56 protein-coding genes (2 of these 56 only partly in view) are annotated in these 56,890 nt (G+C 69.0%); 20 read left to right on the top strand and 36 right to left on the bottom strand.

The genetic code is table 11. The annotated features are described in order from the left end of the window. The 4 genes in view from ACBJ59_RS38510 to ACBJ59_RS38495 are tightly spaced (each overlapping or abutting the next) and all read right to left on the bottom strand, a layout consistent with a single transcriptional unit that may run on beyond the window. Positions 1-745 carry the 5' portion of an ABC transporter ATP-binding protein gene (locus ACBJ59_RS38510; protein WP_375115077.1) on the bottom strand. It extends 320 nt beyond the left edge of the window, so the window shows 745 of its 1,065 coding nt (coding positions 1-745); it begins with the start codon at positions 743-745; the stop codon falls past the left edge of the window. After that, entirely contained in the window at positions 745-1,563 is an 819-nt protein-coding gene (locus ACBJ59_RS38505) for a carbohydrate ABC transporter permease (RefSeq protein WP_364127003.1), read from the bottom strand. The genes ACBJ59_RS38510 and ACBJ59_RS38505 overlap by 1 nt, the downstream gene beginning before the upstream one ends. Next, positions 1,560-2,492 carry a carbohydrate ABC transporter permease gene (locus ACBJ59_RS38500; protein ID WP_375115076.1) on the bottom strand — a complete coding sequence of 311 codons (933 nt, stop codon included), beginning with the start codon at positions 2,490-2,492 and terminating at the stop codon, positions 1,560-1,562. Before ACBJ59_RS38500 ends, ACBJ59_RS38505 begins: the two co-directional genes overlap by 4 nt. Next, a complete protein-coding gene (locus tag ACBJ59_RS38495) occupies positions 2,467-3,855 on the bottom strand; it encodes an extracellular solute-binding protein (protein WP_375115075.1) in 1,389 nt (462 codons plus the stop codon). Before ACBJ59_RS38495 ends, ACBJ59_RS38500 begins: the two co-directional genes overlap by 26 nt. Before the next feature lie 257 nt (positions 3,856-4,112). On the opposite strand from ACBJ59_RS38495, the gene iolC reads away from it, so the two are divergent. The 5 genes from iolC (at position 4,113) to ACBJ59_RS38470 (ending at position 9,687) form a co-directional block, all read left to right on the top strand. Next, on the top strand, positions 4,113-5,057 hold the full coding sequence (iolC, locus tag ACBJ59_RS38490; protein ID WP_375115074.1) for a 5-dehydro-2-deoxygluconokinase: 945 nt from the start codon (positions 4,113-4,115) through the stop codon (positions 5,055-5,057). Beyond that, on the top strand, positions 5,054-5,959 hold the full coding sequence (locus tag ACBJ59_RS38485; protein WP_375115073.1) for a deoxyribose-phosphate aldolase: 906 nt from the start codon (positions 5,054-5,056) through the stop codon (positions 5,957-5,959). Before iolC ends, ACBJ59_RS38485 begins: the two co-directional genes overlap by 4 nt. Beyond that, a complete protein-coding gene (iolB, locus tag ACBJ59_RS38480) occupies positions 5,956-6,798 on the top strand; it encodes a 5-deoxy-glucuronate isomerase (RefSeq protein ID WP_375115072.1) in 843 nt (280 codons plus the stop codon). Before ACBJ59_RS38485 ends, iolB begins: the two co-directional genes overlap by 4 nt. After that, entirely contained in the window at positions 6,795-8,642 is a 1,848-nt protein-coding gene (gene iolD, locus ACBJ59_RS38475) for a 3D-(3,5/4)-trihydroxycyclohexane-1,2-dione acylhydrolase (decyclizing) (protein ID WP_375115071.1), read from the top strand. The genes iolB and iolD overlap by 4 nt, the downstream gene beginning before the upstream one ends. A 61-nt stretch (positions 8,643-8,703) precedes the next feature. Beyond that, positions 8,704-9,687 (top strand): AI-2E family transporter, encoded by a 984-nt coding sequence (locus ACBJ59_RS38470; RefSeq protein WP_375115070.1) that lies wholly within the window; start codon positions 8,704-8,706, stop codon positions 9,685-9,687. 27 nt (positions 9,688-9,714) lie between these two features. Here ACBJ59_RS38470 and ACBJ59_RS38465 read toward each other — a convergent pair whose 3' ends face one another. Continuing rightward, positions 9,715-10,203 (bottom strand): GNAT family N-acetyltransferase, encoded by a 489-nt coding sequence (locus ACBJ59_RS38465; RefSeq protein WP_375115069.1) that lies wholly within the window; start codon positions 10,201-10,203, stop codon positions 9,715-9,717. Positions 10,204-10,222: 19 nt separating this feature from the next. On the opposite strand from ACBJ59_RS38465, the gene ACBJ59_RS38460 reads away from it, so the two are divergent. Next, positions 10,223-10,870 (top strand): HAD-IA family hydrolase, encoded by a 648-nt coding sequence (locus ACBJ59_RS38460; protein ID WP_375115068.1) that lies wholly within the window; start codon positions 10,223-10,225, stop codon positions 10,868-10,870. On the opposite strand, the gene ACBJ59_RS38455 is transcribed toward ACBJ59_RS38460, so the two are convergent. Next, positions 10,867-11,388 carry a DivIVA domain-containing protein gene (locus tag ACBJ59_RS38455; RefSeq protein WP_375115067.1) on the bottom strand — a complete coding sequence of 174 codons (522 nt, stop codon included), beginning with the start codon at positions 11,386-11,388 and terminating at the stop codon, positions 10,867-10,869. The genes ACBJ59_RS38460 and ACBJ59_RS38455 overlap by 4 nt on opposite strands. A gap of 115 nt (positions 11,389-11,503) precedes the next feature. On the opposite strand from ACBJ59_RS38455, the gene ACBJ59_RS38450 reads away from it, so the two are divergent. The 3 genes from ACBJ59_RS38450 to ACBJ59_RS38440 are packed head-to-tail and all read left to right on the top strand — an operon-like array spanning position 11,504 to position 13,654. Continuing rightward, a complete protein-coding gene (locus ACBJ59_RS38450; RefSeq protein ID WP_375115066.1) occupies positions 11,504-12,238 on the top strand; it encodes an ATP-binding cassette domain-containing protein in 735 nt (244 codons plus the stop codon). Next, positions 12,235-12,903: a hypothetical protein gene (locus ACBJ59_RS38445; RefSeq protein WP_375115065.1), complete on the top strand. Its 669-nt coding sequence runs from the start codon at positions 12,235-12,237 to the stop codon at positions 12,901-12,903. The genes ACBJ59_RS38450 and ACBJ59_RS38445 overlap by 4 nt, the downstream gene beginning before the upstream one ends. A 37-nt stretch (positions 12,904-12,940) precedes the next feature. Continuing rightward, positions 12,941-13,654: an SGNH/GDSL hydrolase family protein gene (locus ACBJ59_RS38440; protein ID WP_375115064.1), complete on the top strand. Its 714-nt coding sequence runs from the start codon at positions 12,941-12,943 to the stop codon at positions 13,652-13,654. Between the two features lie 114 nt (positions 13,655-13,768). On the opposite strand, the gene rlmN is transcribed toward ACBJ59_RS38440, so the two are convergent. Then, positions 13,769-14,869, bottom strand: coding sequence for a 23S rRNA (adenine(2503)-C(2))-methyltransferase RlmN (gene rlmN / locus ACBJ59_RS38435; RefSeq protein ID WP_375115063.1), 1,101 nt, complete (start codon positions 14,867-14,869; stop codon positions 13,769-13,771). A gap of 119 nt (positions 14,870-14,988) precedes the next feature. Here rlmN and ACBJ59_RS38430 point away from each other — a divergent pair, with 119 nt between their 5' ends. Then, positions 14,989-16,011, top strand: a complete 1,023-nt coding sequence (locus ACBJ59_RS38430) for a suppressor of fused domain protein (protein WP_375115062.1) — start codon at positions 14,989-14,991, stop codon at positions 16,009-16,011. Positions 16,012-16,060: 49 nt separating this feature from the next. On the opposite strand, the gene ACBJ59_RS38425 is transcribed toward ACBJ59_RS38430, so the two are convergent. The 7 genes from ACBJ59_RS38425 to ACBJ59_RS38395 form a co-directional block, all read right to left on the bottom strand. Next, complete coding sequence (locus ACBJ59_RS38425) at positions 16,061-16,900, bottom strand: phosphatidate cytidylyltransferase (protein WP_375115061.1); 840 nt, start codon at positions 16,898-16,900, stop codon at positions 16,061-16,063. Positions 16,901-16,998: 98 nt separating this feature from the next. Then, positions 16,999-17,556: a ribosome recycling factor gene (frr, locus tag ACBJ59_RS38420; RefSeq protein WP_364126957.1), complete on the bottom strand. Its 558-nt coding sequence runs from the start codon at positions 17,554-17,556 to the stop codon at positions 16,999-17,001. A 43-nt stretch (positions 17,557-17,599) separates the two neighbouring features. Beyond that, the gene (pyrH, locus tag ACBJ59_RS38415; protein WP_043634871.1) at positions 17,600-18,298 is read right to left on the bottom strand and encodes a UMP kinase; all 699 of its coding nucleotides are present in this window, start codon (positions 18,296-18,298) and stop codon (positions 17,600-17,602) included. A gap of 145 nt (positions 18,299-18,443) precedes the next feature. Then, a complete protein-coding gene (tsf, locus tag ACBJ59_RS38410) occupies positions 18,444-19,277 on the bottom strand; it encodes a translation elongation factor Ts (protein ID WP_364126954.1) in 834 nt (277 codons plus the stop codon). Positions 19,278-20,656: 1,379 nt separating this feature from the next. Next, positions 20,657-21,619, bottom strand: coding sequence for a 30S ribosomal protein S2 (rpsB, locus tag ACBJ59_RS38405; protein WP_375115060.1), 963 nt, complete (start codon positions 21,617-21,619; stop codon positions 20,657-20,659). 691 nt (positions 21,620-22,310) lie between these two features. Further along, complete coding sequence (locus ACBJ59_RS38400; protein ID WP_375115059.1) at positions 22,311-22,934, bottom strand: ArsR/SmtB family transcription factor; 624 nt, start codon at positions 22,932-22,934, stop codon at positions 22,311-22,313. Positions 22,935-23,020: 86 nt separating this feature from the next. After that, positions 23,021-23,194 (bottom strand): hypothetical protein, encoded by a 174-nt coding sequence (locus ACBJ59_RS38395; RefSeq protein WP_375115058.1) that lies wholly within the window; start codon positions 23,192-23,194, stop codon positions 23,021-23,023. A 193-nt stretch (positions 23,195-23,387) separates the two neighbouring features. Here ACBJ59_RS38395 and ACBJ59_RS38390 point away from each other — a divergent pair, with 193 nt between their 5' ends. Both ACBJ59_RS38390 and ACBJ59_RS38385 read left to right on the top strand, forming a co-directional pair. Continuing rightward, on the top strand, positions 23,388-24,731 hold the full coding sequence (locus ACBJ59_RS38390; RefSeq protein ID WP_375115057.1) for an MFS transporter: 1,344 nt from the start codon (positions 23,388-23,390) through the stop codon (positions 24,729-24,731). Positions 24,732-25,052: 321 nt separating this feature from the next. Then, positions 25,053-26,459 carry a peptidoglycan DD-metalloendopeptidase family protein gene (locus tag ACBJ59_RS38385; protein ID WP_375115056.1) on the top strand — a complete coding sequence of 469 codons (1,407 nt, stop codon included), beginning with the start codon at positions 25,053-25,055 and terminating at the stop codon, positions 26,457-26,459. 155 nt (positions 26,460-26,614) lie between these two features. On the opposite strand, the gene ACBJ59_RS38380 is transcribed toward ACBJ59_RS38385, so the two are convergent. Together ACBJ59_RS38380 and ACBJ59_RS38375 are read right to left on the bottom strand one after the other, a co-directional pair. After that, a complete protein-coding gene (locus tag ACBJ59_RS38380) occupies positions 26,615-27,496 on the bottom strand; it encodes a tyrosine recombinase XerC (RefSeq protein ID WP_375115055.1) in 882 nt (293 codons plus the stop codon). Positions 27,497-28,173: 677 nt separating this feature from the next. Then, positions 28,174-29,409, bottom strand: a complete 1,236-nt coding sequence (locus ACBJ59_RS38375) for an alpha/beta hydrolase family protein (RefSeq protein WP_375115054.1) — start codon at positions 29,407-29,409, stop codon at positions 28,174-28,176. Between the two features lie 103 nt (positions 29,410-29,512). Here ACBJ59_RS38375 and ACBJ59_RS38370 point away from each other — a divergent pair, with 103 nt between their 5' ends. Beyond that, positions 29,513-30,103, top strand: coding sequence for a helix-turn-helix domain-containing protein (locus ACBJ59_RS38370; RefSeq protein ID WP_375115053.1), 591 nt, complete (start codon positions 29,513-29,515; stop codon positions 30,101-30,103). Between the two features lie 1,047 nt (positions 30,104-31,150). On the opposite strand, the gene dprA is transcribed toward ACBJ59_RS38370, so the two are convergent. The 17 genes from dprA to ACBJ59_RS38285 form a co-directional block, all read right to left on the bottom strand. Then, positions 31,151-32,365 (bottom strand): DNA-processing protein DprA, encoded by a 1,215-nt coding sequence (gene dprA, locus ACBJ59_RS38365; RefSeq protein ID WP_375115052.1) that lies wholly within the window; start codon positions 32,363-32,365, stop codon positions 31,151-31,153. A gap of 583 nt (positions 32,366-32,948) precedes the next feature. Beyond that, a complete protein-coding gene (locus tag ACBJ59_RS38360) occupies positions 32,949-34,484 on the bottom strand; it encodes a YifB family Mg chelatase-like AAA ATPase (RefSeq protein ID WP_375115051.1) in 1,536 nt (511 codons plus the stop codon). Then, positions 34,485-34,847, bottom strand: a complete 363-nt coding sequence (locus ACBJ59_RS38355) for a YraN family protein (protein WP_375115050.1) — start codon at positions 34,845-34,847, stop codon at positions 34,485-34,487. Positions 34,848-35,937: 1,090 nt separating this feature from the next. Further along, positions 35,938-36,261, bottom strand: coding sequence for a DUF2469 domain-containing protein (locus tag ACBJ59_RS38350; RefSeq protein ID WP_026215037.1), 324 nt, complete (start codon positions 36,259-36,261; stop codon positions 35,938-35,940). 39 nt (positions 36,262-36,300) lie between these two features. Then, the gene (locus ACBJ59_RS38345) at positions 36,301-36,969 is read right to left on the bottom strand and encodes a ribonuclease HII (protein ID WP_375115049.1); all 669 of its coding nucleotides are present in this window, start codon (positions 36,967-36,969) and stop codon (positions 36,301-36,303) included. A gap of 52 nt (positions 36,970-37,021) precedes the next feature. Beyond that, positions 37,022-37,615, bottom strand: a complete 594-nt coding sequence (gene lepB, locus ACBJ59_RS38340; protein WP_375115048.1) for a signal peptidase I — start codon at positions 37,613-37,615, stop codon at positions 37,022-37,024. Then, the gene (gene lepB, locus ACBJ59_RS38335; protein ID WP_375115047.1) at positions 37,615-38,472 is read right to left on the bottom strand and encodes a signal peptidase I; all 858 of its coding nucleotides are present in this window, start codon (positions 38,470-38,472) and stop codon (positions 37,615-37,617) included. Before lepB (ACBJ59_RS38335) ends, lepB (ACBJ59_RS38340) begins: the two co-directional genes overlap by 1 nt. A 145-nt stretch (positions 38,473-38,617) precedes the next feature. Beyond that, positions 38,618-38,980, bottom strand: coding sequence for a 50S ribosomal protein L19 (rplS, locus tag ACBJ59_RS38330; protein WP_080042338.1), 363 nt, complete (start codon positions 38,978-38,980; stop codon positions 38,618-38,620). Between the two features lie 137 nt (positions 38,981-39,117). Beyond that, on the bottom strand, positions 39,118-39,918 hold the full coding sequence (trmD, locus tag ACBJ59_RS38325; protein ID WP_375115046.1) for a tRNA (guanosine(37)-N1)-methyltransferase TrmD: 801 nt from the start codon (positions 39,916-39,918) through the stop codon (positions 39,118-39,120). After that, positions 39,918-40,418, bottom strand: coding sequence for a ribosome maturation factor RimM (gene rimM / locus ACBJ59_RS38320; RefSeq protein WP_375115045.1), 501 nt, complete (start codon positions 40,416-40,418; stop codon positions 39,918-39,920). Before rimM ends, trmD begins: the two co-directional genes overlap by 1 nt. 73 nt (positions 40,419-40,491) lie before the next feature. Next, complete coding sequence (locus tag ACBJ59_RS38315; RefSeq protein ID WP_043634919.1) at positions 40,492-40,737, bottom strand: RNA-binding protein; 246 nt, start codon at positions 40,735-40,737, stop codon at positions 40,492-40,494. 1 nt (position 40,738) lies between these two features. Next, positions 40,739-41,182 (bottom strand): 30S ribosomal protein S16, encoded by a 444-nt coding sequence (rpsP, locus tag ACBJ59_RS38310; RefSeq protein WP_364126915.1) that lies wholly within the window; start codon positions 41,180-41,182, stop codon positions 40,739-40,741. A gap of 252 nt (positions 41,183-41,434) precedes the next feature. Then, positions 41,435-42,985 (bottom strand): signal recognition particle protein, encoded by a 1,551-nt coding sequence (gene ffh / locus ACBJ59_RS38305; protein ID WP_375115044.1) that lies wholly within the window; start codon positions 42,983-42,985, stop codon positions 41,435-41,437. Positions 42,986-43,042: 57 nt separating this feature from the next. Then, complete coding sequence (locus ACBJ59_RS38300) at positions 43,043-43,603, bottom strand: ATP/GTP-binding protein (RefSeq protein ID WP_195899383.1); 561 nt, start codon at positions 43,601-43,603, stop codon at positions 43,043-43,045. Between the two features lie 7 nt (positions 43,604-43,610). Continuing rightward, entirely contained in the window at positions 43,611-44,042 is a 432-nt protein-coding gene (locus tag ACBJ59_RS38295; protein ID WP_375115043.1) for a DUF742 domain-containing protein, read from the bottom strand. 5 nt (positions 44,043-44,047) lie between these two features. Continuing rightward, positions 44,048-44,470 carry a roadblock/LC7 domain-containing protein gene (locus ACBJ59_RS38290; RefSeq protein WP_346104683.1) on the bottom strand — a complete coding sequence of 141 codons (423 nt, stop codon included), beginning with the start codon at positions 44,468-44,470 and terminating at the stop codon, positions 44,048-44,050. Beyond that, entirely contained in the window at positions 44,467-47,199 is a 2,733-nt protein-coding gene (locus tag ACBJ59_RS38285) for a nitrate- and nitrite sensing domain-containing protein (protein ID WP_375115042.1), read from the bottom strand. The genes ACBJ59_RS38290 and ACBJ59_RS38285 overlap by 4 nt, the downstream gene beginning before the upstream one ends. Before the next feature lie 594 nt (positions 47,200-47,793). Between ACBJ59_RS38285 and ACBJ59_RS38280 the strand changes: the two genes are divergently transcribed. The 7 genes from ACBJ59_RS38280 to ACBJ59_RS38250 all read left to right on the top strand — a co-directional run bounded on the left by ACBJ59_RS38280 (position 47,794) and on the right by ACBJ59_RS38250 (position 54,420). After that, entirely contained in the window at positions 47,794-48,741 is a 948-nt protein-coding gene (locus ACBJ59_RS38280) for an ABC transporter substrate-binding protein (protein ID WP_375115041.1), read from the top strand. Continuing rightward, positions 48,738-49,547: an ABC transporter permease gene (locus ACBJ59_RS38275; protein ID WP_375115040.1), complete on the top strand. Its 810-nt coding sequence runs from the start codon at positions 48,738-48,740 to the stop codon at positions 49,545-49,547. The genes ACBJ59_RS38280 and ACBJ59_RS38275 overlap by 4 nt, the downstream gene beginning before the upstream one ends. Continuing rightward, a complete protein-coding gene (locus tag ACBJ59_RS38270; RefSeq protein ID WP_375115039.1) occupies positions 49,532-50,320 on the top strand; it encodes an ABC transporter permease in 789 nt (262 codons plus the stop codon). Before ACBJ59_RS38275 ends, ACBJ59_RS38270 begins: the two co-directional genes overlap by 16 nt. A 12-nt stretch (positions 50,321-50,332) precedes the next feature. Continuing rightward, positions 50,333-51,781 carry a dihydroorotase family protein gene (locus ACBJ59_RS38265; protein ID WP_364114720.1) on the top strand — a complete coding sequence of 483 codons (1,449 nt, stop codon included), beginning with the start codon at positions 50,333-50,335 and terminating at the stop codon, positions 51,779-51,781. 109 nt (positions 51,782-51,890) lie between these two features. Then, on the top strand, positions 51,891-52,877 hold the full coding sequence (locus ACBJ59_RS38260) for an ABC transporter substrate-binding protein (protein ID WP_375115038.1): 987 nt from the start codon (positions 51,891-51,893) through the stop codon (positions 52,875-52,877). Beyond that, positions 52,877-53,647 (top strand): ABC transporter permease, encoded by a 771-nt coding sequence (locus tag ACBJ59_RS38255; protein ID WP_375115037.1) that lies wholly within the window; start codon positions 52,877-52,879, stop codon positions 53,645-53,647. The genes ACBJ59_RS38260 and ACBJ59_RS38255 overlap by 1 nt, the downstream gene beginning before the upstream one ends. Continuing rightward, positions 53,644-54,420: an ABC transporter permease gene (locus tag ACBJ59_RS38250; RefSeq protein WP_375115036.1), complete on the top strand. Its 777-nt coding sequence runs from the start codon at positions 53,644-53,646 to the stop codon at positions 54,418-54,420. Before ACBJ59_RS38255 ends, ACBJ59_RS38250 begins: the two co-directional genes overlap by 4 nt. A 4-nt stretch (positions 54,421-54,424) precedes the next feature. On the opposite strand, the gene ACBJ59_RS38245 is transcribed toward ACBJ59_RS38250, so the two are convergent. The 3 genes in view from ACBJ59_RS38245 to ACBJ59_RS38235 are tightly spaced (at most 14 nt apart) and all read right to left on the bottom strand, a layout consistent with a single transcriptional unit that may run on beyond the window. Then, positions 54,425-55,846 carry an MmgE/PrpD family protein gene (locus ACBJ59_RS38245; RefSeq protein ID WP_375115035.1) on the bottom strand — a complete coding sequence of 474 codons (1,422 nt, stop codon included), beginning with the start codon at positions 55,844-55,846 and terminating at the stop codon, positions 54,425-54,427. Continuing rightward, the gene (locus ACBJ59_RS38240; protein ID WP_375115034.1) at positions 55,839-56,699 is read right to left on the bottom strand and encodes a cyclase family protein; all 861 of its coding nucleotides are present in this window, start codon (positions 56,697-56,699) and stop codon (positions 55,839-55,841) included. The genes ACBJ59_RS38245 and ACBJ59_RS38240 overlap by 8 nt, the downstream gene beginning before the upstream one ends. A 14-nt stretch (positions 56,700-56,713) precedes the next feature. After that, positions 56,714-56,890, bottom strand: the end of a protein-coding gene (locus tag ACBJ59_RS38235; protein ID WP_375115033.1) for a class I SAM-dependent methyltransferase. Its footprint extends 630 nt past the window's final position; the window shows 177 of its 807 coding nt (coding positions 631-807); its start codon lies off the right edge, out of view; the stop codon is at positions 56,714-56,716.

Raw genomic sequence — 56,890 nt, 5'->3', positions numbered from 1 at the left:
CTCGTACGGTGCCGTCCAGCAGGTTCATGGGTGTCGAGCCGATGAAGCCGGCGACGAACGTGTTGGCCGGCCGCTGGAACACCTCGGCCGGCGTGCCGATCTGCCGGATGTGGCCCGCCTCCATGACCGCCATCCGGTCGGCCATGGCCAGCGCCTCGGCCTGGTCGTGGGTGACGAAGACGGTGGTGACGCCCAGCTCGCGCTGGAGCTTCTTGAGGAACGTGCGCGCCTCCAGCCGCAGCCGGGCGTCCAGGTTGGACAGCGGCTCGTCGAACAGGTACGCCTGCGCCTGCGTGGCCATCACCCTGGCCAGCGCCACCCGCTGCTGCTGCCCGCCGGACAGCTGGCCGGGCCGCCGGTCCATGAGGTGTTCGAGCCCGAGCCGCGCCCCCACCTCGACGGCCTTGTCGCGGCGCGCGCCCTTGGGGACCTTCTTGATCCGCAGCGGGTAGGCGATGTTCTCTGTGACGTCCATGTGCGGGAACAGCGCGTAGTCCTGGAACACCATCGCCACGTCCCGGCCGCCCGGCTGCACGCCCGTGACGTCCCGCCCGCCGATCACCACGGCGCCGCCGGTGGCGGTCTCCAGCCCGGCGATCGTGCGCAGCAGCGTGGTCTTGCCGCAGCCGGAGGGCCCGAGCAGGGCGAAGAACTCGCCGTCGGGGACGGCCAGGTCGAGCGCGTCGAGCGCTTTCACCCCGCCGGGGTAGACCTTGGTCAGCCCGCGTAGTTCGATGGCGGCCATTAACGCTTGATCCCTCCGTGGAAGCGGAAGCCGTACTTCTTGCTGACGAACAGGTACATGAGCACCACCGGGATCGAGTACAGCAGCCCGAACGTGGACAACATGCTCAGGTTGGCCTGACCGCCCTCGGTGTACAGCGTGTACGTGATCACGGCCGCCGGCTGCTTCTCGACGTCGCTCAGCAGCAGGTACGGCATCAGGAAGTTCCCCCACACGTTGGCCACGGCCCAGACGGCGATGGTCGCCAGACCGGGGCGTACCAGGGGGACGACCACGTGCCGGACGATCTGCAGCGGCGTGGCCCCGAAGACCCGCGCCGACTCCTCGTACGACTTCGGGGTGGAGTCCATGAAGTCCTTGAGCATGAAGATCGCCGCGGGCAGCAGGCCGCCGGTCAGGATGAGGATCAGCCCGAACTGGGAGTCGATGAGGTTCAGCTCGACCGCGAGCTGGAACAGCGGCACCATCGCCGCCGTCCCCGTGATGATCGACGACAGCAGCAGCAACGCGTACAGCAGCGCGTCCCGCCCGGGCAGCCGCACCCGGCTCAGGGCGTAGGCGGCCAGCGCCGCCAGGACGACCACCAGCACGGCGGTGCCGGCCGACAGGACGACCGAGTTCCACAACGACGGCAGCGCGTACGGGTGCTCCAGCACCGCCCGGAAGTTGTCCAGGGTGAAGTCGGGCACGTTCACCTCGTACGTGGGGTCCGAGGTGAACGGCGCGGTCACCAGCCACAGCAGCGGGATCGTGAAGAACGCCAGCAGCACCGCGATCAGCGTGCAGAACCCGATCCGGCCCAGGACGAAACGCGTCATTTCTTGCTCCGCAGCAGCCGCAGGTAGAACACCGCCACGACCAGGTTGATCAGCAGGATGATCGTGGAGACGGCGGCGCCGTAGCCCAGCTCGCCGCCCTGCAGCGCGACCTTGTACACGTGCACGGCCAGCACCTCGGACTTGCCGTCGGGGCCGCCCGCGGTGAGCAGGAAGGGGGTGAAGTCGTTGAACGTCCACAGGCTGATGAGCAGCAGGTTCGTCAGGATGTGGCCCCTGATGTGCGGGAACACCACGTCCCTGAGCTGCTGCCAGCCGGAGGCCCCGGCCAGGCGGGCGCTCTCCAGGTGCGACGGGGGCACGTTCCCGAGCGCGGCGCCGTACAACATCATCGAGAACGCCGTGCCGCGCCAGGTGTTGAACACGATGATCGACAACATCGGGTGGTCGAGCAGCCAGGCGAACCCGGGGATGCCCAGCAGCGCGTTCAGCGTGCCGCCGTCGCGGTCGAGCAGCGCCACCCACAGGAACGACACGATGGCGCTGGGCAGGATCCAGGCCAGGATGACCAGGCCCTCGACCAGCCGCTTCAGCGGGCCGCGCCGGTCGCGCAGCAGCCACGCGATGGTGAAGCCGAGCCCGACCTGTCCGATGACGGCCGAGCCCAGCACGAACTGCGTGGTCAGCCACGTCGAGTCCCAGAACGCGGGGTTGGAGACCGCGTCGAGGAGGTTGTCGAGCCCCACGAACTGCGGCTCCGCGGCCGCGATGCCGGTCAGGCGGTAGTTCGTGAGCCCGAGGTAGAGCACCCAGAGCGCGGGGAAGACGAGGAAGACGGCGATGAGGAGCAGGGCGGGGGCCACGAAGACCCCGGCCCGCCACCTCCCCAGGCCCGCCGCGTCCGAGCTGTAGCGAACGGGCTCCTGCTCTACCGGGAGCTCGACCTCAGGAGGCGATATTGCCTGCGCCACCGACGATTCCCTCAAGCTTCTTCTGGTAGTCGGCCGCCGCCTGGTCGGGCGCGGTCCCGCCCACGACCGCGGCGGTGGCCTCCTGCAGCGCCACCGACACCTGCGGGTAGACCGCGACCGGCGGCCGGTAGGCCGTCAGCGGCAGCACCTTCTCCGAGATGTACGTCAGCAGCGGCTCTCCGGCCAGGATCTCCTTGTTGACGTCGGTGCGCGGCGTGACGCGGACGTTGCCGTTCGCGGTCTCCGCCTTCAGCGCCTCCGGCGAGAGCGTGAAGGCCAGCAGTTCGAAGGCCTCCTTCGGGTGCTTGCTGTTGGGGTTGACCGTACGCAGCGCGCCGCCCGACATGCTGACGAAGTCCTGGCCCCTGAGGCCCTTGCCGGGCTCCATGGCCGGGATCATGGCGTATCCCACGGTCTGGTCGCGGTCGGCCATCTTGGCCACGCCGTCCTTGGGGTTGACCACGCCGCGCCAGAAGTAGTCTCCCTCCATCAGGATGCCGATCTTGCCCTCGGCGAACTGCTGGAACGACTTGTCGCGGCCCTTGGCCTCCTGCTGGAGCTTGGGGTCGCCGAGGCCGCCGCCGTAGATCTTCTGGTAGAGGCCGAGCGCGTCCTTCAGCGGCTGGGAGGCGCCGCTCCACTTGCCGTCCTTGAGCACCTCGCCGCCCGCGCCCGCGAGCAGCGGCAGCACGCCCTGCATCGAGGTGGCCTCGCCCATGGCGGTGCCGGCGTTGATCTGGATCGGCACGGGCACGCCGGAGGACTTGAGCTTGGTCCCGGCGTCGAGGACCTCCTGCCAGCTCTTCGGCTGCCAGTCGGCCGGCAGCCCGGCCTTGGCGAAGAGGGTCTTGTTGAAGTAGAGCACCCGGCCGTCGGTGCCGATCGGCAGGGCGTACTTCTTGCCGTTGAACTCGGCCATCCCCTGCACCGCCTCGGGGATCTGCGCCCAGCCGTCCCAGCTGTCCGCCTCCGCCCCGACCAGCTCCGACAGCGGCTTGATGTAGCCCGCCTCGGCGAACTCACCGGCCCAGATGCTGTCGATGTCGATCACGTCCGCGCCCTTGCCTGACTTGAGGTCGAGGGAGAGCTTGGTCTTGTACTGCTCGTCGTCCACTCCGCTGGGAACGAACTTGACCGTGACGTCCTTGCCCTTCGCCTTCTGGGCCGCCTCGAACTTGGGGATCACCCAGTCGGCGATGTATTTCGCGGCCGCCGCGTTCTTCCCGCCCGCGATGGCGTTCTGGGCGATCGTCAGCTCGATCGCGTCACCGTCCCCGCCGGACGACTGGCCGCAGGCGGCGAGCCCCAGACCGGCCGCGGTGATGACCGCGACCACACCCATCGACCGTTTCCGCAATGCCATGCAAACCCTCCGACGTGTCCTAAAAGGGAGGAGCCATGGGCCAATATGTCATGACATCCATATGACGTAAAGACCTGGCCATAATTCGAGGATGTGCCCGCATGCTGCGTCTTTGCTCGACCGGGAGCGATCTAACCGTCCGACACTATGCGATGTGCGGCGCCGGGGTTTCGGCCGGGGCACATTGCGCAACATAGCGGACATCCAGATGTCATGACAATATGCCATAGTGTCGCGGGTAAGCTCCGTCCCTGGAGGTGCTGTTGTACGACTTGATCACGATCGGCCGCTGCGGCGTCGACGTCTATCCGTTGCAGACCGGTGTCGGGCTGGCCGACGTCGAGACCTTCGGCAAGTTCCTCGGCGGCAGCCCGACCAACGTGGCCGTCGCCGCGGCGCGCCACGGGCTGCGCCCCGCCGTGATCACCGGCGTGGGGGCGGACCCGTTCGGTGATTACGTGCGCCGGGCGATCCGCGGCTTCGGCGTGGACGACGCCTTCGTGCACACCATCGAGGGCCCGCCGACGCCCGTGACGTTCTGCGAGATCTTCCCTCCCGACCACTTCCCGATCTACTTCTACCGCGGCGAGCACCCGCCCGACCTGCAGCTCTCGCCGTCCATGCTGGACCTGGAGGCGATCGCGGCGACGGGGTTGTTCTGGTTCTCGCTGACGGGGCTGAGCCAGGAGCCGAGCGCCGCCGCCCACGCCGCCGCGCTGGCGGTCCGCTCGTCCGGGTGGACGGTGTTCGACCTCGACTACCGGGCCGCGCTGTGGGAGTCGCCGGAGGCCGCGCACGAGGCGGCGCGGCGGGCCCTGCCGCGGGCGAACGTCGCGGTGGGCAACCTGGAGGAGGTCGAGGTCGCGGTCGGCGTACGCGATCCGGAGGCCGCCGCGCAGGCGCTGCTGGACGCCGGGGTACGCGTCGCGATCGTGAAAATGGGCCCCGAAGGGGTTTTCGCGCGTACCTCCGAGGAGAGCGCATTGGTAGAGCCCATGGAGGTGAAGGTGGTCAACGGGATCGGGGCGGGAGACGCGTTCGGTGGCGCCATCTGCCTCGGGCTGCTGCGCGGCTGGCCGCTGGAGCGCACGCTGCGCTTCGCCAACGCGGCCGGCGCCTTCGTGGCCGCCCGTCTGGCCTGCGCCGACGCCATGCCGACGACCGACGAGGTCGACGATCTGCTGAACGGGGCGCGCTCTTGAGCGACATCACGCTGTCCAGGGCGGCCGACTACGGGCGGCTCACCCACATCCGCGCCACCAGCCCCGAGGAGATCGCCGCGGCCGCGGCCCGCCGGGAGCGGCGCGGCCTGCCCGGCGAGGGTGAGCGGCTGCTGATCATCGCGGCCGACCACCCGGCCCGCGGCGCCCTGGGCGTACGCGACCGGCCGCTGGCCATGGCCAGCCGCACCGACCTGCTCGACCGGCTGCGCCTGGCCCTGTCGAGGCCGGGGGTGGACGGCATCCTGGCCTCCCCCGACGTCCTCGAGGACCTGCTCCTGCTGGGGGCGCTGGAGGGCAAGCTGGCCTTCGGCTCCATGAACCGGGGCGGCCTGCAGGGCTCGGTGTTCGAGCTGGACGACCGCTTCACCGGCTTCGACGCCGCCTCGATCGACACCATGCGGCTCGACGGCGGCAAGATGCTCTGCCGCATCGACCCCTCCGACCACGCGACCGTGGCCACGCTGGAGTCGTGCGCCCGCGCGGTCACCGACCTGGCCCGCAGGCGGCTGGTGGCCATGGTGGAGCCGTTCTGGTCGCTGCGCTCCGAGTCGGGCGTGCTGCGCAACGACCTGTCGCCCGACGCCGTGATCCGCGCCATCAGCGTCGCCCAGGCGCTCGGCGTGACCTCGGCCTACACCTGGCTGAAGATTCCGGCCGTGGCCGAGATGGAGCGGGTGATGGCCGCCACCACGCTGCCCGCCCTGCTGCTCGGCGGCGACCCGCCCGACATCGACGCCGCCTACGCCGACTGGCACCGCGCGCTGAGCCTGCCCGGCGTGCGCGGCCTGGTCGTCGGGCGCGCCCTGCTCTACCCTCCGGACGACGACGTCGCCACGGCCGTGGACGGCGCCGCGGCACTGGTGCGAGAGGCCCGCGCATGACCTACCTTCCGTACGGCAAGACCGCCAGCGGTCCCTGGTCGGTGGAGATCACCCCGTCCCTGGCGGGCTGGACGTACTCGGGCCTGCGCATCGCCGACCTGACCGACGCCCCGATCTCGTTCGACACCGGCGAGGAGGAGCTGCTGGTGCTCCCCCTGGCGGGCTCCTGCACCGTCACGATCCCGGGTGACCTGTTCGTGCTGAACGGCCGGTCGTCGGTCTTCGACGGCCCCTCTGATTTCGCCTATATCCCGATTTCTACGCATGTGACCCTGGAGGGCTCCGGGCGGATCGCGCTCCCCTCGGCCCGCGCCACCCGCGCGCTCGCCCCCCGCTACATCGCCGCCGCCGAGGTCTCCGTCGAGATCAGGGGCGCCGGCCAGGCCACCCGCCAGGTGAACAACTTCTGCTCCCCCGACGCGTTCGACGGCTGCGACAAGCTCATGGCCGTCGAGGTGCTCACCCCCGACGGCAACTGGTCCTCCTACCCGCCGCACAAGCACGACACCCCCAACCCGGGCGAGGCGGTGCTGGAGGAGATCTACTACTTCGAGGTCGCCGACCAGGGCATCGGCTACCAGCGCGTCTACTCCTCGGAGCGCGGCCAGATCGACACCCTGGCCGAGGTCTCCTCGGGCGACGTGGTGCTCGTCCCGTACGGCTACCACGGCCCCTCGATGGCCGCCCCCGGCTACGACCTCTACTACCTGAACGTCCTGGCAGGCCCCGCGGAGCAACGTTCGATGGCGTTCTGCGACGACCCCCGCCACGCCTGGATCCGCGCCTCCTGGGACGGCCGGCCCATCGACCCCAGACTGCCGTTCGGGAGGACCCCATGATCCGGCTGACCGTCGCGCAGGCCGTCGTACGCTTCCTGGCCCACCAGTGGAGCGAGCGCGACGGCGCGGAGCGCCGGTTCTTCGGCGGCTGCACCGGCATCTTCGGCCACGGCAACGTCGCCGGCCTCGGCCAGGCGCTGGCCACCTCCACCGAGGACCTGCCCTACCACCTGAGCCGCAACGAGCAGGCGATGGTCCACACGGCGGCCGCCTACGCCCGCGCGAGCAACCGGCTGGCCACCCTGGCCTGCACCACCTCGATCGGCCCCGGCGCGACCAACATGATCACCGGCGCGGCGGGCGCGACCATCAACCGCCTGCCCGTGCTGCTGCTGCCCGGCGACATCTTCTCCACCCGCGTCGCGAGCCCGGTGCTGCAGGAGCTGGAGGACCAGCGCTCCTACGACATCTCGGTCAACGACTGCTTCAAGCCGGTCTCCCGCTACTGGGACCGGATCAACCGCCCCGAGCAGCTGCCCTCGGCGCTGCTGGCCGCCATGCGGGTGCTCACCGACCCGGCCGAGACCGGCGCGGTGACGCTGGCGCTGCCGCAGGACGTGCAGGCGGAGGCGTTCGACTGGCCGGACGAGCTGTTCGCCCGCCGGGTCTGGCACATCCCCAGGCCGCGCCCCGAGCGCTCGGCCCTCGCGCGGGCCGCCGAGCTGATCAGGGCGGCCGAACGCCCGCTGATCGTGGCCGGCGGCGGGACGATCTACAGCGAGGCGACCGGGCAGCTGCGCGCGTTCGCCGAGGCGCACGGTGTCCCGGTGGCCGAGACGCAGGCGGGCAAGGGCGCGCTGCCCCACGGGCACCCGCTGGCGATGGGCGCCATCGGCGCGACGGGCACCACGGCCGCCAACGCGCTGGCCCGCGACGCCGACCTGATCATCGGCGTCGGCACCCGCTACAGCGACTTCACCACCGCCTCCAGGACGATCTTCGCCCCTGGCGCCCGATTCGTGAACCTCAACATCACCGGCTTCGACGCCGCCAAGCTGTCCGGCCTGCAACTGGTCGCCGACGCCCGCGAGGGGCTGGCCGACCTGACCGAGGCGTGCGCGGGCTGGAGCACTCCCGCCGCCTACCGCGAGCGGGCCGCCGAGCTCACCCGGGTGTGGGACGCGGCCGTGGACGCGGCGTACGCGGCGGAGGGGCCCCTCATCGCGCAGTCCGCGGTGATCGGCGCGGTCAACGCGGCGGCCGGCGACGACGGCGTGGTGGTGTGCGCGGCCGGGTCGATGCCCGGCGACCTGCACAAGCTCTGGCGCCCCAGCGGCCCGGGCAGCTACCACGTCGAGTACGGCTACTCCTGCATGGGCTACGAGATCGCCGGCGGGCTGGGCGTGAAGATGGCGGCCCCGGAGCGCGAGGTGTTCGTGCTGGTGGGCGACGGCTCCTACCTGATGATGGCCCAGGAGCTGGTCACGGCCGTCTCGGAGGGGGTCAAGCTGGTCGTGGTCCTGGTGGACAACTCCGGCTTCGCCTCCATCGGCCGCCTGTCCGAGAGCGTCGGCGCGGAGCGGCTCGGCACCTCCTACCAGCGCCGCGACGGCGGCCCGCTGCCGGTGGACCTGGCGGCCAACGCGGCCAGCCTCGGGGCCACGGTGCTGCGCCCGGAGTCGATCTCCGACCTGCGCAAGGCGCTCGACGCGGCCCGCTCGGCGGCGGAGACCACGGTGATCTACGTCCGCACCGACCCCCTGGCCGACGACGCGCCGTCCTCCGAGGCGTGGTGGGACGTGCCCGTGGCGCAGGTGGCGACGACGAGCGCCACGTACGCGGCGCGGGAGACGTACGAGGCGAACAAGCGCTCCCAGCGCCCGAGCCTGGCACCGCCCGGCTGAGCAGGGTTGCCTCCGATCACCTGGGGGAACTCCTCTGACCAGGCACGATAGGGGGCAGGGGATGGGGCCGTGGCGGCTGCTGGGTTGGTTCGCGGTCATCGCGGTGGCCTTCTTCTGCCTCTACCACGTGCGGACGGTGGCCATCTCGATCATCATCGGCGTCTTCCTCACGGCCCTGCTGCTGCCCCCGGCCAGGTGGCTCAGGTCGCGCGGGCTCGGCCGGGCGCTCGCCACCGCGATCGTCTTCACCGGCGGCCTCCTGCTGGCGGGCGCGCTCTTCGCGCTGCTGGTGCCGCCCACGGTGGACAGCGTGTCGCAGCTGCGTGACAGCGTCGGCAAGGTGCTCGACGACCTGCACGGCCTGACCGCCCGGTTCGGCCTCGACGACCAGCAGCTCATCGACCAGGCCAGGGACTACCTGTCCACCCAGGGCCGGCAGGTCACCAGCGGGGCCCTGGCCGGGGTGCGGACGGTGGGCGAGATCGTCATCGGGGCCGTGCTGGCGGTCATCCTGTCGGTTTACTTCGTGCACGGCGGCGACAGGCTCTTCCGCTGGCTGATCGGCCTGGCGCCGGCCTCGGCCAGAACGCGGCTGGCCGAGACCGGCCACCTGGTCTTCTCGGTGATCGGCCGCTACATCCGCGGCATCGCGATCGTGGGCGCGGTCGACGGGTTCTTCATCGGGATCGCGCTGTGGATCCTCGGGGTGCCGCTCGCGCTGCCGCTGGCGGTGCTGACGTTCGTGGGGGCGTTCCTGCCGGTGGTGGGGGCGTTCATGGCGGGGCTGCTGGCCGCGGTGGTGGCGCTCGTGTCGAAGGGCGTGCTGGTGGCCCTGATCGTGGTGGCCGTGACCGTGGCGGTGCAGCAGATCGAGGGGCACGTGCTGGCGCCGCAGATCTACGGCAAGGCGCTCGACCTGCCCGGCGCGGTCATCCTGGTGGCGATCACGGTGGGCAGCGTGATCGCGGGCATCGCCGGTGCCTTCCTGGCCGCCCCGGTGACCTCGGTCATCGTCGCCCTGCTGCACCGCACGAAGACCGTCTGACCGCTCCGGGCCGCCCCGGCCGTCGCGCTAGGGATCGAGGAGCAGTTCGAGCTCCAGCTCGTGCCTGATCGGGATCCCGTCGGCCTCGGCCGGGATGCCGGGCTTGAGCTCGCGCACGCGGTCCATGGCGTTCCTGCGCAGCGCGACGAGGTCGAACCCGTAACGCTGGTAGAAGCGCAGGGCGTGCGTGTTGTCGTTGGTGGTGACCAGCCAGAGCCGGGCCGCGCCGCGCTCGGCCGCCGCCGCCCGCACGGCGTCGAGCAGGGCCCGCCCGACGCCCCTGCCGGGCAGCACGGCGTCGAGCGAGGCCACCTCCACGGCGTCCCCGTCCTCGATGTACGTGACGACGCCGGCCACGTCACCGGCCACCTCGGCGACGAACCCGGGCAGCTTCGTGGTGTCCACCAGCTCGCCGCGCCCCAGGACCATCAGGGTGGTGCCGCCCCAGCTCCCGCTGATCACCCGCGTGACCACGGGCAGGTCGTCCGGCCGGATGGAACGCACGGAGATTGCCATGACCGTCATTATGAGACCTATGCGATGGGCTACGTTCGACTGTTTCGGAACTCTGATCGACTGGCGGCACGGCATCCACACCAGCGCCGAGCTGATCGCTCCCGGGCAGGGGGCACGGCTGCTGGAGGCGTACAACCGGCACGAGCACGCCGTCCAGACCGAGTCCCCCGGCCTGCGCTACCGCCACGTGCTGGCGGAGGCGCTGCGCAGGGCGTGCGCGGAGGAGAAGGTGGAGCTGGCCGCGGACGACGCCTCGGTGCTGGCCGCGACGCTGCCGTACTGGCCGGTGTTCCCCGAGGTAGGACCCGAGCTGTCGGCGCTGCGCGCGGCCGGGTGGCGCCTGGCGCTGCTGACGAACTGCGACCGCGACCTCATCGCCGAGACCCGGCGGCGGCTGCCCGTGCCGTTCGACGCGGTGGTGACGGCGGAGGACGCGGGGGCGTACAAACCGGCGGAGGCGCACTTCGAGCTGTTCCGGCGCTCGTACGAGCCGGAGGTGTGGGTGCACGTGGCCCAGAGCTACTTCCACGATTTGGTGCCCGCGCACCGGCTGGGCCTGCCGCGCGTGTGGATCAACCGTCACGGCGACCGGCCGTCCGACCCGACGGTCGTCCAGCGGGTCCTGCCCGACCTGCGCGGCCTCCTCACCGCGGTGGAGGCCGCCTAGACCCGCTGCTCCAGTACCTCGGCGATGCCCGTGAGGAAGGAGTCCACGTCCGCGATCAGGTAGCCGGACCTGAACATCACGGTCGAGAACTTCGCCTCCCGCACCTCCTTGGCCGTCAGCGGGTAGTCGGTCGTGCCGCGCAGCGTGGCCACGATCCGGTCGAGGAAGGTGTCGACCTCGTCCTCGTTGTAGCCGGTGCCCATGCGGCCGGGGCGGAAGGCCACGCGCTCCACCCGGGCGGCCTGGGACTCGAACCACTCCTCGCGGAGCAGCTCGCCGGTGGGCTCGGCCATGGCCAGGCGTACGGGGCGCTTGGCCTGGGTCTCCAGTGCCACCACGAAGGCCTCCAGGGCGAAGTCCACCGGGGTCTCCTGGTAGCCGCCGCGCTTGGCGCGGAACGTGGCCGTACGTACCTCGTCGGCGGTGACGGGCTCCAGGGTGTGCGATCCCCGGCCCAGGGTCGCCTCGATCCGTCCGATCAGGGCGTCCACTTCGACGGGGTCATAGCCTGAACGCATACCCATGACGCGCGGAAAGCGGTTCAAGCCTCACTCCTCTTGAGATGTGCTGGGGTCCCTCCATTGTCGGACCTTTATGACGGCCCTGCGACCCGACATATACCGTTACAGGACCATGCGTCTGTCCAGGGTCTCTTTCCGCTACCGAAGGCGTGATTCTTTCGTCATCGAAGACGCCGATGCCCACCTCGCCCCCGGCGACGTGATCGAGCTGACCGGCGTGAACGGAGCCGGCAAGTCGACTCTGCTCCGCCTCCTGGCGGGCCTGGCACGGCCGACGGCGGGCACGATCGCCGACCGCCCGCCGGTCGTCGGCTTCGCCCCTGACCGGTTCCCCACGGGCCAGCCGTTCACGGTCACGGCCTACCTGCGGCACATGTCCCGCGTACGCGGCGGCGCCCGCTGGGAGCCGTGGACCGAGCGCCTGAACATGGGGCACCTCCTCGACACCCCGCTGGGCGACCTGTCGAAGGGCAGCGCGCACAAGGTCGGCCTGGTCCAGGCGCTGATGGCCGAGCCGGGGCTGCTGATCCTGGACGAGCCGTTCGCCGGTCTGGACGTCGACACGCGCGAGACGCTGCCCTCGATCGCGACCGAGGTGGCGGGCCGGGGCGGCATCGTCATCGCCAGCGACCACCAGGGCGGCCTGCGCGGCCTCCCGGGTGTCCGCCAGTGGTCCGTGGTGGACGGCCGGCTCAAGGAGGGCACGGCGGCGACCGCCGCCGAACGCTCCAAGGCCACAGCACCGGTCACCGTGGCCGTCACCCTGCCCGCCGACGAGCTCCCGCGCTTCCTGGCCAGGATGCGCGACGAGGGCTACCGGACGCGCGAGATCGAGGAGACCCGGTGATCGCCCTGGCCGCCTTCCGCCTGGCCGCGTACGTCCGCTCGCACCGCGTCTACCAGGCGCTCCTCCTCATGCTGGCCATGCAGGCGGTCATCCACGGCAACCGGGCGCCGAGGGGTGAGGAGGCCACCGTGCTCACGGACGGCGGCGTCCTGATCATCCCCGTCCTGGCCTGGACGGCCAGGAGCCTGCTCGACACCGAGCCCGACCGGCAGCGCGAGATGTCGGCGGTCCAGGTCGGCGGGCGGGGCAGGGAGGTGGTGGCGGGGCTGCTGGCGGCGTTCGCGGCGTGTGCCGTGCTGGCGGCGCTCGCCCTCGGCTGGGCCATGCTGCTCGGCATCACGGGATCGCCGTCCTCCGGCGTGCTGGGCGCGGCCCTCCTCCTGTACGCCCTGTCCGCGCTGGCCGGAACCGCGCTCGGCGCTCTCACCAGCCGCGCCGTCCTCCCGTCCCCGGCCGTGTCGATCATGACGCTGCTGTTCGGCTTCATCGCGATGCTGCTGGTCAGCGCCACCTCGCTGTACTGGCTCACGGTCCCGCTGCTGCGCTGGATGAAGGCCGCGAACTCCGGCGACCTCGTCGCCCAGTTCCCCCAGCTCGCCTCGATCTCGCTGGCCTGGTGCGTCGTCGGCCTGGGAGCCTACGTGTGGGTCCGGCGGAGGGTGTAGGTTAGTAAGCACTCACCCACCCATGGAGGAGGCGACGGTGAAACTGATCTGCTTGGGCGACAGCATCACGCGCGGCCAGGTGAGCGCCGACTACGTGGCCCTGCTCCGGGCCCGGCTGCCCGATGACACCGTGATCAACGCCGGGGTCAACCACGAGCCGTCATCCGAGCTGGTCAAGCGACTCGACGCCGTCATCGCGCAGGACCCGGACGTGGTGACCGTGCTGATCGGCACCAACGACGCGAACGCCACGCTGAGCGGCAAGCGCGCCCGGGCGCTGCGCAGGCGCTGGAAGCTCGCCGCCGACCCCACCGCCGCGGACTACGCCGCGAACCTCGCCGCCGTCGCCCGGCGACTGCAGGACCAGACGATGGCCCGCGTGGCGCTGATCTCCCTGCCGGTGATCGGCGAGGACCTCGCCTCGGTCCCGGTACGGCGGGCGGCCGAGTACAGCGACATCGTCCGCCGGGTCGCGGCTCGGGAGGGCGTCACGTACCTGCCGCTCAACGAACGGATGACCGCGTACCTGGAGGAGCGGGGCCGGACACCCGGAACGCCCTACCGCGCGGAGGGCCTGCTTGCGCAGACCGCCGCGATGCAGCACTTCCTGCTGGGCCGCAGCCTGGACACGATCTCGAAGCGCCGGGGCCTCCAGCTCACCACCGACACGATCCACCTGAACGGGCGCGGCGCGGCCATGATCGCGGACCTCGTCGAGGGCTTCGTCACCCGCTCCATCGCCCCCCACTGACCCCTGCGCCGGACCTGCCACCGCCGGAAGCCGCCGTACCAGGAGCGGCTATTCGGCGGCGCGCTGTGCCGGGAGTGGCTACTCGACGGTGCGCTGTGCCGGTTGCGGGTGGGGTTACTCGGCGGCGGCGAGTTGCCCGCAGGCGCCGTCGATCTCGCGCCCGCGCGTGTCGCGCACCGTCACCGGAACCCCGTGGAACTGCAGCCGCCGCACGAACGCCCGCTCGTCCTCCGGCCGTGAGGCCGTCCACTTGGAGCCGGGCGTCGGGTTGAGCGGGATCAGGTTGACGTGCACGAGCTTGTTCTTGACCAGCTTGCCGAGCAGGTCGGCCCGCCACTCCTGGTCGTTGATGTCCTTGATCAGGGCGTACTCGATCGAGACCCGCCGCTTCGTCCTGGCCGCGTACGCCCAGGCCGCGTCGAGGACCTCGGCCACCTTCCACCGCGTGTTGATCGGCACCAGCGTGTCGCGCAGCTCGTCGTCCGGCGCGTGCAGCGACAGCGCCAGCGTGACCGGCAGCCCCTCGTCGGCGAGCTTGCCGATGGCCGGCACCAGCCCGACGGTCGAGACCGTGACGCCCCGCGCCGAGATGCCCAGCCCGTGCGGCGCCGGCTCGACCATGCGGCGCACCGCACCGATCACCTGCTTGTAGTTGGCCAGCGGCTCGCCCATGCCCATGAACACGACATTGCTCACCCGCCCGGGCCCACCGGGCACCTCCCCGGCGGCCAGCGCACGGGCCCCGGAGACGACCTGCTCGACGATCTCGGCCGTCGACATGTTGCGGGTCAGCCCCGCCTGGCCCGTGGCACAGAACGGGCAGTTCATGCCACAACCGGCCTGGGACGACACGCACATCGTGGCCCGGTCGGGATAGCGCATGAGCACCGACTCCACCAGGGCGCCGTCGAACAACCGCCACAGCGTCTTACGGGTCGTGCCCCCGTCGGTGGTCAGCTCCTTGACCGGCGTGAGCAGGTCGGGCAGCAGCGCCGACAGCTTCTCCCTGGACGTCGCCGGCAGATCCGTCATGGCGGCCACGTCGGTGGTCAGGCGCTCGAAGTAGTGGCGCGAGAGCTGGTCGGCCCGGAAGGCCTTCTCGCCCAGCTCGGTGACCGCGGCCCGCCGGTCGGCCATCGACAGGTCGGCCAGATGCCGGGCGGGCTTGGCCCGCCGGGGCGCGACGAAGGTGAGCTGACCTGGAGGCTGGGACACGTTACTGCCTTTGCTTGAGGGGTTGTCGACCAGGGTAGTGAACGTTCGGATCGGAGGTGGCATTCCTGGTCACGGTACGGCTCGCGTCTTGGTCGCCGCCCGATCTACAGTCATCTCGTATGGCGATTTTTCGGTCGGCATCTGGCGAGGGTGGCACCGAGGTCGTGCTCGCCGCCGGCAACCCGTACGGGAGCCGGACGCTCGTGGTCGAGCGGGACGAGGACTCCTCGGTAGCTTACCTGTGCTCGCCCGACGGCACGGTCCACGGCGCCGTCTGGCTGGCCAACCATCGCCCCGCCCCGCCCGTGGTCGACCTTCCCCGGATCAACGCCGGCCTGCCGCCGCTGATGCCCAGGCCCAACACGCTGCACCCGGAGGGCCGCCGGCCGCTCGGGCAACTCAGCCCGCTGTGGTTCGAGGAGGGCGACGGCGTGGCCCTCTACGAGGACGACGACCTGCTGGCGGTCATCCCCGGCTGGGCCGACATGAGCCGGGGCATGCCCGGCTACGCGCGCGACGCGGTGGGCGAGTCACCGTTCGCGTGGGCGCTGTCGGAGGCGCTCGAAGGGCTGCAACCCCGTATCTCGAACGCCAGATCCTACTGGCGCTGGCGGCACAGCGAAGGCTCCTGGCCGTCGTTCCAGCAGTTCGTCATGGGCCACCTGGACCGGGCGCTGGGACCGGCGGGCCGATACTGGGACGCCAGCGGCGAGCGGCTGCCGACCGTCGGCATCACCGAACGCCCGCCGCACCACGACCGCGCCTTCACCGTGCTGTCCACGGTCGGGATGAGCTGCCAGCGGATGCCGACGGTGGAGCAGTGGATCGACAAACCCGGCGCGTACGCCCGGATCGAGCTGGCCGTGGCCACCCGCGAGGACCCGCGGGACGCGGCGTTGCTGCTGGTGTGGCTGTCACAGTATCCCTGGCACTCGGTCACGTGGCTGGGCCACGGGCACACGGCGAAGTGGTATCACGATCCGTCGACGTTCCCGCTGGGCGCGCAGTATTCGGGCGTCCTCATGCAGGCCAACCCACCCCACATGCCCGACATGTCAGGATTCGCGTTCGGCGGCGAGGCCGTCCGCTGGCTCTGGCTCTCCCCCGTCACCACACAGGCCCTGGAGGCCCAGCGACATTAGAAGAGCAGCCTCTGGAGGCAGAACAGCAAGCTGTGGAAGCTCAGCGGCACTAGAAGAACAGCGTCATCAGCAGCCAGACCGGCACCAGCGTCGTCACCAGCGAGTCCAGCCGGTCCATCAGCCCGCCGTGTCCCGGCAGGATCGTGCCCATGTCCTTGATGCCGAGATCCCGCTTGATCATCGACTCGATCAGGTCGCCCACGGTGGCCAGCAGCGCCCCCAGCGCCCCGATCAGCGCACCCTGCCAGAGCTCCCCGCCGAGCAGCCACGTCACCAGCCAGGCCCCGACCGCGACGCACGCGACGATCGAGCCGGCCATGCCCTCCCACGTCTTCTTCGGGCTGATCACCGTCATCTGGTGCCGGCCGAACAGCACGCCCGCGATGTATCCGCCGATGTCGCTCGCCACGGTCACCGCGATGAAGATCACCACCCGGTGGCTGCCGTCGTCCTCGCTGAGCAGCAGCGCCACGAACGCGCTCAGCATCGCCGGGTAGAACAGCGTGAACACCGACGCGGACGCGTCGCGTACGTAACCCTCCGTGCCGTCGCTGAACATCCGCCAGATCAGCAGCACGAACGCGAACACCGCGAACGAGGCCAGCAACCAGAGCGGCCCGCCCCAGTACGCCCCCGCCTGCATCGCCACCAGGCCCACCAGCACCGGCACGGCCGGAACCTTGATGTCACGGGTGGCGAAGGCCTTGGTCAGCTCGAGCACACCGACGCCGACGGCCCCGGCGACCACCAGGAGGAACAGCTCCTTGATCGTGTAAACGGTGCCGATGACCAGTGCGCCCAGCACCACGCCCACCGCGATCGCGGCAGGCAGGTTCCTACCGGTACGGCTGCCGCCGCTCGAGCTGGTGCCAGCCGTACGTTCTTCCACAGAGTTCTCCAAGAGCCACGGCCCCCGCCGTCGGGCGAGGGCCGTAGGTGCAGACCTGCGGCGGCCCACTGGACGCGGTCCGCCGTGCGGCGCGCCGCTCAGACCTCGAGCAGCTCGGTTTCCTTGTGCTTGAGCAGCTCATCGATCTTGGCGACGTGCTTCTGGGTGAGGTCGTCGAGCTCCTTCTCGGCCCGCCTGACCTCGTCCTCGCCCGCATCGCCGTCCTTGATCATCTTGTCGAGGACTTCCTTGGCGGAGCGACGGATGTTGCGAATCGACACCTTGGCGTGCTCGCCCTTGTTCCTGGCGACCTTGATGTACTCCCTGCGGCGCTCCTCGGACAGCTCCGGGAACGTCACGCGGATCACGTTACCGTCGTCGGTGGGGTTGACGCCGAGGTCGGAGTCGCGGATAGCCCGCTCGATCGCGGTCATCGAGCTCTTGTCGTAAGGCTGGATCAGCACCATGCGCGCCTCAGGCACGTGGAACGACGCCAACTGCTGGATCGGCGTCGGCGTGCCGTAGTACTCGGCGTTGATCTTGTTGAACATCGAGGGGGTGACGCGGCCCGTACGGATGCTCGCGAAGTCCTCTTTCGCGACCGAAACGGCCTTGTCCATCTTTTCCTCGGCTTCGAGGAGGGTTTCGTCGATCACAGCGGCTCCCTGTCTTCTAGCTGGCGGTGTCGGGCTCGCTCCCTCATTTGCCTGCGGGACTCACCAGCGTGCCGATTTTCTCACCGCGCACCGCTCGCAGGATGTTGCCCTCGCCCATGAGGTCGAAGACCACAATCGGCAGATCGTTGTCCTTGCACAGGCTGATCGCGGTGGCGTCCATGACCGCGAGGTCACGCAGCAGCACCTCGCCGTAGTCAAGATGGTCGAACCTGACCGCGTCCGGGTTCTTGCGTGGATCGGAGTCGTAGATCCCGTCCACCTGCGTGCCCTTGAGCAGCGCCTCGGCGCCGATCTCCAGGGCCCGCTGGGACGCCGCGGTGTCGGTGGAGAAGAACGGCGAGCCGAGCCCCGCGCCGAAGATGACCACGCGCCCCTTCTCGAGGTGCCTGATCGCGCGGCGCGGCAGGAACGGCTCGGCGACCTGCTGCATGGTGATGGCGGTCTGTACGCGGGTCTCCACGCCTCGCCGCTCGAGGAAGTCCTGCAGTGCCAGGCAGTTGATGACCGTGCCGAGCATGCCCATGTAGTCGGCTCTGGCCCGGTCGATGCCGCCCTGCGACAGGGTGGCGCCACGGAACATGTTGCCGCCGCCGACCACGACCGCGACCTGCACGCCCTCCTTGACCGCCTCGGCGATCGAATCGGCCAGGTGATCGACGACCACCGGATCGATGCCCAGCGGCTCGCTGCCGGCGAACGCCTCTCCTGACAGCTTCAGCATCACCCGCTTCCACCTGAGTGGACCTTGCGGGTTTTGAGATGAGGAAGCCGCCGTCCGTGTGGATTCGTGGGCTGACTCCCGGTGGTCCTGCACGGCGGCGGCCTCCTTCATTCGGTGGATCGTTGAGCTGGCAGCTTGCCTAAGCCTAAGCCTGACCGACCTTGAAGCGGACAAAGCCGAGGACCTCGACGCCGTTCTCGTCAGCGTACTTGCCCACGCTCTTCTTGTTGTCCTTGACGAAGGCCTGCTGCACCAGCGTGAAGTCCTTGTACCAGCCGTTCACGCGACCCTCGACGATCTTGCCGATGGCGGCCTCCGGCTTGCCCTCCTCGCGGGTCATCTCCTCGAAGAGCTTGCGCTCCTTGTCGACGACCTCGGCGGGCACGGAGTCCGGCTTGAGGTACTGCGGGGCCATCGCGGCAGCGTGCTGCGCGATGTCCTTGGCGACCTCGGCGTTCGGCTTGTCCAGCTGGACCAGCACGCCGACCGCCGGCGGGAGGGCCGGGTCGGTCTTGTGCATGTAGGCGCCGATGTAGCCGCCCTCCAGCACCGCGAACCGCCGGATCTCGATCTTCTCACCGAGCGCGGCGTTGGCGGTGTCGAGGTGCTCCTTGACGGTCTTGCCGTCGAAGGCGGACTCGAGGAGCGCCGCCACGTCGGCGGGCTTGGTCTCGAGGACGTGCGCGACGACCTGGGAGGCCAGTTCCTGGAAGCGCTCGCCCTTGGCCACGAAGTCGGTCTCGCAGTTGAGCTCGAGCAGCGCGGCAGAGGAGTCGCCGTCCTGCTTGAGCGCGACCAGGCCGTTGGACGCGGTACGGGCCTCACGCTTGCCCACGTCCTTGGCGCCCTTGAGACGCAGCAGCTCGATGGCGCGGTCGAAGTCGCCCTCGGACTCCTCCAGCGCCTTCTTGCAGTCCATCATGCCGGCAGCGGTGATCTCGCGAAGCCGCTTGACGTCGGCCATGTTCACGGAAGCCATTGCTCTTTTTCCTTGTGGGATTTCGTCGTCGTCATCGTGGATCGGGCGGGCACCGGGATCCGGTCACCCACCCTGGGTTCGTACGGCAGGCGTGTGCCGTACAGGAGCGTTGTCTTGCGCGGGGCTCGGCTCAGCCCGGCTCTGCTGCTGCTTCGCCCGGCATACTGCCCAGCCTTGCCTCGGCTTACCACCTCAGCTCAGCACCGCCTCACATAAGCTCACGGCCCCGCTCCAGCCACCTGACCCCGGCACTCGCACCAAAGCTCGGCAACCACCTCACAGGCCCACCTGGACCAAGCTCAGCGATCACCTCACCCCAGCCCTCGCGCCGCAGTTCGGCAATCACCTCACCCCGGCCACCCGGACCGAAGGACGGCGATCACCTCACCCCGGCGCCGTGCCGAAGATCAGCCACCAGCCGGCCCGAACGCGGTAACCCCGGCTCCGCCGCCCACCAAGGCCCGGCACCCAGATTCGACCTTCGCCTCACCTGGACACCGCCTCGGAGCAGCCACCGCCTCACCAGGGCACCACCACGGATCGGCGACCGCTTCACCTCAGCACCGCGCTCCCGGCCCGCCAACCACCTCACCTCGCCCATCTTCTGAGCTCAGCCCGGCGATCGACCTCACTGCGCCTAACCTCGCCGTGCCATCTCGGCTCGGCGGCCATCGGGCCTGACCGAGGCACCCGCCCCAGCCCTGTCCGACCACCCACCTCACCTCGACGCCTGACGCTTCCGTCCGGCCCAGCACTGCTTCAGTCCGGCCCAGCATTGCTTCGGTCCGGGCCGGCACTACTTCGATTCGGCCCGGTACCACGTCGCTTCGGCCTGGCTTACCGCCTGAGCCCTGGAGTCGCCTCGCCCGGCGTGCCGTCCTAGCTCAGCCATTTGCCGAGCCAGGACACGCACCTTGCCTGACCGACCACCCAGGACTCTGACCCGCCGGTGGTTTCCATATTCAGCTGTCACGTTGCCTTGCTTGTTCCGCTCGCCTTGCCCTGCATTGCCGTGTTCACCCGAGCCTGGGCAACTGCCCTCACCCGGCGCCACAACCCTGCTGGCGCAGGCTGTGCTCCTGTCAGGAACGCCTGCCCTGCGCGGCCAAGCCATGATCAGGACACTGCTCCCGACCCTGCTGGCCGACCCCTCGCACCCCGACCATCCGCGATCGAAATGCCAGGAGCCCAGCCACCCAAGATCGGAATCTCACGAGTCCGGCCGCCCGAGCCCCTGTCGCCAGGAGCCCCGGCCACCCGAGACCTTCATTCAGGTCACGAGAAGCCTGCGGCCGAACTGCCGTAAGCCCTTGCCGACCCTCGAATCCGGGGCCGTCAGCAGCCTACCCGCGCCCTCACCAAGGCCTCTGGCTCAGACCTCAGGCCTGCTGCTCGGTCTCACCCTCGGCAGCGGGGGCCTCAACCGGAGCGCTCTCCTCGGCGGCAGCGACGCTCTCCTCAGCGGGAGCCTCGGGAGCAGCCTCAGCGGCAACCTCGGGAGCGGCCTCGGGAGCGGCCTCGGCAGCAGCCTCAGGAGCCGCCACGGCCTCGTCGGCCGCGCGCTCGCCGGTGCCCTGCTCGATGAGCTCGCGCTCCCACTCGGCCAGCGGCTCGGCGGCGGCCGGCTTCTCGTCACCGCGAGCGGCGCCGGAGCGAGCCATTAGACCGGCCGCGACACCGTCGGCGACGACCCTGGTGAGCAGGCCGACGGCGCGGATCGCGTCGTCGTTGCCCGGGATCGGGTAGTCGACCTCGTCGGGGTCGCAGTTGGTGTCGAGGATCGCGACGACAGGGATGCCAAGCTTCTTGGCCTCGCTGATCGCGATGTGCTCCTTCTTGGTGTCGACGATCCACACCGCGCTGGGCACGCGGCCCATGTCACGGATGCCGCCGAGCGTACGCTCGAGCTTGTCCTTCTCGCGGCGGCGCATCAGGAGCTCCTTCTTGGTGAGCCCCGAGCCCGCGACGTTGTCGAAGTCGAGCTCCTCGAGCTCCTTCAGACGCTGCAGCCTCTTGTGCACGGTGGAGAAGTTGGTGAGCATGCCACCCAGCCAACGCTGGTTGACATACGGCATGCCGACACGGGCGGCCTGCTCGGAGATGGCCTCCTGAGCCTGCTTCTTGGTGCCGATGAACAGGATCGTGCCGCCGTGAGCGACGGTCTCCTTCACGAAGTCGTAGGCGCGGTCGATGTACGACAGAGACTTCTGCAGGTCGATGATGTAAATGCCGTTGCGCTCGGTGAAGATGAAGCGCTTCATCTTCGGGTTCCAGCGCCGAGTCTGGTGACCGAAGTGAACGCCACTCTCGAGCAGCTGTCGCATGGTGACGACGGGGGCCATGTGCTGGTCCTCCAGGTCTGGGCGCCCTGCGGATGGGCGCGGTTCTCGGTTGTGCCGCGGCAGCGCGCTGTCTGCCGCCCTGATGCCCCGAACCCGCTCCCGCCGGGCACTTGGCCCGGACCGATGGCACGGTCCGCAATGGGGCATGCGAAGTCGGCCTGTGGTCACAGGCCATCGAAAAGTCTACCTCCCACACCACCCCAGGCTGACCGTCTGCGGTCAAACGGACATCCCACCCCTCCGCGACACCACCACCCACCCACCTCAAAAGACCCATGGGCCACCCCACCAGCCCCCACCCCAGACGCCACCAACCACCTCAAGGCCCTAGCCCAGCCAACCATTGGGGAAGGCAACAGGACGCTCAAACGACCGTCCAGTCGGCCGTGCCCCCACCCACCACCGTGAGGAGCTGCGATAACGACAACCATCAACACACCACAGCCGTCCCAAGACAACGCACCACTACCCACGCCGTCGCTTGCCGCGACACCACCCATCGGCACAGTCTCACCACGCACGCCATCCCCCGCTGCCTCGGATCGCCTGGCACCACCCAAGCTCAGCAAGCACCACCGACCCACCCCGGCCTCGCCGCGCGCCACCCCGTACTCGCAGATCGTCGCGCGTCCCCACCCCACTGCCACCCCCCCTGCCACAAACCGCACCGCCACAGCCACACTGGCGCAGCTCACTCAGGGCGCGGCGCGTCATGGTCCTCGGTAGGCAGCCCCGGCACCGCCCTCGGCGCGACCGGAAACAGATTGACCTGCGCTTCCGCGATCCTGGCCCCCTCCGGCGCAACCTTCTCGCTCCGATGCCGCGCAGCATACGGCTCGAGCAACTTCTCGATCTCCCGGTTCAGCCGCGCCAGTTCCTCAGCGTCAACCCTGATCCGATACCGGCCGAACAGGGTCGCGTCACGCCACTCCGCGGATTCCTGGTCGACATGCGCCAGGGCCCGTTCCGCCTCCTCATTGACCTCTCGCCGAAACGCCGCGATCAACGAGACCTTCGCAGCCCGAACCTCAGGCTGATCATCGGGCTCCATCCCCACACTGAGCCGCTTGTCCACGGCCTTCCACAGCCGCTCCCTGCCATCTCCCCGTGGCGGCGCGTCCTCCACGAACCCGTACTTGGCCAACATCCGCAGGTGATAGCTCGCGGCGCTAGGCGTGATCCCCGCTATCTCCGCCACTTCGGTGGCGGTGGCACTCTCCTCCACGGCAAGCCTGTTCAGGATCATCAACCTCGCCGGATGAGCCAGCGCCCGCATCGCCCTGGGATCACTGAGCCCCTCGCTGCCCTGCGTCATGTGCCAAAGGTACTACCCATCCCCAGATCCGAAGCATTGCTTTCACAGTTGTGAAGGAATACCTTCACACTTATGAAGCATTCCCTTCAGAAGATTCCCAGCACCCCACGCACCAAGAACGCCACCCCCGAGCCACCCGCCGCGGCGGCCGACTGCACGGGGACTGGGATGGCCGCCAGCAGCAGAGCAACCGGGACCGCAGCGGCCGACAACAGGTCGGCCGAGTCCACGGCGACCAGCAGCGGGACAACCGGGACCACGGCCTCCAAGACCGAGATGACCGGGACCGCGGCGGCCGACAACGGGACGACCCGGACCGGTGCAGGCCAGCACCCAAGCCCTCGGATCCCATCACCAACACCACCACCCACCCCCTTGAACCGCACTCAGACCACCCCCGACCACACCCCCGAACCACCCAAAGCGGCAACGCCCCCGCACCCTCCAAACACCGTGATCGATCACTCCAGCCCTCCTTCCCCCATCCCCCTGAGAAAACAACGCGATTACCGCTTGCTCTGGACAGCTCGGACAATCTCGATCACCGGCTCAGAAGTGTCCAAGCTGGCCATCCCCATGACCGCGATCACCTTGCTCACCGCCTCGCCTTCCCAGATGGGCATGCTGACCGCCGCCGCCTCCGTCCCGGCTCTCCTGTTCGGCCTCCAGTCGGGCGCCATCGCCGACCGGCTCACCCGCCACCGCCCGCTGATGATCGCTTGCGAACTTGTCTCCTGCGCAGCCGCCGCCACGATCCCCGTCGCCTGGCTCCTCGGCGTACTGAATGTCGTCTGGTTGATCGTCGTGGCCCTCGTGATCGGCACAGCTGGGGTGCTCTTCAAAGCCGCGAATTTCCCTCATGTGGCAGCAGTGGTCGAGCCGACCCAGCGCACCGAGGCGATGGCGGGCTTCCATGCCTCCTACTCAGTCGCCTCAGTCAGCGGCCCCGGCCTGGCCGGCCTCTTGGTACAGCTCCTCACAGCGCCTCTGGCCGTACTGGCGGAGGCGTTGTCATTCCTGACCTCAGCCCTGTTGCTGCGCACGATAAGAACCCGTGAGCAGGCCACCCCGGCGGCCTCCAAAGGCATGTGGCGCGACGTCGTGGAAGGCCTGAAGGCCAGCGTCACCCACCCGGTGCTACGCGCTCTCCTCGGCGCCGGCGTAACGATCAATTTCTTCGCCATGGCCTACACAGCCGTCTACATGCTCTACATGCTGAACACCCTCAACATCCCCAAGGGCCTGATCGGCGTCCTCATCGCCCTGAGCGGAGCCGGAGGCCTGCTCGGAGCCTGGATAACGGCCCGCCTGTGCAAGCGCTACGGCGAGAACCGCATTCTCCTCTTCGCAGTGATCTTCTTCCCCGTGGAAATCCTCGCGGTAGGCCTGCTGACAGGCCCCCTGTGGTGGAAACTCTCGCTACTCGCCCTGACCGGCACGATCACAGGCGGCATAGTCGTAGCCTTCGCCACCTGCATGGGTGCGATCATCCTCCGCGAAACCACCCCGGAGCTCCGCGGCCGCGTCAACGCCACCATGACCTTCGCAGTGCAAGGCGTCCTCGCCCTCGGCGGCCTCGCGGGCGGTTTCCTGGCCGAACTCCTCGGCCTGCGCTCAGTCGTCCTCATCTGCGCGGCAGGCATAGCCATGAGCACCATTTGGATCTGGACGTCTCCCATCCGCCCCCATCGCCCCCGCCGCCCCGAGCTCGCATCCCCCGACCTCAGAGTTCCCGCCCCGTCGTTCACCAAGTCCGTGAACCACTTGATCGATTCCAGGCGCCATTCCTGGCTCTAACCAGCCAGCCTCATTCTCCCAACCGGCACTCCACCCTCCACACCGCCAGTCCCTACGATCCCGCCCCCGGACCACAGCTCCCGCCGTCGGGCCGCAGCCCCCGCCGTCCGACCGCAGACCCGCCGTAGGCCGCCGCCCCACCTTCCGACCGCAGGTTCACTTCCGATCGCAGCCCCACCCTTGAACCCGCACCCCCATCATTCCGCCTCTGCACCACCGCCCAACCGCTTCATCCACAGGCCAGGCACCGGCTCACCCCTTCATCCACAGAACGAGGTTCACCGCCTCGCAACCCGAGGCGCCGCAGCCAAACTGCCCACCATGAACACCCACACCACCCCCACCCCCGCCTCGCCGACCCTCTCGCCAACTCCCGCAGCCCACCGCACCAACATCCCCCACGCCCCAACACCCACCGCGACCAAGCCCCCCTCACAGCCACGGCCTCGACCGTGGCCACGGCTCCACCTCGCCAATCCCATCCCCCATAGACCAAGACCGGCTAGTCCATCCCGCCACCCCAGAACGAACCAGACACCACACTTCAACCCCCACCCACGAACACCGACCCCAGCCTCCGCCCACCACCCACCAGCACCGACGCTGCCCAACCGCGACCCGACCAGAACACCACCATCACCCGAACGCCACCCCTCAACAGCTTCCAGAAGAGCCGCCACGCTGCTGGCGCTCATCTCCACGGCCCTGGTCCTGTCAACGCCGACAACCCTAGCCAGAGCCTCTCCTTCCACCTGGCGCTGGCCGCTGGACGGACAGCCCCGGATCGTGCGCCGCTTCACCCCACCACCCGAGCCCTGGCTCGCCGGCCACCGTGGCATCGATCTGGCCGCCCCCGCTGCCACTCCGGTCCTGGCGGCAGGCCCAGGCACAATCCGCTTCGCCGGCCCCGTCGCCGGCAAAGGCGTCGTCACCATCGATCATCCCAACGGCCTACGCACGACCTACCTTCCGGTGACAGCCTCTGTACGCCGCGGCGATCCCATAGCACCCGGAGCCAAACTGGGCGTTCTAGAAGCCGCGAAACCGCACTGCGAGGAGTCGTGCCTGCATTGGGGTCTTATACGCGACGCCCGCTACCTCAACCCACTCCAACTCCTGGGCCACGCCCCCACCCGCCTACTCCCCTTCTGGCCCAAGACAACAACCGCCGACCACCTCGACCCTCTTGAACCCCACAACTTTCCGCCCCCGAACAGGCTTGTTGCCACCAATCCCCGAACGTTCCATCGCCCACCCCACATCACCATGCCGAGCAAGCAGCAACCACTCGATCGCACACACCACCCGTCAGCGGCACCAGCAGAGTCCCTTCAGATCACGCCACCACCCATCACAAGCGCCGACCTCACTCTCACCCTCACCGCCTCTTACAGCCGCCAGAGCAGCCAAAGCGACAACAACGGCCATACTCCCCAGACAGCCATCCCACCGCCGCCGCGCGACCGCGGCTTAACAGAGAGCATCCAGTCCCTAACACGCGCCGCCACAACACCGCTCACCGCCGCTACGGACGCCACCACCACGATCATCGGCCTCGGGACAGTGCTAGGAACCGTCATCTTGATCGTCGCCCTACGCCGAACCCGCCTCAAACGCCATACCCGCCCAATCCAGCACACCCCGCCCAAGGGCCAACACCGCAAGCGCCGGCGTCACAGAAGCCAGACACGCAAACGCCGCCCACCAACGTCCCCCGGCCCGCATTGAAACCACCCCGACATGGGCGTACAGACCGATCAATCACCCACCAACCCCGACCTCAACCTCCGAAAGCCATCCAGCACCACTCACCCACTCACCCACTCACCCACTCACCCACTCACCCACCAAACCACCCCAGCCGAACGGCGCCCACTCACCGATCACGCCCTCGGATGCGCCTGCCGATAGGCCGCACGCAACCTCTCGATCGAGACATGTGTATAGATCTGCGTGGTGTTCAGCGACGCATGCCCAAGCAACTCCTGAACGCTACGCAGATCCGCACCGCCTTCGAGCAGATGGGTCGCCGCACTGTGCCGCAACCCATGCGGACCCATGTCAGGCACCCCATCTACTTGAGCCAGCCGAGCGTGCACCACTCGCCGTACGGTCCCCGCGTCAATGCGACCACCCCGCACCCCGAGAAAGAGAGCCGGGCCCGACCCGGCCCGCACCCACAATGGCCGCCCATGGATGCACCACCGGTCCAACGCCCGCAGAGCAGGCGCCCCGAACGGCACCGACCGCTCTTTGCGCCCCTTGCCCAACACCCTGATGACGTTTCGCTCGCGGTCCACGTCATCGACATCGAGCGCGCAGAGTTCACTCACCCGCACACCAGTGGCGTACAACATCTCAAGCAGCGCCTGATCCCGCAGTTCCTTGGGCTCCCCCGTAGGGGGCGCTTCCAGAACGGCCTCCGCCTGCCGCTGATCGAGTACGGCCGGCAAAGGCCGAGGCGCCTTGGCGCTCCCAAGCAGCAGCCCGGGATCGACCGTCAGCCATCCCCGGCGATAGCAGTACGCGGTGAACGTACGGGCGCAGGCCGTCCTGCGGGCCAGCGTGGCCCGCGCTTTCCCTGCCGCATGCTGCCCAGCCAACCACTCCCTGAGCATCCCGATATCAAGGCCTTCAAGCACTCCACCGGTGTGGTCGAGCAGAGAGTTGACGTCGGTCAGGTACGCCCGAACGGTATGCGGAGAAAGATCACGCTCAAGCCGCAAATACCGCCCGAACTCCGCTACGACCTCATCCCTGTCCACGCCCCACCCCCTTCGGCACCGGAACTACCCAAAGGCCGTAGATCGGCCGCCCGCACGACGACCAATACCGAACCATCCAACTCACCGCAACAACCGACGCACCCTGAAAGCGCCCGTCACACCGCAACAACCGACCAATTGCCGAAGCCCTGCCACAGGCACCAACCACCGATACCGACAAACGCACCTTGTCCGCTCCGCACGAAAGGGCTCGACAGGCAAGCGACGGTGCGCGCCTACGGAGCCGATCCGGACGCTTCGCGCCTCCCCGCCGTGCCACAGGCCACTACCGAAGGCGTCGCCACGCCGCCGCGATCGATCATCCTGGGTGTCCACAGCCCCAAAGACGAGACCGCATTCGATCAACCCACAACATCATCGACGCCGCCGCTCATAGTTGCCAGACCCTCTCGCACCCAGCACAGGGGGCCATCCGCCATCACACCCGCCATAAGAAGCGGCCCACACCGGCCACAGCGGCCACATCACCTCAACCCACCAATCCGCCGAACCCCGCATCGGCCCATCGGTGGTGTATCGGCGCATCGGCCGTGACGTGACCCGCGTACTGACCGCATCGGCGTACCGGTCACATCGGCGGCCACCGCACCCCCACTGACACCAACACCCCCAAGAGCTGCCCACCAGCTCCACCCAACCGCACCCGATCAAGGGCGTCACACGGAGAGAGCGGCCCCGCCCCGCAATGCCAGCCACTCCGCGATGTCACCGACGACAGCCGGATCGACATGTTGCGCAGGTTCGTACTCCGCGGGCGTTGACGGACCCACGCCCGGAAAGAACAGGTGGTTATCGGCGTCGTACACCCGGATCGTGACATCCGGCCGGTGCGCGAGACCGTCCCGCCACCCCGACAAGTCGTCCGCGACGGTCACCTGATAGTCGCGGCCTCCCTGACCGATGAACATCGGTTTGTCCAGCGCCGCCGCGGCCGCTACAGGGTCGTAGGCGCGCATGTCCAGCCAGTACGAGCCGGGCAGCTCGAACGGCAACGCCTTGGCCGGTGTCGAGGGCGACAGGTCAGGGCTGTCGACCATCGCCACCTGCTCCATGATCCCCTTCACGAGGGCGTCTGCGGGCGGGCCGGGGGTCAGGGAGGCGAGGTAGCGGGCGACGCGTACGGCGGCACGATGCATCGGCTGCGTGTCACCGGCGAGGATCACCAGACCGGCCACGGACGGTTCGGCGGCCGCCACCCGCGGAGCGACCTTGCCTCCCATGCTGTGCCCCAGGATGTACACCCTCGTGGGATCGACTCCCGGCTGGTTCTGGAGGGCGCGTACGGCGGCGACCGCGTGCGGCACGTACTCGCTGGCCATCGTGAAGTCGGGCGCGCTCGTCACTTGGCTGTGCGTATGCGTCACCTTGTCGAACCGCAGGGTGGCCGCGCCCCGGCTCGCCAGCCCCCACGCGAGATCCTTGAGTGGCTTGTTCGGCCCGATGGTCTCGTCGCGGTCGAACGGCCCGCCTCCGCTGAGCAGGACGACGCCGGGCCGCGGCTCGGCGCCAAGCGGCAGGCTCAGCGTCCCGGGCACGGCAAGAGGTCCCGACCCGACCGTGATGTCCTGCTCGACGAAGAGTTGCGGCACGGCATAGTCCGGCGGTGCCCACGTGGCGGTGGTCGCGAGCACGAATTGCAGCCCATGCAGTGCGCCGGCGTCATCCACCGACATGACCACCGTGAACCCATCACGCTCACAGACGACCGGAACGCTCACGCGTACCCGTCCAGCGTCGACCGGTTCCCCCACCGGCTCCTCGACGGCGGAAACCGGACCCCGCTTGCCCATCTCGATCGTCCAAGCAAGCTGCAGCGCCTGATCGGACACGGCCGCCCGCAACTCCGGAGCGAACATCTCCCCGATCTCACCGAAGCGCCCGTCGCGCGCCATCTCCACGACCGCAACGGCCGTAGCCAGCTGATCAGTTCCCATCTACCATCACCTCCATTGTTCTCATTAATGAGAAAGGTAGCACATATGAGACCATAAGCACGTGGACACCTTGGAGCTCCTGGCACACCCCGTACGGCTGCGCGTCGTACACGCGATGAGTGGAGGGCGTCTGTTGACGACCTCCCAGCTGTGCGCGCGAATCCCCGACGTCTCCAAGGCCACGCTCTATCGCCACATCGACCTGCTGGCGACCGGGGGAATCCTGGAGGTGGCCGACGAGCGGCGGGTACGGGGAGCAGTGGAGCGCCGATATCGCCTGCGCCAGGACCTGGCGGTGATCGACAACGCCATGGTCGAATCGCTGTCGCTCGACGATCACCGGCGCGGCTTCGCCACGGCCATGGCTATCTTGCTGGCCGAGTTCAACGCCTACCTCGACCGAGATCACGCCGACCCGGTGGAGGATCTCGTCGGATACCGGCAGCACGCCGTCTGGCTCAGTCACGACGAACTCCACGACCTGATCAGCGACCTACGCAGCGCCATCGCGCCCCGACTGGCCAACCAATCCACCCCGGACCGCGCCCAATACCTGCTCAGCCCGATCCTGTTCCCTCTCGAGACGCCACCTTCCAACCCCGAAACCACCTCCGAGGCTGAAACCAGGACCGAGCCCGACCCCGGCACCTGATCCGAGACCCAGCCAACCTCAACACCGAACCTCAAACCGGAACCTGAACCGAAACCGGAGACGAATGCCGAGGACTGCTAAAGGGCTGGGGCAAGGACTGCCGAGGGCAAGCACCGTTCAACGGCAAGGACTGCCAAGGGGCCGAGGGCAACGGCAGTCGATGACCGAGGGTGAAGGCCATCAATGGCCGGGGCAGACGGCCATCCAGAGCCTGGACGAAACCTGAATCCGGAGCGTGTCCGGGCGGACACCGACACCGTGAACCAAACCGAGACCGAGGACCGAGTTGACCCCAGGTCCAAGACCAAGGCCGGGGACAGGACCCGGTCCGAAGTGGGACCATGGGCAGCTGGAACCAAGACTGGGACCGGGAACAAGGCGAGCCGGGGCCAGAGGCGGGCTGGGTCAGGAGCGCACCCGGGCCGAGGTCGTAACCGGGCCGGGCCGAGGTCAAGCCGCGAGCCAGAGGCGGGCCAAGGCCGAGACGAACCCGGGCCGAGACGAACCCGGGTCGAGGCGGACCCGGGCTGGGGTGAAGGGCGAGTGCGAGCGCGCTTGACCGGTCGCCGCCGCGGCCATTGGTCACCGCCTTGTGCCTAGATCCACTCGCAAGGGCGATGCCCGCCCGATGAGGGTGGCCCGATCCTTGCTCTCACAGCGTCACATCTCAGGCCAATGCCCTGGTCGCGGGAACCTTCGACGAAGTCGCCCTGACGTCGACGTGCGGCCGGTGAAATGGTGACGGCCACCGCTTGATCCTAAGAGGGTCTTGGTCGAGACCGAAGGAGAGCATAACGATGGCCGCAGAATCAGTGTGCTGCTTGAGCGACAGCGGCGAGGCAGAACCTGTACCGGTGGCCCCTACTTTGTTGGGTTCCGTATGAAGATCGCGTCTGATGGCCGGCGCCGTGGAGTGGATCTGGGACGACTTGTCGGCCATGCCCCTTGCCATTCTGCGTGGCCACGGCACTTGAAGTCGTTGGTCTACGAATTGCGAACGGGGTGCGAGGTCGTGAGCGGCCGGTCCTGAGTTGTGGTGGTGGTCTCCTAGGAGTTGGGGTGGTCGTACTCCGGGGGTGGGAAGTCGTCCGGGGGTGGTGGGGAGTCGGCGGGGTCGGGTTGTGGGGTGGGTGGGGGGTCCAGGGCGGCGGAGTCGGAGGCTTTGCGGTATGTGGTGGTCTGTTTGCGGAGGCGCCAGCCGTTCTCGGTTCTTTCTATGTAGCCTGCGGCTGCCAGGCCGCCCAGTGCGCTCAACGTCGTGTCCAGGCCCAAGCCGGCTGCCACCGCGATCGAGGCGGGGCCTGCGCCGCCTCGGGCGGGGATCGCGTCAAGGACTCTTTTGGTCGGCTCGTTGAGTTTGTCTCTGGGGACGGCTGGGGCTCGGGATTGCGTGGCCAGGTCGTCGCCCATCACGCCTACGAGGTCGATCATTTCCTCCGGTGAGGTGATGCACACCGCTTTTCGTTCTCGGAGGAGTCTGTGGCAACCCGCTGACATGCCCGACGTGATCGGGCCGGGGACCGCTCCCAGGTGTCTGTTGAGGGACAGGGCGTGGGTTGCCGTGTTGAGGGCGCCGCTGCGGAGGGCGGCCTCCACTACCACCGTTCCCATGGAAAGGGCGGCTATGAGGCGGTTTCTGATGAGGAAGCGCGCTCGGGTCGGGTGAACGCCTGGTGGGCACTCGCTGATCACGACACCCTGCTCTCGCACTGCGGCGAACAGGGTGTCGTGGCCGGTCGGGTAGCAGATGTCCACACCACAGGCCAGGACCACGACAGTGGGTGAACCTGCGGCCAGGGCACCTTTGTGGGCCGCGCCATCCACTCCGAACGCTCCGCCTGACACGACGGTCCAGCCTGACTCGCTGAGGCCGACGCCGAACTCGGCTGCTATGTGCGATCCGTACGAGGTTGCTGCCCTTGCCCCCACAACGGCGACGGATTGGAGGCAGGAGAAGCGGAGATCTGCTGTGCCGTGGGCCCACAGAGCCAGGGGGCGGCTCAGGCCTAGTTGATCCAGCTGGGTGGGCCATTCTGGGCTGCCGGGGATGATCAATCTGGCGCCGGATCTTTCTCCTGCTTCGATGTCGGCTGCGGGGTTGGCGGATGCCAGGCGGGCGTACCAGGTGTTCAGGCGGGAGGTGAGGTGGTCTGGTGAGCGGTCTCGCTCGGCTTCCCGGGAGACGAATTCCGGCGGGAGGGTGCGGGTGCGGATCGCCTCCACCGCTCGATGAGCGCCGTACTGGGCGACGAGGCGGCCCATGGTGGTGTCTCCTACGTCGGTGGCCCGCATGAGGGCGGCTCTGGCCTCGGCTTCGGTCTGAGTTGATGTCCTGGTTCCGGTGCCGGTTCGAGTTCCGGTTCGAGTTCCGGGTCCTGTTCCAGTTCGGGTTGGGGTTCCGGGTGGGGGTTGGGTGTCCGTCTTGGAGTGAGTGTCCGTCTTGGAGTGAGTGTCCGTCGGAGGGTGGGGTCCCGTTCCGGGTTGGGTGTGCGTCTTGGCTTGGGTGGGCAGTGCCATGGGCGTCTCTGTGACGGTCTCAGCCTCGTTCTTGGGGCTGGCTCTGCTGACGGTTCCTGCTTCGGGGTGGAGCGAGATCTCATGTGGTGGGGTGCTGGTTGCGGGGGCTTGTGGGGTCTCGTCGGTGGCTGCGAGCGGTATGTCGATGCTTTCCGGTGCTGGGGGTGGGGTGGTCAGGGGAGCTGATGTGGGTGACTGGGGCTGGTGGGTGGTTGTTGCGTGGAGGGCGGGCATGGGAGCTCCTACAGGTCGTGGGACGTGGAGGGGTCGCTAAGGGGTGGGGTGTTGAGTCGTGGGATTCTGCGGGGGTTTGCTGGGTTGCGGGGCGCTACGACTTCACGCCTAGCCAGAAACTCAGGGCGGCGTTTGTCTCGTCCTGGCCTGGCTTGTCGTTGCCGGCCAGGTCGGCGAGGGTCCACGCCACTCGTACGACGCGGTCGAGGCCGCGGGCGGTGAGGGCGCCCGAGTCGAGGCAGGACGTCATGGGGCGCATGGCTTCTGCGGACGGGCGGTAGTCGGCGTGGAGGATGGAGGAGGGGATCTCGGCGTTCGAGCGCCAAGGAGTGCCGGCCAAGCGTTTCGCGGCTCGTTCGCGGGCCTCCAGGACGCGTTCGGCCACGGTCTTGCTGGTCTCCACGAACTGGCGGTCGGCCAGGAGTTCGCGTCTGGTGGAGCGGGCGACCGTGACCTTCATGTCTATGCGATCGAGGAGTGGGCCCGAGAGCCTGCCCAGGTAGCGGCGTCTGATCGTGGGGGAGCATTTACAGGTTTCGCCCTGGTCCTCGGCCTGGGCGCAGGGGCAGGGGTTCGCGGCCAGGATCAGCATGAACCTGGCGGGGAACGTGACCGAGCCCGCCGACCTCGACACCGTCACCCGGCCGGACTCCAGCGGCTGCCTGAGCGCGTCCAGGACATGGCGCGGGAACTCCGGGGCCTCGTCCATGAACAGGACCCCTCGGTGTGCCAGGGAGACGGCTCCGGGGCGGACGATCGTGCTGCCGCCTCCGATGATCGCGGCCGAGGTCGCTGTGTGGTGCGGGCTGATGAAGGGGGGCCGGCTCATCATGGGGGCGTTGGTCGGGAGCACGCCTGCGACCGAGTGGATGGCGGTGACCTCCAGGGCGTGGTCGAGCTCCAGATCCGGCAGGAGGGTGGGGAGGCGTTCGGCCAACATGGTCTTGCCGGTGCCAGGCGGACCGAGCATCCAGAGGTTGTGGCCACCGGCCGCGCAGACTTCGAGGGCGCGCCGGGCGGTCGGCTGGCCCACGACATCCGACAGGTCGACGTCGGGGACGACGGTGGACTTGGGCGGCTCGGGGCACTCCTCGACCTCGGCCTCGGGTGGGTCGTCTCCCTTGCGCAGCCACTCCACGAGCTGGCGGAGGTGGGCGACGGGGACCACCTTCACGTCAGGTACGAGGACGGCCTCCGCTGAGTTCGCCGACGGGACGACCACCGTGACATCGCCGTGCTTGGCCGCGCCCAGGACGGAGGGAAGCACGCCGCGTACGGGTCTTATGCGCCCGTCGAGGCCGAGCTCTCCGAGGAAGAACGGCTCCGCGATGCGTTCGGCGGGGACCACGCCTGCCGCACCCAGGATTGCCACGGCGATCGCCAGATCGAACTGCGATCCGCGCTTGGGGAGGCTGGCCGGGAAGAGGCTCACGATGATGCGGGCGTCGGGCCAGGGATAACTGCTGTTGACGACCGCTGATCGCACCCGGTCGCGGGCCTCGCTGAGCGCCGTGTCCGGCAGACCGATGAGGTGGATGCCGGCCAGGCCGTTGCCCACGTCGGCCTCGACCTCGACAGTGCGGCCGGCGACGCCCACCAGGGCCACGCTGCGGGTGCGGGCCACGGCCACCTAGATCGCCCCCCGTACGTGGCGCAGGGCGAAGTCTCCGGCGAAGCGCTCCAGGGCGATCACGTCGACTCGTACGGTCTCGTACGTGTGGGAGGACTGTGTGGTCAGCCACTTTGCGGCGAGCATGCGCAATCTGGCGAGCTTGGCTGGGCTCACCGATTCCAGGGCCGAGCCGTGGGATCTGCTCGATCGGGTCTTGACCTCGACCACGACCAGGTTGGGGCCCTCTTCCGCGATGATGTCGATCTCGCCATGGCGGCAGCGCCAGTTGCGCTCGATCACCTTCATCCCCTCGGCCTCCAGGTAGGTCACGGCTGCCTGTTCGCCGCGTTTGCCTAGCTCGAGCTTGCTCTCCGTGGCCATGTGCCATCTCCGTCCGGTCGATCGGTGCGTGTCTGGTCATGACCTTCGTGGATGCGGGGTGGTGGTGGCGGGGCCGAACGGGGTTCTGGGGATGGCGGGGGTGGGTTGAGTGGGGGTTGTGGATAACGGCTCGGATCGGCTTGGGTCGACTCGGCTCGACTCGGCCCTTGGTTGAGGCTGGGAACGGGCCGGAGCTGGTGGACCGGGGTCGGAGCTGGCGAAGGCCGGGGGCCGGTAGCCGGGGGCCCGGTAGGCGCGGCCCGGTAGGCGGGATCGGCGCGGTTCCAGGCCGTAGGGAGGGTGTCAGCAGGGCTTGGGAGGGCGTCAGGGGTCGCGGGAGGATGTGGAAGGAAGCGCGTGGGGGAAGGGCGTGGGAGGAAGGGCGTGGGTGATGGCCGTGTAGGGAGCCCGGATGGCCACCGGTGTGTGGATGCCGACAGGCCAAGAGGCCGGGCGTGTGGCCAAACCCGGGGGCGGATAGGCGCGCCGTGCTGGGACGGCGAGCAACGTTGGCTGTCCCGGCGTGGACGACGGCCATGGCGGTGAAGGGTGCGGCGGCAGCGTGGCCGACCAGCTGTAGGTGGCGAACGTCCCGATGAGGCGGTGGCGCGGCCGATCAGGGGTGGAAGGCCGTGTCGATACGACAGCGGCACCGCCGGTCAGATGTGGGCGGCGCTGTCGAGAGAGCGGCGGCCCCCCTGACCAGGTGCGGAAGGCCCGTGTCAAGACGGGCGAGCCACCGCTGATCAGACATCGGCGGCGCTTCGAGACGGCCGGGGACACCCGTGACCAGGTGCGGGAGGCCCGCATCGAGACGGCGGCGGCAGCCCGACCAGATGTCGGCGGCCGTACCAGGCAGGCGGCCCCGCGGCTGAACCAGCCACCCGACCGGCCCGACCACACACCCCCCACCGCCTCTCACAGGCGGCAGGCATAGACGCACAGGCCCGACCCAAGACGGGGATCACCGGCGAACCGGTGGTCGAGGTTCAGCCGATGACCAGGGGCGCCACCAGCCGCCACAGCCCCGAGCCCACGCCTGAGCCGTCCCGAAGCTCGAATCCACCCCCGGACCCCGGCCCACCCCTCGCTACCCCGAGAACCCTTCCTTCGGCATCTCCAGGTCCGCCTTGGCGAGCTCCTCCACGTTCACATCCTTGAACGTGACCACCCGCACATTCTTGACGAACCGCGCCGGCCGATACATGTCCCACACCCAAGCGTCCTGCATCTTCACGTCGAAGAAGACGTCGCCGTTCTCCGCGGTACGGACGTCGAGGTCGACCGAGTTGGTCAGATAGAACCGCCGCTCAGTCTCCACCACGTATGTGAACAAACCGACGACATCACGGTATTCGCGGTAAAGCTGCAGCTCCATCTCGGTTTCGTACTTTTCGAGATCCTCTGCGCTCATCGCGGTCCTCCTGTCGTACCGGTCCCCCGGTTTGCCTGCTCAGGCAACCCCGGCCCCCATTTCATTTTCACCCATCCCCCTCGCCACCGTGACAAAGGAGTAACGGTGATCGGGACACGGGCCGTGCGTTTCCAGCGCCAGCCGGTGTCCTGGTGTGACATACCCCTTGTGCTCGGCGAAGCCGTACTGCGGGTAGCGCTCGTCCAGCGCGACCATGAGGCGATCCCGGGTCACCTTGGCCACGATGGACGCGGCCGCCACGCATGCGGCCACCTGGTCCCCCTTCCACACGGCCAGCGACGGCGCCGGCAGGCCCGGCACCGGGAAACCGTCCGTCAGGATGTACTCCGGGTCACAGGGCAACTGTGCGACGGCTCGCCGCATTCCTGAGACATTGCATTTGTGAAGACCTTTGGCGTCGATCTCCCCCGACGGGATGATCACTATGCCTACGTGAGAGACGCGCATGATCTGGTCGTAGAGGCGTTCGCGCACCAGCGGGGTGAGCAGCTTCGAGTCCGCCAGGCCGTCGATCTGCCTGCGCAGGATGACGGCGGCGACCACGAGCGGCCCCGCGCACGCGCCACGCCCGGCCTCGTCGACGCCCGCTATAGGGGTGAGGCCGCGGCGGGCGAGCGCCCGCTCATAGGCGTAGAGTCCGGAATCGCGCCGGACGACGCTCGGTCGAGGGCGGAACGCAACTGTCATGACACAGGCAGCGTACGCCCCAATCGCCGCAAACCGCGACCGAAAGCCCCCGCTACTTGACCTTGTCGAAAGTGTCAGGACGGGAGAAGAGATAGCCCCGCGACAGCGGCCAGTAGCGCACCACGGCCTTGCCCACCACCGCGTCTTCCGAGATGAAGCCGCCTCCGGGCTCCTCCATGTGGGCCCGGGAGTCGGCCGAGGCGCTGCGGTGGTCACCCATCAGCCAGAGCTTCCCGGGGGGCACCGTGACGTCGAACTTATCGCCGGAAGCGAAATCGTCGGGGTAGAGGTAGGACTGCTCGTCCAGCGGCGTGCCGTTGACCGTGATGCGCTTCTGCTTGTCGCAGCACACCACCTTGTCGCCGCCGATGCCGATGACCCGCTTGATGGTGTCCTCGCCGTTCCAGCCCTTGAACACCACGATGTCGCCGCGCTCGGGCTTGCCCGCCAGCTTGTTGACGAACACGCGGTCGTTGACCAGCAGCGTGTTCTCCATCGACACGGACGGGATGTAGAACGAGCCGACCACGAACGCCTGCAGCAGCAGCGCGATGCCGACGCCCATGATGAGCAGCAGAACGGTCTCGCGGAAACCGCCCTTCTTCTTCTCTTTCCCCACGCCCTCCGCCTTCTTGGTGACGGCCATCAACGCCTCCTCCGCAGGCGCCGACGAACCAGCACCAAGGGTACGGCCAGCCCGAACCCGGCGACCAGCGGCACGGACCCGCCGAGTGCCTGGAGCGCGGGCTGCGCGAACGTGTCAGGGATGTCGATCGAGTCGAACCGGTTGAACGGCCAGACGATCACGAAGGCCCGGCCGATGACCTGACCTTCGGGAATGGAGCCGCCGCCGGGATCACCGGTGTGGGACCGGGAGTCGAGCGAGACCGAGCGGTGGTCGCCCATCACCCACAGCCGCCCCTCCGGCACCGTGATGTCGAAGAACTTGTCGGACGGCACGTTCCCCGGATAGAGATAGCTCTCCTCGTCGATGGGGGTGCCGTTGACCGTGATGCGCTGCTTGGAGTCGCAGCACTTGACGTGGTCACCGCCGACGCCGATGACCCGCTTGATGTAGTCCTTCTCGCCGGGCACGACGCCGAACGCGGTGCCGACCCACCGGAAGAACGCCGCGAACGCGTTGGGCGGCTCCTCCAGCTGGAACTCGCCGTCCCACGAGTCGACTCCCGAGAACACCACCACGTCTCCCCGCTCGATGTCGCGGGTGTGGTAGACGAGCTTGTTGACCAGGACCCTGTCGTTTTTCAGCAGGGTGTTCTCCATCGACTCCGACGGAATGTAGAAGGCCTGGACCACAAACGTCTTGATGATCAGGGCCAGCACCAGGGCTACGACGATAAGAACGGGAAGTTCTTTCCAGAACGACCCCTTCTTCTCCGTCTTTTCACCCTTGGCCGGCTTCTGAGTCTCTTCGGCGACCACGTCCACCTCGTCCTCGACAGGGCGGCGCGCCGCGCCGTGCTCCTGGCTCTCGCTAGTCATCGCTGACGAGCCTAGATGATGCACCGGCTCGACAAGCCTCGACCGACGTTACACCCACGCACGAGTCGCTCCACATAAAGGAAACGGCCCTGTAAAGCCGAATGGCCCGCGCGGTGCGCGGGCCATCGGAAGAGAACAACGGAGCCTACTTGGCGGCCGTCGTCTCGCGCTTCTCGCGAATGCGGGCGGCCTTGCCGCGCAGGTCGCGCATGTAGTAAAGCTTGGCCCGGCGCACGTCGCCGCGGGTCACGAGCACGATCTTCTCGATGACCGGGCTGTGCACGGGGAAGGTGCGCTCGACGCCGACACCGTAGCTGACCTTGCGGACCGTGAAGGTCTCGCGGGCGCCGCTGCCCTGCCTGCGCAGCACGAAGCCCTTGAAGACCTGGATGCGGGAGCGGTTGCCTTCGACGACTCGTACGTGAACCTCGAGCGTGTCACCCGGGCGGAACGCCGGCACGTCACCGCGCAGGGTCGCCTTCTCGAGCTCCTGGATCTTCGTGTGCATGAGAGCTGTCCTCAAGTCCTCGCGAGCACGCGGAGGTCCACCCGGCCGAGGCTCGCGGCGGACGCGCTTGCTGATTTGATGAACCCGGGATCGTTTCCCGGGCATGACGGACCAACCGTACGACGGTTGGCAGCGATTCAGTTTGCCATATCTTCCGGCTGGAGGCGAAACGAGAGCTCTTCAAGGAGCTTTCTGTCGTGCTTGTCCAGTGTCGCGGGGTCGAGCGCCGCCGCCAGTTCGGGCCGGTTCCGTACGGTACGCCGGATCGCCTCGTCGCGCCGCCATCTGGCGACATTGCCGTGATGTCCCGACAGCAGCACGGCGGGCACCTCGTGCCCCCGCCACACGGGCGGCTTGGTGTAGACGGGACCCTCGACGAGGTTCTGCATGGAGCCGGGCGCGAACGAGTCGTCCACGGCCGACTGGGCGTTGCCGAGCACGCCGGGCAGCAGCCTGCCGACGGCCTCCACCATGACCAGCACCGCCACCTCGCCACCGGCCAGCACGTAGTCGCCGATGCTGACCTCGTCGACGCGCAGCCGGGAGGAGTATTCGGCCATGACCCGCGAGTCGATGCCCTCGTAGCGCCCGCACGCGAACAGCAGCCACGGCTCCCCCGCCAGCTCCTGCGCCAGCTCCTGGCTGAACGGCCGCCCGCTCGGCGTCGGCACGATCATCCGCGGCAACCCGCCGTCCGGGCCCTCGGGGCCGGCGGCGATCACGGTGTCGATGGCCTCGCCCCACACCTCGGGCTTCATGACCATGCCCGGCCCCCCGCCGTACGGGGTGTCGTCCACGGTCTTGTGCACGTCGTGGGCCCAGTCGCGGAGCTGGTGCACGTGTACGTCGAGGGTGCCGCGCTCACGCGCCTTGCCGATCAGCGAGACGTCGAGCGGGGCGAAGTATTCGGGAAAGATCGAGACGATGTCGAGCCGCATCAGAGCAGCCCCTCGGGCGGATCGACGACCAGCCGCCCCGCCTCCGGATCGACCTCGGGCACCAGCTCCTTGACGAACGGGATGAGCGCGTCGTCCTGGCCCTCGCGACGCACCACGAGGAGGTCCTGGCCGTGGTGGAGGACGTCCGCCACCTCTCCGACCGGCTCGCCGGAGACGGTCCGCACCGCCAGCCCGATGAGCTGGTGGTCGTGGAACTCGTCCGGGTCATCGGACGGCGTCACCTCGGCCGAGTCGATGACCAGCATGGTGCCGCGCAGTTCCTCGGCGGCGTCGCGGTCGGCGACCCCCTCGAACGACACCAGCAGCATGCCCTTGTGCCAGCGGCGGGACGTGACGACGAGCGGCCCCCGGTCCGCGGGGTCCGTCTCGATCGAGATGCCGGCCGCGAAGCGCAGCTCGGGATCGTCGGTGCGCACCTCCACGGTCACGTCACCGCGTACACCGTGCGGGCGGCCTATCCGGCCGACGACCAGCTGCACGTGAACCTGCCCTCTCTTATCAACGCAAGCGCCCCCATCGGAACGAGACCGATGAGGGCGCGCAAACCTGACGCTAACGGACTGCTTCGTGCAGGTCGAGCAGATCGACCCGTACGTACTTCCCGTCGGCCAGGGCGTTCACGACCGTGCGCAGCGCCTTGGCGGTGCGCCCGCCGCGTCCGATGACCTTGCCCAGGTCCTCGGGGTGCACCCGGACCTCCAGGACGCGCCCGCTGCGAATGCGGCGTGCGCGGACCCGGACATCGTCAGGATGTTCGACGATGCCCTTAACGAGGTGCTCGAGAGCCTCCTCGAGCACGTCAGGCCTCGCCCTCGGTCTGGGTCTCGGCGGGGGCGGCCTCGGCCTCGTCCTTCTTCTTGGCCTTCTTCGGCGTGGTGGCGGCCGTGCCGGTGTCGCCACCGGACAGCGTCTCCTTGGCCGCGGCCTCGTAGAGGGCGTGCCGGTCAGGCTTGGGCTCGGCGACCAGAAGCGGCGCAGGGGCGGGCTCGCCCTTGAACTTCTGCCAGTCGCCGGTGAGCTTGAGCAGCTTGAGCACCGGCTCGGTCGGCTGCGCGCCGACACCCAGCCAGTAAGCCGCACGCTCGGCGTTGACCTCGATGCGCGAAGGGTGTTCCTTCGGGTGGTACAGGCCGATCTCCTCGATCGCCCGGCCGTCACGCTTGGTGCGGCTGTCGGCGACGACGATACGGTATTGAGCGTTGCGGATCATGCCGAGCCGCTTGAGCTTGATCTTGACTGCCACGGGTGTGGTCTCTCCTGCATTCGAGCGTGGGTGAACGGCACCTCGCCGAGTGGGGCACGACGGGATGACGCTCCAGGGACAGGCGTGACCTGTGGGAGATGAGAGGGCACCCACCTGGTCACGGTGTTCCAACATGTCATTGTGCCAGATCGACGGCACTGCCTACGACTTGTCACGGCAGCGCACCGCAAAGGTCCGGCAAGGACCGGATATCGGCGTACGCCCGCCGCCGCGGCGGCGGGCGCCGACCGGTTACTTCTGGCCGGGAAGCCGCAGCTTGGACGGGTCGAAGCCGGGCGGGAGCTCCATCCCCGGCGGCAGCTTGCCGCCCAGGTTGCCCAGCACGCCGCCCTTCGCGGGCTGCTCCCCGTCGGGTTCCTCGGCGGCGGCCTTGCCCAGCGCGGCCTTGCGCGGGTCGCCGCTGACGCGCCGCCCCTTCTTGGCCTTCTTCTGCGCCTTGCTCGCCTTGCCCCGGCCCCCGGGCATGCCGGGAATGCCCATGCCGCCGGCCATCCGCTTCATCATCTTCTGCGCGTCGAAGAAGCGGGTGACCAGGTTGCTCACGGCGCTCACGGTGACGCCGGAACCGGCGGCGATGCGGGCGCGGCGGGAACCGTTGATGATCTTCGGGTCCTGGCGCTCGGCCGGGGTCATCGAGCGGATGATGGCCGCGATGCGGTCGAGGTCGCGGTCGTCGATGGAGTTGATCTGGTCGCGCATCTGCCCCATGCCGGGCATCATGCCGAGCAGGTTCTTGATGGGCCCCATCTTCTGGACCATCATCATCTGCTCGAGGAAGTCCTCGAGCGTGAAGTTCTCGCCCGACGTGAGCTTGCCGGCCATCTTGGCGGCCTGCTCCTCGTCGAACGTCTTCTGGGCCTGCTCGATCAGGGTGAGGATGTCACCCATGTCGAGGATGCGGGAGGCCATCCGGTCGGGGTGGAAGGCGTCGAAGTCTTCCAGCTTCTCGCCCGTGGAGGCGAACATGATCGGCCGGCCGGTGATGTGCCGGACCGAGAGCGCCGCGCCACCGCGCGCGTCGCCGTCGAGCTTGGTCAGCACGACGCCGTCGAAGCCGACGCCCTCCATGAACGCCTGCGCCGTCGTGACGGCGTCCTGGCCGATCATGGCGTCGACCACGAACAGGACCTCGTCGGGCGAGACCGCGTCGCGGATGTCGGCGGCCTGCTTCATCATCTCCTGGTCGATGCCCAGGCGACCCGCGGTGTCGATGATGACGATGTCGTGCTGCAGGCGCCTGGCCTCGTCGATGGACGTGCGGGCGACCGAGATCGGGTCGCCCACGCCGTTGCCGGGCTCCGGCGCGTAGACCGCGACCTCGGCGCGCTCGCCCACGACCTGGAGCTGCTGGACGGCGTTGGGCCGCTGCAGGTCGGCGGCGACCAGCATGGGCACGTGGCCCTGCTCGCGCAGCCACTTGGCCAGCTTGCCCGCCAGCGTCGTCTTGCCCGCGCCCTGGAGGCCCGCCAGCATGATGACGGTCGGCGGCGTCTTGGCGAAGCGGAGCCTGCGGGTCTCGCCGCCGAGGATCCCGATCAGCTCGTCATTGACGATCTTGACGACCTGCTGCGCCGGGTTGAGCGCCTGGGAGACCTCGGAACCGCGGGCACGCTCCTTGACCTGGGCGACGAACGCCTTGACCACCGGCAGTGCGACATCGGCCTCTAGCAGGGCGATGCGGATCTCACGGGTGGTGGCGTCGATGTCGGCATCGGACAGCCGCCCCTTGGATCGGAGGGAGGAGAAGACCGATGTCAGCCGGTCGGATAGCGTCTCGAACACGTGGTTGGCCAGTCCTCGAAGCGAATGTACGTCTAAGACTCCAGCCTATCCGCTCCGCTAGCCGCTCCAGCCTGGCACGGCCATCCGGACCGTGAGAGCGTGCTCGACGAGGTTGATCAGAGCGCTCTTGACCGAGTCCTTGGAGCGGGCGTCGAGCCGCACCATCGGGATGTGCGGGGCCAGCGTAAGGGCGTCGCGCACCTCGGAGTCGCTGTGCGCGTACTGGCCGTCCCACCCGTTCACCCCCACGATGAACGGGAGCTGGGCCTCTTCGAAATAGTCGATGGCCGGGAAGCTGTCGGCCAGGCGGCGGGTGTCGACCAGCACGACCGCGCCGATGGCACCGCGCACCAGGTCGTCCCACATGAACCAGAACCGGTGCTGCCCGGGCGTGCCGAACAGGTACAGGATGAGGTCGCGGTCCAGCGACACGCGGCCGAAGTCCATGGCCACGGTCGTGGTCGACTTCAGCGGTGTCATGCCCAGATCGTCGATTCCGGCGGAGGCATCCGTCATGACGGCCTCCGTCGTCAACGGCATGATCTCCGACACCGCGCCGACGAACGTCGTCTTGCCAACCCCGAACCCGCCGGCGACCACGATCTTCGTCGAGGTCAATCCGGGGCTAGAGCCTGCGAAGTCCACTTAGCACCCTTTCCAGCAGGTTGACGTCCGGCCTACCCTCATCCAGCTGCGGCTGATGCACCCGAACCAGGCCCTCGGCCGCCATGTCCGCGATCAGAACACGCACCACGCCGAGCGGGATCCGCAGCAGCGCCGACACCTCTGCCACCGATCGGACCTGCAGGCAGAGCTGGCTGATCGCTTTGTACTCGGGCGTGATGTGCGAGAACTCCCGGTGCTCGGCGGTCGCCGAGGACACCAGGGCCTCCATCGCCAGCTTGACCTTGGGCGCGGTCCGCCCGCCCGTCACGGCGTAGGGCCGTACCGGGGAGGCGGGGTCGGAGCTGGGTGGCTGGGGCGGCGGCGGCTCCCAGCCACCGCTGTTCCAGCCGCCGCTGTTCCAGCCTCCGCTGTTCCACGTGGGATTCGTCACCTACATCACCTGGTCTGGCTGGCGCGCAGCTCCGCGCGCACAGCCGGAGTCAGTACCTGACCGGCGCGATCGACCATCAGCGTCATCTGGTACGCCACCAACCCCATGTCACAGTCGGGGGCCGCCAGCACGGCGAGGCACGAACCGTCGCTGATCGACATGATCAGCATGAGCCCGCGCTGCATCTCCACGATCGTCTGGTTCACCGCGCCGCCCTCGAACACCCGGGCCGCGCCCTGTGTCAGAGAGACCAGCCCGGACGCGATCGCGGCGAGCTGGTCAGCCCGATCCGCCGGAAAACCCGCCGACGCCGCCAGCGGCAGACCGTCGGACGAGACGACCACGGCGTGTGCGACCCCCGGGACCGTGCTGACGAAGTCGGTGATTAACCAATCCACCCCACGTGCCGACTGGCTCAGGTCGTTCATGCGCGTTCATCCCTGCTCTCAACACTTCTCGGACCGGAGGGATACGTTCTTCCCTCGCTGATGTCGTCTCGTGCTGCCCTGAAACCCTGCTGGAAGCTCGAAAGACGGCTGCGTACCCGTTCGGGGGAGACGGCCGGCATGGGCGCGACCCCCTTCGGCGCCGAGACGGTGTCCGCCGAGCCGGGCACCAGGTTGGCCTTGGGAACCCGTTTGGGGAGTCCCGCCGCCGTCGCACCGTCACGTACCGGCTCCACCACCGCCTGGGCCGCGTTCCAGCCCGCGTCGGCCTTGGCCGATCCCCAGGTGGCCTCGCCCTCGGCGCCCTGGTCGAACCACTTGGACTCGACCGAGGCGAAGATCGGCAGGTATTCGTCACCCGAGGAGGCGGGCTTCACGACGGGGATCGGGCCGGTGGCCGCGGACTCGGTCTCCGGCATCTCGTACCGTGACCGCCTGAAGCCCATGTCCGATCCGCCGGTGTCCGCTCCCCAGCCGGTGTCCGGCCGGTCGTCGGCGGCGGGGCGCTGCGGCGGCAGGGCGGCGTTGTTCGTCCAGCCGCCGGACGGCGAGCTCATGGGGTTGCGCGAGGGAACCCAGACGTCGGTGCTGTCGTACTGGGGACCGCCGTTGCCGCGCGTGTCGGCCGACGGCCAGCCCGTGTCCATGCTCGGCTGGGAGGGGAACGACGGGTGCCCGGGGCCCGGGCGGTACTCGCCCCCGCCCCACTGGGGCACGGGAGGCGGCGGCACGGACGGCGGTCCGCCGAATCCGAAGCCCTCGTCCTGGCTCGGCATGCCGCCGGGCATGCCGCCCGGCATTCCCGGGGCCGCCGCTCCCCCCGGGTAGGCGGGGGACTGCGAGCCCAGGAGCGCCTCGGGCATGAGGACCATGGCGGTCAGGCCACCGGAGCCGTGCGGGCGCAGCTGCACCCGGATGCCGTGCCGGTGGGCCAGCCTGGCGACCACGAACAGGCCCATGCGGCGCGACACCGACACGTCCACGCTGGGCGCGTCGATGAGGCGGTCGTTGGCCTGGGCCAGCTCGTCCTGGGTCATGCCGATGCCGGAGTCGGTGATCGACAGCATCACGCCGCCGCCGTCGATCCGGCTGCCGGACACGGTCACCCTGGTCTCGCGGGGCGAGAACGACAGCGCGTTCTCGACCAGCTCGGCGATCAGGTGGATGACGTCGTTGACGGCCTGGCCGGCCACGGAGACCCCGTCGGGGACCTGGAGGACGACGCGCTCGTAGTTCTCGACCTCGGAGAGCGAGGCTCGGGCGACGTCGACCAGCTTGACGGGCTTGCTCCAGCGGCGCGGCGGTTCCTGGCCGGCGAGGACCAGCAGGTTCTCGCTGTTGCGGCGCATGCGGGTGGCCAGGTGGTCCAGCTTGAACAGGTTGCCGAGCCGCTGCTCGTCCTGCTCGCCCTGCTCCAGGCCGTCGATCAGGGTGATCTGCCGCTCCACCAGCGTCTGGCTGCGCCGCGACAGGTTCACGAACATCGCGTTGACGTTGCTGCGCAGGCGGGACTCCTCGCCCGCCAGCCGGACCGCCTCGCGGTGCACCTCGTCGAACGCCCGCGCGACTTCACCGATCTCGTCGTTGGAGGCGACTCCGATCGGCTCGACGTCGACGTTGTCCGAGACCGTCTCCGCCTCGCGGAGCTGGCGGACGGTGTCGGGCAGGCGACGCCCGGCGATGAACAGGGCCTCCCTGCGCAGCCTGCGCAGGGGGCCGCTCAGCGAGCGGGCCATGATCACGGTGACCAGCAGCACGAGGATGAGCAGGAGCACGATCGCGCCGGCCACGATGATGGCGCCCTGCTGCTCCGCGCCCTCCAGGGTGCGGCTGCGCAGCACGATGCTCTCGGCGACCTGCTGCTCGACCTTGCGCATGCCGGTGATGGTCTCGGTGATGGCGTCGTACCACGCCTCGCCGTCACGGGTGAGCCCGACCTGGCGGTCGATCAGGGGGAGGCCGGCCTCCTGGAGGACCAGGGCCCGGGCCGCGAGGATCTCGGCGCGGTCGACGGCCTTGCCGCTGACGGTGTCGTCGTAGAGCTGGCGCAGCACCAGGGGGACCTGCGACCTGTAGGTGCTCAGCTCGCTGTTCTTCTGGGCGCGGGCGGCGATGAAAGCGTCGAGCTCGTCCTTGCCGAAGCTCCGGGTGGCCAGGGCCGACACGAGGAGGGCTCGCTGGGTGGAGACGTACTGCTTGGCCCGGGACAGGGCGCCGAAGCCGGCGACGCTCGCCGACAGCTCCTTGTCGACCGCGCCTCGGTCGATCTTGTCGTTGAGCGAGAGCAGGTCCGAGATGGACCGGTCGTAGAGCTCGATGACGGAGTTCACGTCGAGCTGGGAGTCGATGGCGGTCTTGCGCGAGGTGGCGAGCTCGTCGAGGCGGTTCTTGATGCGCAGCGCCTCGGACGCGTGCGGGCTGGTGCCGCTCGCCAGGTCCTCGACGCCGCTCCTGACCTCGACGACGAGCTTGTCGACGCGCTCGTACTGGGAGGCGACGTCCGCCGGGCTGCCGCTTCTGCGGCCCTGTGCGACGTAACTGGCGCTCAGGTCGCGCTCGGCCTCCACCTCGTGGGCGAGGGCGGTCAGCCGGCTCGCCAGTACGGCGACCTCGTTGACCTGCGCGTATTCGTTGGCGGTGGCGATCGATGTGGTGACCCGCAGGCCACCGAGCGTGAGCGCCGCGATGGTCGGGATGACGACCAGGACCACGAGCTTGGAGCGTACCCGCCAGTTACGCAGGGAGAAGCGAGCCCCCGCCCTCCGGCTGCCGGCCTCCGACTTCTTGCCCGGAACCGGCGCCTGTGGCTTACGGGATGCGTTTCGGGGGGCTTGGTCTGCTAAGCCCTGATCCCCGCCCACAGAGGGGACAACACTCTTCACTTGCCTCCGCAACCTCTCCTCGGATGGTCTGGTGCACGAAGATCACGTCTTGCCTGTGTTTGCAGTGTGACGCCGACGCACCCTTGGGGCGAGAGCTAATTGGAGCACATCAACAGGAGATCGGCCAATACCGCAAAGATCGCAGTCACCACATAAACCGACAATCTTCTCAAAACACAACACCCATTGCACGCCCCCCAAGTCAAGAGGTAGGCACCCCAGATAATCGGACAAAACCACATCAATCGTCCTATATATGCATATATCTCGTTAATTTCCTATGTACTGGCTGCGGTGAGTAGTACTGCCTGCGCTAGGGTGCCTCCGTCGTTGAACACTCCCGTTCGCACTTCACCCCCCTCGGTTCAAAGGAGACCCGCAATGCGGTTCGGTGCATTAGGGCGCACTGCTCTGGTTGGGCTTGTGGCCACCCTCGTCGTCACGGGGTGTTCCGGTTCAGGCGGGGAGTCGACCGGCTCCAGCGCCTCCGCCGGCATGAAGACCGACCTGCTGATCGGCCAGTACCCCGGCGCGGACTCCGCCCCGCTGTTCATCGCCATGGAGCGCGGCTTCTTCAAGGAAGAAGGCCTCAACGTCAAGCAGGAGCCGATCCAGGCTCCCCAGATGGTGCTGCCCAAGCTCTCCAACGGCACCATGGACGTCGTACTCGGCAGCTACGCCACCATCCTGACGATCCAGGAGGCGGGCACCGAGAAGTTCAAGTACATCGCCGACTCCTATCAGGGTGCGGCGGGTGCGTTCGGCGTGATGGTGAAGAAGGGCTCCTCCATCAAGGACGTCGCCGGCCTCAAGGGCAAGAAGATCGGCGTCAACGCCCTCAAGGGTCTGGGCACCCTCACGATGAACCCGCACATGAAGATCGCTGGTCTCAACCCCGACACGGACATCGAGTACGTCGAGGTTCCGACCACCAACTGGCTCTCCGCGCTCGACAAGGGCGACGTGGACGCCGTCTGGATGACGGACCCGTACGTCAGCCAGGCCAAGAAGGACCTCGGCGCCACCATGCTGCTGGACACGATGTCCGGCCCGACCGACGGCCTGCCCATCACCGGCTGGGCCGCCACGGAGAAGTGGGTGGCGGAGAACCCCAAGACGCTCGCCGCGTTCCAGCGGGCCATGGCCAAGGCGCAGAACATCGCGGCCACGGACCGTAGCGCCGTGACGAAGGTCCTGCCGACGTTCACCAAGATCCCGGCCGAGACCGCCGCCACGATCAACCTGGGTGCCTACCCGACCTCCCTGAGCGCCCAGCGCATCCAGCGGGTCGCGGACCTCATGGTCGACGCCGGCATGCTCAAGCAGAAGATGGACGTCACCTCGATGATTTACTCCGCCTCTCAGGGATGATGAGCACAGTCACCGCGGCGCGGCGCGAGCGGGTCCCGCTCGCCCGCGCCAAGCTGATCAAGCTGGCCCGTCACGCCACCGGCGTGGCGGGTTTTCTGCTCGCCTGGCAGATTCTGGGCATGTCGGGCCTGCTCAAATGGCTGCCACCGGCGGCCGACACGCTGGCGCGCACCGCCGCGCTCGCCGTCGACCCCGTCTTCCTCGACGACCTGCGGGGCACGCTCACCGCGGCGGCCATCGGGCTGCCGCTCGCCGTGCTGGTGGCCGTGCCGATCGGCCTGCTGCTGGGAACGGTCCCGGTGGTGGAGGAGATGACCAGGGTGTTCGTGGAGTTCCTGCGGCCCATCCCCTCCGTCGCGCTGATCCCGCTGGCGCTGTTCTTCTTCCAGCCCGAGATCAACGCCAAGATCGCCCTCATCGTCTTCGCCGCCTCCTGGCCGATCCTGATCAACACCCTGTACGGCGTGCGTGACGTGGACCCGCTGGGCAAGGAGACCCTGCGCTCGTTCGGATTCGGACGCGGCTCGGTGATCTGGCGGGTGTCCCTGCCGAGCGCGGCCCCCTTCATCGCGACAGGGGTACGGCTGGCCGCCTCCATCACGCTCATCCTGGCGATCAGCGTGGAGTACATCGTGGGCGGTTCGAGCGGCATCGGCAGCTTCCTCATCGAGGCGAGCACCGGCATCGGCGCCGACGCGATGATCGACGTCATCGCGGCCCTGCTGTGGGCGGGCGCGATCGGGCTCGTCGTCAACACCGCTCTCGTGCGGGCCGAACGACGACTGTTCAAGTGGCGGGCGACGTGATACTCACCATCGTCAAGCGGTTGTGGCTGGTCCCCGTCATCCTGGGCGGCTGGGAGCTGCTCGCGCGGTCCCTGGAGAACCCGTACCTGCCGACGCCGACCCTGATCGTGTCCCGCATGTACGAGATGTGGTTCTCCGGGCCGTACATCCTCACCGAAGAGGCCATCGAGAACTTCGTCCCAAGCCTGGTCAGGGTGGTCTCGGCCTGGAGCGTGGCGGTGATCGTGGGCGTGGCCCTCGGCGTCGCGATCGGCAGGTCCGCCACGCTGGCCGACTACATCTCACCGCTGATCGAGTTCGGCCGGGCGGTGCCGCCGCCGGCCATGCTCCCGGTCTTCCTCGTGCTCTTCACGATGGGCACGCAGGTGCAGCTCGCGACCATCGTCTTCGGCATCATCTGGCCGATCCTGCTCAACTCCATCGACGGCGCGCGCAACCTCGACCATCTGAAGATCGAGACCGCCGCCGTGTTCGGCGTGCCCGCGCATCTCCGGCTCGTCCGGATCATCCTGCCCGCCGCGTCGCCGAAGATCTTCGCCGGCCTGCGGCTGAGCGTCTCGCTGGCGCTGATCCTGATGATCATCTCGGAGCTCAAGGGCAGCACCGAGGGGATCGGCTACCTCCTCAACCTGGCCAGCAACAACGCCGACATGCCGGCCATCTGGGCCGGCGTCCTGCTGCTCGGCGTGCTCGGCTTCACACTCAACACCTTGTTCCTCATGGTGGAGCGGCGCGTGCTCGCCTGGCACCGCGACGCTCACCGCATCGCTTAGGAGACTCCCCCTGTGACCGAGCTGTTGCTGAAGAACGTGAAGGTCGTGACCCACGATCGGGACGAGCCGGTCGACGCGGACATCGCCATCGCGGACGGCCGCATCGTCCGGGTCGAGCCCGGGTTGCCCGCGGCCGGCGAGGTGATCGACGGGGGCGGCAAGCTGGCCTTCCCCGGTGTCGTGGACGCCCACCAGCACTGGGGCATCTACAACCCGCTGCCGGAGGACACCGAGTCCGAGAGCCGGGCGAGTGCTCAGGGCGGCGTCACGACGGCGCTCACGTACATGCGGACCGGGCAGTACTACCTCAACAGGGGCGGCCCCTACGCCGAGTTCTTCCCCGAGGTGCTCAAGCAGGCCGAGGGCAGGGCGTTCGTGGACTACGGGTTCCACCTGGCGCCCATGTCGAGCGGGCACATCGGCGAGCTGCCCGACCTGGTCGAGCGGTTCGGGGTGCCGTCGTTCAAGATCTTCATGTTCTACGGCGGGCACGGGCTGCACGGGCGCTCCGACGACCAGCGGGCCTTCCTGATGCTGCCCGAGGGCGAGCGCTACGACTACGCGCACTTCGAGTTCGTGATGCGCGGCGTGCAGGCGGCCAGGGAGCGGCTGCCCGAGCTGGCGGACGAGATCTCGCTGTCGCTGCACTGCGAGACGGCCGAGATCATGACGGCCTACACCAAGCTCGTGGAGGAGGCCGGCGACCTGAGCGGGCTGGCCGCCTACAGCGCCTCCCGGCCCCCGCACTCCGAGGGACTGGCCGTCTTCATCGCCTCCTACCTCGCCCACGAGACCGGGCTGGCCAACGTCAACCTGCTCCACCTGTCCTCCCGCAAGGCCATGGACGCGGCCGTACGCATGGCGGCCACGTTCCCGCACATCGATTTCCGGCGCGAGGTAACGATCGGGCATCTGCTCGCCGACATCGACACGGCCAGCGGCATCGGCGGCAAGGTGAACCCGCCGATCAGGCCGCGCGAGGACGTCGAGGCGCTGTGGGAGTACGTCCTCGACGGCACCGTGAGCTGGGTCGTCAGCGACCACGCCTGCTGCCGCGAGGAGCTCAAGTTCGGCGAGCCGCGCGACGACGTCTTCGTGGCCAAGGCCGGCTTCGGCGGCGCCGAGTACCTGCTGCCCGGCCTGATCACCGAGGGGCGGCGCAGGGGCCTGCCGTACGGCCGGATCGCCGCGCTGACCTCCTGGAACCCGGCCAAGCGGTTCGGCCTGCGGACCAAGGGCACGATCGCCCCCGGTTTCGACGCCGACATCTGCCTGGTCGACCCCGCGCACACCTGGACGGTGCGGGCGCAGGACTCGGAGTCGACGCAGGAGTACACGCCGTTCGAAGGGTTCGAACTGACCGCCAGGGTGTCGGACACGTTCGTCCGCGGTAACCGGGTGCTGGAGTCCGGCAAGGTCGTGGGTTCCCCCATCGGGCGGTACGTGTCCCGACCTGCCTGAACGCCCCAGAACGTACGCCGGTGCCGAAGTGATCATTACTCGGGTACGCTCCCGCCCAGTGACGTAGGTCGCTCTCCAAGAGCCATCCACCCCCTGGTAGGAGATCTTGATGACCCGCAACGCACGATCCCGGGCAGCCGTCCTGGGAGTTTCCATCGCTCTCGTGCTCGCCGGCTGCGGCGGGGGCGGTGACGCGCCTCCCAGCCCCGCCGCCGACAGCACGGGCTTAGAGAAGACCACGATCAAGGTCGGCGCCCTGCCGATCCCGGACCCCGTCGCCCTCTACATCGCCAACGCCAAGGGCTTCTTCAAGGAAGAGGGCCTGACCGTGGAGCCGGTCACGATCACCGGTGGCGCGGCGGCGCTGCCGCAGATCGAGAGCGGCGCGCTGGACATCTCGCAGACCAACTACGTCTCGACGTTCCTGGCCGTGGGCCAGGGCAAGAAGATCAAGCTGGTCGCGGACATGTACCAGGCGGCGCCCAACACCTTCAACATCATGGTTCCGAAGGACTCCCCCATCAAGACGGTGGCGGACCTCAAGGGCAAGACCGTCCTGGTCAACAACCTCAGGAACATCGCCACGCTGGCGGTGACCTCTCAGCTCAAGGCCGCCGGACTCACCGAGATCGACGTCAAGTTCGCCGAGAAGCCCTTCCCCGAGATGGGCAACGCGATCAACTCCGGCCAGGCGGACGCGGGCTGGATCACCGAGCCGTTCATCACGGCCAACACGAACGCGCTCGGCTTCCGGTCGATCGCCGACACGATGACGGGCGCGACGGCGGACCTGCCGATCGCGGGCTGGATGGCCACCGAGGACTGGGCCAAGGAGAACCCCAAGACGCTGGCGGCCTTCCAGCGGGCGATCTCCAAGGCGCAGCAGCTCGCGTCCTCGGACCGCAAGGAGATCGAGGCGATGTTGCCGACGTACACGAAGATCGACGCCAAGACCGCGGCGGCGATCACCCTGGGCGCCTACCCGACCGCGCTCGACGCGGCCCGCCTGCAGAAGGTGGCCGACCTGATGCTCGAGTACAAGTACCTCACCAGCCCCATCGACGTGAAGTCGGTCATCGCGACGACGACGGGCTGATGACCGGTACACGACTGCTCCGCGGCGCGGCCGGCGTCGCGGGGTTCCTCATCGCCGGAGAGCTGCTCATCCGCTACGGCCTGGGCGAGGGCCTGGTCTTCCCGGCGCCGTCCGCCGTCCTGGCCGGCGCCTGGGAGATCCTCGCGGACGGCGTGTTCCTGGAGGGCGTCGTCGCGACGCTCGCGAACTGGGCGCTCGGCCTGCTGATCGCGATCGCGGTGGCCGTGCCCGTGGGTGTGCTGCTCGGCGCGCTGCCTCCGGTGGAGCGCGCCATCCGGCCGATCCTGGAGTTCATGCGGCCGATCCCGTCGGTGGCGATCATCCCGCTGGCGATCCTGCTGATCCCGGTGGATGAGCTGATGAAGGTCTCGGTCATCGTGTACGCCTCCGTCTGGCCGATCCTGATCAACACCCTGTACGGCATGCACGACGTGGACCCGATGGCCAAGGACACCCTGCGTTCCTTCGGCTTCGGCCCTTTGGCCGTGCTGGCCAGGGTGAGCCTGCCCAGCGCGGCCCCGTTCGTCGCCACGGGCGTCCGGATCGCCGCCGGGATCGCGCTCGTCCTGGCCGTCAGCGCCGAGCTGATCGCCGGCGGCGCGGCCGGCATCGGCGTCTACGTGAACGTGGCGGGCAGCGGCAACCGGATGGACCTCATGATGGCGGCCACGTTCTGGGCCGGCCTGCTGGGAGTGGTCGCGAACCTGGCCCTGCTGGCCGGCGAGCGCCGCCTCTTCCACTGGCACCAGGTGCGGACGGAGGGGTCATGAAGGCCCTGGCGAGGCTGTGGGCGATCCCGGTCGTGCTGGTCGTCTGGGAGTTCGTCGCCCGCGCGGTGGAGGACACCGACTTCCCGCCGCCGACGACGATCGTCGCCCGCATGTACGAGCTGTGGTTCTCCGGCCCGGCCGGGCGGCTGTTCCTCACCGACGGCGCGATCGACAACCTCCTGCCCAGCCTCGGCCGCATGTTCAGCGGCTGGGTCCTGGCCGCGGTGATCGGGGTCCTGCTGGGGATGCTGCTCGGGCGCTCCAGGACCGCGACCGACTACGTGAACCCGCTGATCGAGTTCGGCCGGTCGATCCCGCCGCCGCTGCTGCTGCCGGTGTTCCTCGTGCTGTTCCAGGCGGGCCTGGCCACGCAGCTGGCCACGATCGTGTTCGGCGTGATCTGGCCGGTGCTGCTCAACTCGATCGACGGCGCCAGGTCGCTGGATCGCACCTACCTCGAGACCGCCGCGGTCTTCAACCTGACCGTCCAGCAGCGGCTGTGGGTCGTCCTCCTGCCCGCCGCCTCGCCGAAGATCTTCGCCGGGCTGCGGCTGAGCCTGTCGCTGGCGCTGATCCTCATGGTGATCACCGAGCTCATCGGCGGCACCGACGGCATCGGCTACCAGCTCCTGCAGGCCCAGCGCAGCTTCGACGGCGCCGGGGTGTGGGCCGCGATCGCCCTGCTCGGCGTGCTCGGCTACGTGGTGAACTCCCTGTTCGTGCTGGCCGAGCGCCGGGTCCTGGTCTGGCACCGGCAGGCCGGCCGCGGCTGAGGGGTCACGCTCCCGGCTCGAACTCCGCCACCAGGCGAAGCAGCTCGCCGACGTCGTCCGCCTCCTCCAGCCGGCCCGCGAGGCCGGCCACGGCCTGGGAGGTGGCGGCGGAGAGCCGGCCGGCCGCGTTGTCGCGGAACTTCAGCGCCAGCTCCGCCGCGGACAGCGGGCGGGCCGGGCCGCCGCGGTTGGCGAGCACCTCCTGCCGCCACTCGCGGCCGTCGAGGTCGCGGGCGGTCAGCACGGCGGGGAACTGGTGCGGGAAGATCTCCGTCGCGCGGTCGTCCGGCACCACGTCCACCTTGGCCATGAGCTCGCGCCGCAGCGGGTCGCGGGCCAGCTCGTCGGTGAAGTCGGCCAGCCCCGCGCCAAGGCCGCCGCCGCCGAGCAGCCCGGCCACCACCGCGTACGGCCCGCTGAACTGGGCCTGGTACCCGGTCTCCGGGGCCCGCTTGGCCTCGATCGGCTGCCCGATCGTCCGGATGACGGGAGCGGGGACGCCCAGCGTCAGACGCTCCACGCGGGCGGGGTCGAGCCCCTGCTCGCGCAGCCCGATCGCGGCGTCGATCGCGGCGTGGGTGAAGTGGTTGGCCGGATAGGGCTTGAAGAAGATGCCGGGCACGGCCCACTCCGAGCCGAGGCCCCTGGTGATCTCCTCGGGGGCGTAACGGCCGTGCAGGAACGCCTCGAAGAAGCCGAACCGCCCCTCCAGGACGGTCGGCGGGCCGGTGAACCCGCGCCGGACCAGGTCCGCCGCCGTCACCGCCGCGTGCGCCGCCCACCCGCAGTGCAGCCGCTTGACCGTGCCGCCCGTCCGGTTGCCCTCGATGATGCCCGAGGCCGTGGAGGCGGCCACGCCCAGGACGTCGAGCACGCCTTCGCGGGACTGGCCGAGCAGCAGGGCCGCCGCGACGGCGCCGCCCATGGTGCCGCAGATCGAGGTGGCGTGCTGGCCGTGCTCGAAGAAGACGGAGTTGCCGGCCTCGGGGTCGTATCCCGCCATGCCCAGGCGTACGCATACCTCCAGGCCGACGGCGATCGCGCGGATCGTGTCCCGGCCCGAGGCGCCGGCCAGCTCGGCGGCGGCGAGCGCGGCCGGGACGACCGGCGCGCTGGGATGGAGCACCGAGGGCAGGTGGGTGTCGTCGTAGTCGAGGGAGTGGGCCAGCACCCCGTTGGCCAGCGCGGCCAGCGCCGCGGGCACCGGCGCGCCGCCGCCCACGATGTGCGCCTGCGGGCGGCCGCCCTGGTCGTGGACGTAGTCGAGGATGCTCCTGCTGGTCGGCAGGCGATGCGCGGCCACGCAGAGGCCGATCACGTCGAGCACGCGCTTGCGCACGCTGTCGACGACCGCCTCCGGGAGGGTGGCGTAGGAGGTGCCGACCGCGAAGTCGGCCAGCCGGCGGCCGAGCGTCGGCTCAGCCACGGGCCACCTCGCGCTTCTGAGCGGCGGACACCAGCGCCAGCGGGCGCACCGGCGAGCCGGTGGCGCCGACGAACGCCAGCGGTGACAGGACGAAGGTGAACTCGTGGACGCCGTCGCGGGCCAGGGCGTCCAGGTCCATCGCCTCGACGATGAAGATGCCGGACTCCACCAGCAGCACCCGGTGCCCGGGCAGCACGCTGTGCCCCTGCCCCGGGGCCAGGCGCTCGAAGGCGATGGTGTCGGCGCCCACGGCGTGCGCGCCCCGCCCGGCCAGCCAGCGGGCGCCGGCCTCGCCCACCCCGGGCACGCCCGACTCCGCGCCGATGTAGACCTCCCGGTCCGGGTCGGCGAAGTGGCGGCCCCACCCGCTGCGGACCAGGATGACGTCGCCGGGGCCGGGCTCGACGCCCTGCCGCTCGACGGTCGCGTCCAGGTCGGCCGGGGTGATCTCGTAGCCGGGCGCGCAGCACTCCAGCCCCAGCGTGCCGGGCACGTCCAGCAGGACGCCGCGGCGGACCATGGGCGCGACCGTGTGCACGCCGTGATCGGGATAGCGGCCGCCCACGCAGGCCGCGGCCGCGTCGGCGCCGCCGTGCAACCTGCCGTCCTGCGACACGTGCGCGAGGGCGTCGATGTGGGTGCCGACATGGGTGCCCATGAAGATCAGGTCGTTGGCGGCCGAGCCCCCGTCGGGACGGACCTTGTCGCCGTGCCGGCGCGGAAGGGTGTGGGTGTAGGCGGGGTGGTTCGGCGACTGGGGCATGCCGGCGAAGAGCGGCCTGCCCAGGTCGTAGATCGTCACACCGCCGCGTACCGCGTCGAGCAGCGGGTCGGTGTTCGGGGTCGTGCTCATGCTCTCCGTCTCTCTTACCGGCGTCCTGTGGCATAGCGCACCGTGCGCTCCAGGACGAAGCCATCCTGCGGCAACGCCGCGTCCAAGGCGGCCCTGGCCTCACCGCGCAGGGATTCGGGGATGGTCTCCAGCGGGGCCCTGCGGGCGGCCGACCAGAGCCAGTCCCACACCTGCCCGGCGGCGACGGGCAC

The sequence above is a fragment of the Nonomuraea sp. MTCD27 genome (assembly GCF_041950495.1).
In the GTDB taxonomy this organism is placed as follows: Bacteria; Actinomycetota; Actinomycetes; order Streptosporangiales; family Streptosporangiaceae; genus Nonomuraea.
Note: the sequence above shows the minus strand (reverse complement) of the source record. Positions and strands in the feature narration are given on the sequence as shown.

What these genes read in the sequence shown, in the direction of transcription:
- lepB (WP_375115048.1), bottom strand. Translation starts at nt 37,615, where the DNA reads ATGGCCGTCACCAAGAAGGCGGAGGGCGTGGGGAAAGAGAAGAAGAAG.
- ACBJ59_RS38355 (WP_375115050.1), bottom strand. Translation starts at nt 34,847, where the DNA reads ATGGCCACGGAGAGCAAGCTCGAGCTAGGCAAACGCGGCGAACAGGCA.
- ACBJ59_RS38260 (WP_375115038.1), top strand. Translation starts at nt 51,891, where the DNA reads ATGACCCGCAACGCACGATCCCGGGCAGCCGTCCTGGGAGTTTCCATC.
- ACBJ59_RS38375 (WP_375115054.1), bottom strand. Translation starts at nt 29,409, where the DNA reads ATGGCGCGCGACGGGCGCTTCGGTGAGATCGGGGAGATGTTCGCTCCG.
- ACBJ59_RS38455 (WP_375115067.1), bottom strand. Translation starts at nt 11,388, where the DNA reads ATGCGTTCAGGCTATGACCCCGTCGAAGTGGACGCCCTGATCGGACGG.
- rpsB (WP_375115060.1), bottom strand. Translation starts at nt 21,619, where the DNA reads ATGGCCCCCGTCGTCACCATGCGACAGCTGCTCGAGAGTGGCGTTCAC.
- ACBJ59_RS38460 (WP_375115068.1), top strand. Translation starts at nt 10,223, where the DNA reads ATGCGATGGGCTACGTTCGACTGTTTCGGAACTCTGATCGACTGGCGG.
- ACBJ59_RS38400 (WP_375115059.1), bottom strand. Translation starts at nt 22,934, where the DNA reads ATGACGCAGGGCAGCGAGGGGCTCAGTGATCCCAGGGCGATGCGGGCG.
- ACBJ59_RS38430 (WP_375115062.1), top strand. Translation starts at nt 14,989, where the DNA reads ATGGCGATTTTTCGGTCGGCATCTGGCGAGGGTGGCACCGAGGTCGTG.
- trmD (WP_375115046.1), bottom strand. Translation starts at nt 39,918, where the DNA reads ATGCGGCTCGACATCGTCTCGATCTTTCCCGAATACTTCGCCCCGCTC.
- tsf (WP_364126954.1), bottom strand. Translation starts at nt 19,277, where the DNA reads ATGGCTTCCGTGAACATGGCCGACGTCAAGCGGCTTCGCGAGATCACC.
- ACBJ59_RS38465 (WP_375115069.1), bottom strand. Translation starts at nt 10,203, where the DNA reads ATGGCAATCTCCGTGCGTTCCATCCGGCCGGACGACCTGCCCGTGGTC.
- ACBJ59_RS38505 (WP_364127003.1), bottom strand. Translation starts at nt 1,563, where the DNA reads ATGACGCGTTTCGTCCTGGGCCGGATCGGGTTCTGCACGCTGATCGCG.
- ACBJ59_RS38345 (WP_375115049.1), bottom strand. Translation starts at nt 36,969, where the DNA reads ATGACAGTTGCGTTCCGCCCTCGACCGAGCGTCGTCCGGCGCGATTCC.
- ACBJ59_RS38385 (WP_375115056.1), top strand. Translation starts at nt 25,053, where the DNA reads ATGAACACCCACACCACCCCCACCCCCGCCTCGCCGACCCTCTCGCCA.
- ACBJ59_RS38495 (WP_375115075.1), bottom strand. Translation starts at nt 3,855, where the DNA reads ATGGCATTGCGGAAACGGTCGATGGGTGTGGTCGCGGTCATCACCGCG.
- ACBJ59_RS38240 (WP_375115034.1), bottom strand. Translation starts at nt 56,699, where the DNA reads ATGAGCACGACCCCGAACACCGACCCGCTGCTCGACGCGGTACGCGGC.
- ACBJ59_RS38250 (WP_375115036.1), top strand. Translation starts at nt 53,644, where the DNA reads ATGAAGGCCCTGGCGAGGCTGTGGGCGATCCCGGTCGTGCTGGTCGTC.
- lepB (WP_375115047.1), bottom strand. Translation starts at nt 38,472, where the DNA reads ATGACTAGCGAGAGCCAGGAGCACGGCGCGGCGCGCCGCCCTGTCGAG.
- iolD (WP_375115071.1), top strand. Translation starts at nt 6,795, where the DNA reads ATGATCCGGCTGACCGTCGCGCAGGCCGTCGTACGCTTCCTGGCCCAC.
- ACBJ59_RS38275 (WP_375115040.1), top strand. Translation starts at nt 48,738, where the DNA reads ATGATGAGCACAGTCACCGCGGCGCGGCGCGAGCGGGTCCCGCTCGCC.
- rplS (WP_080042338.1), bottom strand. Translation starts at nt 38,980, where the DNA reads ATGCACACGAAGATCCAGGAGCTCGAGAAGGCGACCCTGCGCGGTGAC.
- dprA (WP_375115052.1), bottom strand. Translation starts at nt 32,365, where the DNA reads ATGGGCCGCCTCGTCGCCCAGTACGGCGCTCATCGAGCGGTGGAGGCG.
- pyrH (WP_043634871.1), bottom strand. Translation starts at nt 18,298, where the DNA reads ATGCTGAAGCTGTCAGGAGAGGCGTTCGCCGGCAGCGAGCCGCTGGGC.
- ACBJ59_RS38255 (WP_375115037.1), top strand. Translation starts at nt 52,877, where the DNA reads ATGACCGGTACACGACTGCTCCGCGGCGCGGCCGGCGTCGCGGGGTTC.
- ACBJ59_RS38470 (WP_375115070.1), top strand. Translation starts at nt 8,704, where the DNA reads ATGGGGCCGTGGCGGCTGCTGGGTTGGTTCGCGGTCATCGCGGTGGCC.
- ACBJ59_RS38290 (WP_346104683.1), bottom strand. Translation starts at nt 44,470, where the DNA reads ATGAACGACCTGAGCCAGTCGGCACGTGGGGTGGATTGGTTAATCACC.
- iolB (WP_375115072.1), top strand. Translation starts at nt 5,956, where the DNA reads ATGACCTACCTTCCGTACGGCAAGACCGCCAGCGGTCCCTGGTCGGTG.
- ACBJ59_RS38450 (WP_375115066.1), top strand. Translation starts at nt 11,504, where the DNA reads ATGCGTCTGTCCAGGGTCTCTTTCCGCTACCGAAGGCGTGATTCTTTC.
- ACBJ59_RS38350 (WP_026215037.1), bottom strand. Translation starts at nt 36,261, where the DNA reads ATGAGCGCAGAGGATCTCGAAAAGTACGAAACCGAGATGGAGCTGCAG.